This window comes from Bradyrhizobium sp. USDA 4461, from assembly GCF_054055655.1.
This window is the reverse complement of sequence record NZ_JBSRXM010000001.1, coordinates 392374-448562: the sequence shown is the minus strand read 5'-3', so window position 1 is coordinate 448562 and position 56189 is coordinate 392374. Positions and strand designations below refer to the sequence as shown.

The 56189-nt window shown below is 65.4% G+C and carries 52 protein-coding genes and 1 pseudogene (2 of these 53 only partly in view); 26 read left to right on the top strand and 27 right to left on the bottom strand.

All coding sequences use genetic code 11. The annotated features are described in order from the left end of the window. The 6 genes from ACVINW_RS02170 to ACVINW_RS02145 all read right to left on the bottom strand — a co-directional run. Positions 1-2283 carry the 5' portion of a TonB-dependent receptor domain-containing protein gene (locus tag ACVINW_RS02170; RefSeq protein WP_456749781.1) on the bottom strand. 264 nt of this gene lie to the left of the window's left edge, so 2283 of the gene's 2547 nt are visible here — the first part of the coding sequence; it begins with the start codon at positions 2281-2283; the stop codon falls past the left edge of the window. Between the two features lie 262 nt (positions 2284-2545). Beyond that, positions 2546-3220: an RraA family protein gene (locus ACVINW_RS02165; RefSeq protein WP_456749780.1), complete on the bottom strand. Its 675-nt coding sequence runs from the start codon at positions 3218-3220 to the stop codon at positions 2546-2548. A 185-nt stretch (positions 3221-3405) separates the two neighbouring features. After that, positions 3406-4431 (bottom strand): amidohydrolase family protein, encoded by a 1026-nt coding sequence (locus tag ACVINW_RS02160; RefSeq protein ID WP_456749779.1) that lies wholly within the window; start codon positions 4429-4431, stop codon positions 3406-3408. A gap of 10 nt (positions 4432-4441) precedes the next feature. Further along, positions 4442-5782, bottom strand: a complete 1341-nt coding sequence (locus tag ACVINW_RS02155) for an MFS transporter (protein WP_456749778.1) — start codon at positions 5780-5782, stop codon at positions 4442-4444. A 28-nt stretch (positions 5783-5810) separates the two neighbouring features. Beyond that, positions 5811-7142, bottom strand: a complete 1332-nt coding sequence (locus ACVINW_RS02150; RefSeq protein WP_456749777.1) for an MFS transporter — start codon at positions 7140-7142, stop codon at positions 5811-5813. A gap of 55 nt (positions 7143-7197) precedes the next feature. Then, positions 7198-8184: a hydroxyacid dehydrogenase gene (locus ACVINW_RS02145; RefSeq protein WP_456749776.1), complete on the bottom strand. Its 987-nt coding sequence runs from the start codon at positions 8182-8184 to the stop codon at positions 7198-7200. Between the two features lie 196 nt (positions 8185-8380). Here ACVINW_RS02145 and ACVINW_RS02140 point away from each other — a divergent pair, with 196 nt between their 5' ends. After that, positions 8381-9316, top strand: a complete 936-nt coding sequence (locus ACVINW_RS02140; protein WP_456749775.1) for a LysR substrate-binding domain-containing protein — start codon at positions 8381-8383, stop codon at positions 9314-9316. A 190-nt stretch (positions 9317-9506) separates the two neighbouring features. Further along, on the top strand, positions 9507-9857 hold the full coding sequence (locus ACVINW_RS02135; protein WP_456749774.1) for a hypothetical protein: 351 nt from the start codon (positions 9507-9509) through the stop codon (positions 9855-9857). A gap of 14 nt (positions 9858-9871) precedes the next feature. On the opposite strand, the gene ACVINW_RS02130 is transcribed toward ACVINW_RS02135, so the two are convergent. Further along, the gene (locus ACVINW_RS02130; RefSeq protein ID WP_456749773.1) at positions 9872-10768 is read right to left on the bottom strand and encodes a LysR family transcriptional regulator; all 897 of its coding nucleotides are present in this window, start codon (positions 10766-10768) and stop codon (positions 9872-9874) included. A gap of 117 nt (positions 10769-10885) precedes the next feature. On the opposite strand from ACVINW_RS02130, the pseudogene ACVINW_RS02125 reads away from it, so the two are divergent. Beyond that, positions 10886-11765: pseudogene (locus tag ACVINW_RS02125) on the top strand (NmrA family NAD(P)-binding protein). On the opposite strand, the gene ACVINW_RS02120 reads toward ACVINW_RS02125, so the two are convergent. Together ACVINW_RS02120 and ACVINW_RS02115 are read right to left on the bottom strand one after the other, a co-directional pair. Continuing rightward, complete coding sequence (locus ACVINW_RS02120) at positions 11762-12472, bottom strand: type 1 glutamine amidotransferase (protein ID WP_456749772.1); 711 nt, start codon at positions 12470-12472, stop codon at positions 11762-11764. The pseudogene ACVINW_RS02125 and the gene ACVINW_RS02120 sit on opposite strands and share 4 nt — an antisense overlap. 249 nt (positions 12473-12721) lie before the next feature. Further along, entirely contained in the window at positions 12722-13675 is a 954-nt protein-coding gene (locus tag ACVINW_RS02115) for a hypothetical protein (RefSeq protein ID WP_456756275.1), read from the bottom strand. Between the two features lie 446 nt (positions 13676-14121). Here ACVINW_RS02115 and ACVINW_RS02110 point away from each other — a divergent pair, with 446 nt between their 5' ends. Next, positions 14122-14682 (top strand): cytochrome b, encoded by a 561-nt coding sequence (locus ACVINW_RS02110; RefSeq protein ID WP_456749771.1) that lies wholly within the window; start codon positions 14122-14124, stop codon positions 14680-14682. 4 nt (positions 14683-14686) lie between these two features. Here ACVINW_RS02110 and ACVINW_RS02105 read toward each other — a convergent pair whose 3' ends face one another. Continuing rightward, positions 14687-15172, bottom strand: a complete 486-nt coding sequence (locus tag ACVINW_RS02105; protein ID WP_456749770.1) for an Lrp/AsnC family transcriptional regulator — start codon at positions 15170-15172, stop codon at positions 14687-14689. A 143-nt stretch (positions 15173-15315) separates the two neighbouring features. Here ACVINW_RS02105 and ald point away from each other — a divergent pair, with 143 nt between their 5' ends. After that, positions 15316-16431, top strand: coding sequence for an alanine dehydrogenase (gene ald / locus ACVINW_RS02100; protein ID WP_456749769.1), 1116 nt, complete (start codon positions 15316-15318; stop codon positions 16429-16431). A gap of 120 nt (positions 16432-16551) precedes the next feature. On the opposite strand, the gene ACVINW_RS02095 is transcribed toward ald, so the two are convergent. Beyond that, complete coding sequence (locus ACVINW_RS02095; protein WP_456749768.1) at positions 16552-17322, bottom strand: IclR family transcriptional regulator; 771 nt, start codon at positions 17320-17322, stop codon at positions 16552-16554. 143 nt (positions 17323-17465) lie between these two features. Here ACVINW_RS02095 and leuC point away from each other — a divergent pair, with 143 nt between their 5' ends. From leuC to ACVINW_RS02065, 6 genes are read left to right on the top strand one after another with little or no spacing between them, the layout of a single operon-like run. Beyond that, positions 17466-18869, top strand: a complete 1404-nt coding sequence (gene leuC, locus ACVINW_RS02090; RefSeq protein ID WP_456749767.1) for a 3-isopropylmalate dehydratase large subunit — start codon at positions 17466-17468, stop codon at positions 18867-18869. Position 18870: 1 nt separating this feature from the next. After that, the gene (gene leuD / locus ACVINW_RS02085; RefSeq protein WP_456749766.1) at positions 18871-19536 is read left to right on the top strand and encodes a 3-isopropylmalate dehydratase small subunit; all 666 of its coding nucleotides are present in this window, start codon (positions 18871-18873) and stop codon (positions 19534-19536) included. Further along, positions 19533-20666, top strand: a complete 1134-nt coding sequence (gene leuB / locus ACVINW_RS02080) for a 3-isopropylmalate dehydrogenase (RefSeq protein WP_456749765.1) — start codon at positions 19533-19535, stop codon at positions 20664-20666. Before leuD ends, leuB begins: the two co-directional genes overlap by 4 nt. Next, positions 20666-21727: an ABC transporter substrate-binding protein gene (locus ACVINW_RS02075; RefSeq protein ID WP_456749764.1), complete on the top strand. Its 1062-nt coding sequence runs from the start codon at positions 20666-20668 to the stop codon at positions 21725-21727. The genes leuB and ACVINW_RS02075 overlap by 1 nt, the downstream gene beginning before the upstream one ends. Continuing rightward, positions 21724-22557 carry an ABC transporter ATP-binding protein gene (locus ACVINW_RS02070; protein ID WP_456749763.1) on the top strand — a complete coding sequence of 278 codons (834 nt, stop codon included), beginning with the start codon at positions 21724-21726 and terminating at the stop codon, positions 22555-22557. Before ACVINW_RS02075 ends, ACVINW_RS02070 begins: the two co-directional genes overlap by 4 nt. Beyond that, positions 22554-23426 carry an ABC transporter permease gene (locus ACVINW_RS02065; protein ID WP_456749762.1) on the top strand — a complete coding sequence of 291 codons (873 nt, stop codon included), beginning with the start codon at positions 22554-22556 and terminating at the stop codon, positions 23424-23426. Before ACVINW_RS02070 ends, ACVINW_RS02065 begins: the two co-directional genes overlap by 4 nt. 39 nt (positions 23427-23465) lie before the next feature. Here ACVINW_RS02065 and ACVINW_RS02060 read toward each other — a convergent pair whose 3' ends face one another. Then, a complete protein-coding gene (locus ACVINW_RS02060; protein ID WP_456749761.1) occupies positions 23466-23642 on the bottom strand; it encodes a hypothetical protein in 177 nt (58 codons plus the stop codon). 215 nt (positions 23643-23857) lie between these two features. Here ACVINW_RS02060 and ACVINW_RS02055 point away from each other — a divergent pair, with 215 nt between their 5' ends. Then, positions 23858-24115, top strand: a complete 258-nt coding sequence (locus ACVINW_RS02055) for a hypothetical protein (protein ID WP_456749760.1) — start codon at positions 23858-23860, stop codon at positions 24113-24115. A 356-nt stretch (positions 24116-24471) separates the two neighbouring features. Here ACVINW_RS02055 and garD read toward each other — a convergent pair whose 3' ends face one another. From garD to ACVINW_RS02025, 6 genes are all read right to left on the bottom strand, one after another. Beyond that, positions 24472-26013: a galactarate dehydratase gene (garD, locus tag ACVINW_RS02050; RefSeq protein WP_456749759.1), complete on the bottom strand. Its 1542-nt coding sequence runs from the start codon at positions 26011-26013 to the stop codon at positions 24472-24474. Positions 26014-26126: 113 nt separating this feature from the next. Continuing rightward, positions 26127-27575 (bottom strand): aldehyde dehydrogenase family protein, encoded by a 1449-nt coding sequence (locus ACVINW_RS02045; protein ID WP_456749758.1) that lies wholly within the window; start codon positions 27573-27575, stop codon positions 26127-26129. Between the two features lie 20 nt (positions 27576-27595). After that, positions 27596-28951, bottom strand: a complete 1356-nt coding sequence (gene gudD / locus ACVINW_RS02040) for a glucarate dehydratase (RefSeq protein WP_456749757.1) — start codon at positions 28949-28951, stop codon at positions 27596-27598. A 31-nt stretch (positions 28952-28982) separates the two neighbouring features. Further along, positions 28983-29924 carry a 5-dehydro-4-deoxyglucarate dehydratase gene (gene kdgD / locus ACVINW_RS02035; protein WP_456749756.1) on the bottom strand — a complete coding sequence of 314 codons (942 nt, stop codon included), beginning with the start codon at positions 29922-29924 and terminating at the stop codon, positions 28983-28985. Positions 29925-30048: 124 nt separating this feature from the next. Next, entirely contained in the window at positions 30049-30954 is a 906-nt protein-coding gene (locus tag ACVINW_RS02030) for a LysR substrate-binding domain-containing protein (RefSeq protein WP_456749755.1), read from the bottom strand. Positions 30955-31190: 236 nt separating this feature from the next. Continuing rightward, positions 31191-32528 carry an MFS transporter gene (locus ACVINW_RS02025; protein ID WP_456749754.1) on the bottom strand — a complete coding sequence of 446 codons (1338 nt, stop codon included), beginning with the start codon at positions 32526-32528 and terminating at the stop codon, positions 31191-31193. A gap of 307 nt (positions 32529-32835) precedes the next feature. On the opposite strand from ACVINW_RS02025, the gene ACVINW_RS02020 reads away from it, so the two are divergent. Both ACVINW_RS02020 and ACVINW_RS02015 read left to right on the top strand, forming a co-directional pair. Further along, complete coding sequence (locus ACVINW_RS02020) at positions 32836-33867, top strand: alpha/beta fold hydrolase (RefSeq protein WP_456749753.1); 1032 nt, start codon at positions 32836-32838, stop codon at positions 33865-33867. Between the two features lie 14 nt (positions 33868-33881). After that, entirely contained in the window at positions 33882-34826 is a 945-nt protein-coding gene (locus ACVINW_RS02015) for a fatty acid desaturase (protein WP_456749752.1), read from the top strand. Positions 34827-34830: 4 nt separating this feature from the next. Here ACVINW_RS02015 and ACVINW_RS02010 read toward each other — a convergent pair whose 3' ends face one another. Then, a complete protein-coding gene (locus ACVINW_RS02010) occupies positions 34831-35442 on the bottom strand; it encodes a TetR/AcrR family transcriptional regulator (RefSeq protein ID WP_456749751.1) in 612 nt (203 codons plus the stop codon). Between the two features lie 218 nt (positions 35443-35660). Between ACVINW_RS02010 and ACVINW_RS02005 the strand changes: the two genes are divergently transcribed. The 6 genes from ACVINW_RS02005 to ACVINW_RS01980 are packed head-to-tail and all read left to right on the top strand — an operon-like array spanning position 35661 to position 41220. Continuing rightward, complete coding sequence (locus ACVINW_RS02005) at positions 35661-36590, top strand: Gfo/Idh/MocA family protein (RefSeq protein WP_456749750.1); 930 nt, start codon at positions 35661-35663, stop codon at positions 36588-36590. Between the two features lie 2 nt (positions 36591-36592). Then, positions 36593-37663 (top strand): aldose epimerase family protein, encoded by a 1071-nt coding sequence (locus tag ACVINW_RS02000; protein ID WP_456749749.1) that lies wholly within the window; start codon positions 36593-36595, stop codon positions 37661-37663. 35 nt (positions 37664-37698) lie between these two features. Beyond that, a complete protein-coding gene (locus ACVINW_RS01995) occupies positions 37699-38577 on the top strand; it encodes an SMP-30/gluconolactonase/LRE family protein (protein WP_456756274.1) in 879 nt (292 codons plus the stop codon). A gap of 60 nt (positions 38578-38637) precedes the next feature. Further along, the gene (locus ACVINW_RS01990) at positions 38638-39387 is read left to right on the top strand and encodes a TetR/AcrR family transcriptional regulator (protein WP_456749748.1); all 750 of its coding nucleotides are present in this window, start codon (positions 38638-38640) and stop codon (positions 39385-39387) included. 19 nt (positions 39388-39406) lie between these two features. After that, positions 39407-40276, top strand: a complete 870-nt coding sequence (locus tag ACVINW_RS01985) for an ABC transporter substrate-binding protein (RefSeq protein ID WP_456749747.1) — start codon at positions 39407-39409, stop codon at positions 40274-40276. 5 nt (positions 40277-40281) lie between these two features. Further along, positions 40282-41220 (top strand): DUF1932 domain-containing protein, encoded by a 939-nt coding sequence (locus ACVINW_RS01980; RefSeq protein WP_456756273.1) that lies wholly within the window; start codon positions 40282-40284, stop codon positions 41218-41220. Between the two features lie 25 nt (positions 41221-41245). Here ACVINW_RS01980 and ACVINW_RS01975 read toward each other — a convergent pair whose 3' ends face one another. After that, positions 41246-42709 carry an MmgE/PrpD family protein gene (locus ACVINW_RS01975; protein ID WP_456749746.1) on the bottom strand — a complete coding sequence of 488 codons (1464 nt, stop codon included), beginning with the start codon at positions 42707-42709 and terminating at the stop codon, positions 41246-41248. A 344-nt stretch (positions 42710-43053) separates the two neighbouring features. Here ACVINW_RS01975 and ACVINW_RS01970 point away from each other — a divergent pair, with 344 nt between their 5' ends. Continuing rightward, on the top strand, positions 43054-43836 hold the full coding sequence (locus ACVINW_RS01970; RefSeq protein ID WP_456749745.1) for an SDR family NAD(P)-dependent oxidoreductase: 783 nt from the start codon (positions 43054-43056) through the stop codon (positions 43834-43836). Between the two features lie 212 nt (positions 43837-44048). Here ACVINW_RS01970 and ACVINW_RS01965 read toward each other — a convergent pair whose 3' ends face one another. Next, positions 44049-44861 carry an enoyl-CoA hydratase gene (locus ACVINW_RS01965; protein ID WP_456749744.1) on the bottom strand — a complete coding sequence of 271 codons (813 nt, stop codon included), beginning with the start codon at positions 44859-44861 and terminating at the stop codon, positions 44049-44051. 376 nt (positions 44862-45237) lie between these two features. On the opposite strand from ACVINW_RS01965, the gene ACVINW_RS01960 reads away from it, so the two are divergent. Further along, the gene (locus ACVINW_RS01960; protein WP_456749743.1) at positions 45238-45885 is read left to right on the top strand and encodes a PilZ domain-containing protein; all 648 of its coding nucleotides are present in this window, start codon (positions 45238-45240) and stop codon (positions 45883-45885) included. A 194-nt stretch (positions 45886-46079) separates the two neighbouring features. On the opposite strand, the gene ACVINW_RS01955 is transcribed toward ACVINW_RS01960, so the two are convergent. Both ACVINW_RS01955 and ACVINW_RS01950 read right to left on the bottom strand, forming a co-directional pair. Next, positions 46080-47300 (bottom strand): serine hydrolase domain-containing protein, encoded by a 1221-nt coding sequence (locus ACVINW_RS01955; RefSeq protein WP_456749742.1) that lies wholly within the window; start codon positions 47298-47300, stop codon positions 46080-46082. A gap of 270 nt (positions 47301-47570) precedes the next feature. Next, entirely contained in the window at positions 47571-48395 is an 825-nt protein-coding gene (locus tag ACVINW_RS01950; RefSeq protein ID WP_456749741.1) for a hypothetical protein, read from the bottom strand. A 63-nt stretch (positions 48396-48458) separates the two neighbouring features. Here ACVINW_RS01950 and ACVINW_RS01945 point away from each other — a divergent pair, with 63 nt between their 5' ends. The 4 genes from ACVINW_RS01945 to ACVINW_RS01930 all read left to right on the top strand — a co-directional run bounded on the left by ACVINW_RS01945 (position 48459) and on the right by ACVINW_RS01930 (position 53292). After that, positions 48459-49079 carry a class I SAM-dependent methyltransferase gene (locus ACVINW_RS01945; protein WP_456749740.1) on the top strand — a complete coding sequence of 207 codons (621 nt, stop codon included), beginning with the start codon at positions 48459-48461 and terminating at the stop codon, positions 49077-49079. Positions 49080-49102: 23 nt separating this feature from the next. Beyond that, on the top strand, positions 49103-49513 hold the full coding sequence (locus ACVINW_RS01940; protein WP_456749739.1) for a DOPA 4,5-dioxygenase family protein: 411 nt from the start codon (positions 49103-49105) through the stop codon (positions 49511-49513). 147 nt (positions 49514-49660) lie between these two features. Further along, positions 49661-52042: a putative bifunctional diguanylate cyclase/phosphodiesterase gene (locus tag ACVINW_RS01935; protein ID WP_456749738.1), complete on the top strand. Its 2382-nt coding sequence runs from the start codon at positions 49661-49663 to the stop codon at positions 52040-52042. Positions 52043-52302: 260 nt separating this feature from the next. After that, positions 52303-53292 carry a DUF2778 domain-containing protein gene (locus ACVINW_RS01930; RefSeq protein WP_456749737.1) on the top strand — a complete coding sequence of 330 codons (990 nt, stop codon included), beginning with the start codon at positions 52303-52305 and terminating at the stop codon, positions 53290-53292. A 243-nt stretch (positions 53293-53535) separates the two neighbouring features. Here the strand turns inward: ACVINW_RS01930 and ACVINW_RS01925 are convergent, their stop codons facing one another. The 4 genes in view from ACVINW_RS01925 to ACVINW_RS01910 are tightly spaced (at most 33 nt apart) and all read right to left on the bottom strand, a layout consistent with a single transcriptional unit that may run on beyond the window. After that, positions 53536-54579 carry a uroporphyrinogen decarboxylase family protein gene (locus ACVINW_RS01925; protein WP_456749736.1) on the bottom strand — a complete coding sequence of 348 codons (1044 nt, stop codon included), beginning with the start codon at positions 54577-54579 and terminating at the stop codon, positions 53536-53538. Positions 54580-54612: 33 nt separating this feature from the next. Then, entirely contained in the window at positions 54613-55482 is an 870-nt protein-coding gene (locus tag ACVINW_RS01920; protein WP_456749735.1) for a fumarylacetoacetate hydrolase family protein, read from the bottom strand. Further along, complete coding sequence (locus ACVINW_RS01915; protein ID WP_456749734.1) at positions 55479-56144, bottom strand: polysaccharide deacetylase family protein; 666 nt, start codon at positions 56142-56144, stop codon at positions 55479-55481. The genes ACVINW_RS01920 and ACVINW_RS01915 overlap by 4 nt, the downstream gene beginning before the upstream one ends. A 13-nt stretch (positions 56145-56157) precedes the next feature. Then, on the bottom strand, positions 56158-56189 hold the 3' end of the coding sequence (locus ACVINW_RS01910; RefSeq protein WP_456749733.1) for an ABC transporter permease. The gene runs 769 nt beyond the window's last position; 32 of the gene's 801 nt are visible here — the last part of the coding sequence; the start codon falls outside the window, past its right edge; its stop codon occupies positions 56158-56160.

The following is a 56189-nucleotide window of genomic DNA, read 5'->3' as shown; positions in this document are numbered from 1 at the left end:
ATCATGGATGATCCACTGGCTGCCGACGACGTTGACGTCGGCGCCGAGCTTCCATGCATCGGTCACGTTGTAGTCGACGCCGGCCTTGAAGCGGTGTGCTGGAATGCCCGGGATGTGGTCACCCGGATTGACGTTGACAAATTCCGCGCCGGCGTCGTTGGTCAGGGCGTTCGGATTGTTCGGCGAGGACAGCGTGATCGCGCTTCGGTAGGTCGCGTCGACATAGGTGTAGTTGGCGTAGGCGTTCCAGCGATCGATGCGATAGTCGAGCTTGGCCTCGATGCCTCGCCGCAAGGTCTGCCCGGCATTCTGGAAGAAGCCGAAATTGTTGACGCCGAGCGGGCTTGCCACTTCGATGATGTCGTCGTCCGACAGAGTCCGGAAGACACCCAGTCCCCAGCTCAGCATGCCGGTCCTGGCATCGCGGCCCCAGCTGCCGCGCAGGCCGGCCTCGACGGTGTGCGCGACCACCTGCTTGAGCGGCGGGTCGGATACCAGGAAGCTGTCGATCATGCAGGGGTGGTTGGGATCGGAGCAGCCGAGCTCCAGCGGTGTCGGCGCGCGGTTGGCTTCCGAATAGCCGGCATAGGCGGTGAGGTTCGGCGTGATCTTGTAGGTGCCGCCGATCACCGGATTGAATCGCTGAAAGCTGTTGCTGCTGGTGAGCAGCGGATTGGTCCCGGTCTGGTCCTGCAAATCGATCTGAGCAAAGTTGAACCGCCCACCCGCAGTGACCGAGAATTTGTTCGTCACGTCGAAAGTGTCGGTGAGATAGACGCCGGCATAGGTGTTGGTGGCGCGCAGATCGACCGGGCTCAGGCCGGCGTCGGGCTGGTTGATGAAGACGCCGGTGCCGGTCACGAACAGGTTGCTGGGATCGATCGTTGCGAGTTCGCTGGCCGCCGTGAATTTTGTGTTGCCGTGGTCGACGCTAACGCCCATCACGACGTGGTTGTCGTGTCCGAACAGCCTGTCGGAGTTGGTGAGCTGCGCTGTGCCGCCGAAGCTGTTGGTGGCAGCCCGGTTGCGGTCGAGTTCACCGAGGAAAGCGTCGCCCAGCGTGTTCGGAACGGACGGGCCTCCCGCGGAGCCAAAAATCGGAAGGCCGTCGCCGATGCACAGGCTGGCCCCCCCTTCGCACGATTGCACATTGGTGCCGTTGCCGTCGATATGCGACTGCCGGAAGCCGCGGAAATAGGCGTTGCCCTGGAACGACCAGGTGTCCGAGAAATTATGGCTCAGCGTCGCGTTGACGAAGGCGAGCTGCAGCAACGTCGATTGCGGCCAGGTGTAGACGCTCGACCAGCGCTGGTTGAGCATCTGAATCGGCGTTGCCACGACATTGCCGAGCAGGTTGTCGGCGCCGCTGAAGTTGACGTGGAATTCGGTCTGGTCGTTGCGAGCGCCGATGTCGACATACATCCGATTGACGTGCGAGGAGTTGGCATGGTCGCGCCAGCCGCGGTCATAGGCGGATTCGAACGCGGCGTAGGCCGAGACGTTGTCCTTCTGGCCGCCGGCCTGCACGCTACCCTGCACGCGGCCGTAGGAGCCGCCGAACGCCTCGGCTTCTGCACCCTGATAGGTGAAGCCGTTCTTCATCTGGATGCTGAGCGCGCCGCCGATCGCGTTGAGGCCGAACACCGGGTTGTTGGGAAACAATGCGACGCTGTCGATGGCCTTCTCCGGGATGAAGTCCCAGTTGACCACGTCGCCCCAGGATTCGTTGATGCGGACGCCGTTCTGATAGACCGCAATGCCCTGGGGCGTTCCCTGCACCGGCGAGGCGACGAAGCCGCGGTAGTCGAGATTGCGCTGGAACGGATTGCCGGTCTGGTCGGTGAGCGTGACGCCGGGCAGCTTGCGGTTCACCGAATCCAGGAAGTTGGTCGAATAGTTGCGACTGAAGTCCGCCGAGGTCAGCACCTCGGTGTTGGACGGAACCTTGTCGCGATCGATCAGGCTGGAGTCGCGGTCGGAGGGGCCGGGGACCCCGGCCCCGCCTTCCGGTGCGGCTGCGGTTTGAACCGGCGCGGCGCGCGTCCGCGCGGTCCGTGTGGGGCGCGCCGCCGGCCGGGAGGCGGGCTTGATGCTGCGCGTGCCGGACAGGGGCGAGGGGGCAATGACGTTGACCGGCGGCAGCTCGGCAGGGGCGGGGGCCTGGGCATGCGCGATCGTCAGCGGCGCTACGGCCCCGATGGCGGTGAGTATGGCCGCAGCGCCGCGCGCGGCGGCCGACTCGGATAAAAATCGTGTTGCCGTACGCAACACCGTACCAGCCATGACGCCCACCCCATGGTCGCGGTTCGCTTTTATCCCCGACGAACCTTTGCGACCCTTGGCTTTCAGACTGCGGGAGCGCTGTGGCTTTGGCAAACAAGATCAGTCCCGAGCGGGCGGGATTCTTTCCCGGTTCGATCGGGAAAAATTCCCGATGCTCGGCGCCGTGAGGCGTCATGGGCCGCTGATCAGGGGATTCCAGTGACGTTTCGCCGGTTGCTGCCCAAGAGGTAGGCATTCCCACCTCTTGGGCAGCGGTATCATGTCAGTCCTTGAACTCGCAGCCGAGCCGCTGCAGGGCCTCGTCGACCCAGCGGCGGTCGCTGGTGCCTGCGAGAATCTGCTGGATCGCCTTCTCCTCAGTCGCCTTCTTGGCCTCGGTCAGCTTGCAGATCGCCTCGACGTCGTCATAGGGCACGCAGAGCACGCCGTCGTCGTCGGCCACGATCAGGTCGCCGGGCTCGACGATCATGCCGTCGATCGAGATCGCGCAATTGATCTCGCCCGGGCCGTCCTTGTAGGGGCCGCGATGGGCGACGCCGGCGGCGAACACCGGGAACGAGCCGGTACGGATCGCGCCGGCATCGCGGATCGAGCCGTCGATCACGAAACCCGCGACGCCCTTCTTCTCGGCCAGCGTCGACATGATCTCGCCGATGATGGCGTTGACCAGCACGCCGCCGGCATCGACCACGATCACGTCGCCCGGTTGCGCCAGGTCGATCGCCTTGTGCACCATCAGATTGTCGCCGGGCCGGGTCTTCACGGTCAGCGCCGGGCCGCCGAGCCAGCCGCCCTTGTGCATCGGCCGCAGCCGGTTGGTGCCCGCGATCCGCGACATCGAATCGCTGATATTGGCGACCGGAAGCCGGCGGTAGCGCGCGACCAGGTCGGGCGAGACTTTCCGCTTCGCCTTGTGAATTGCAAATCCTATGGCCATCGGTTTTCTCCGGGAGATTGATTGCTTGAAGTCGGTTCTCGGTCTTGCTGCTTGGTTAGACCCTCATGGTGAGGAGCGCGGAACGCGCGTCTCGAACCATGAGGCCCCGTCGGTGGCCTGCATCCTTCGAGACGCCCTGCGGGCTCCTCAGGATGAGGGGTTAGAGGAAAGTGTGCCGCGGCCGTTCAGTGCGCACGGCGGTCGAGATGGGCGTTGAGGCGAGGATAGACGCGGCGGGCGTTGCCTTCAAAGATCTTGGCCTTGTCTGCCGCGCTCAACGGCAATGCATCGATGTAGCGGCGGGTGTCGTCGAAATGATGCCCGGTCTCGGGATCGATGCCGCGCACCGCGCCGACCATTTCCGAGGCAAACAGGATGTTCTCGACCGGGATCACCCGGGTCAACAGTTCGATGCCGGGCAGATGATAGACGCAGGTGTCGAAGAACACGTTCTTCAACAGATGCTCCGACAGCGGCGGCAGCTTCATGTCCTGCGCGAGGCCGCGGTAGCGGCCCCAGTGATAGGGCACCGCGCCGCCGCCATGCGGGATGATGAACCGCAGGGTCGGGAAGCGCTTGAACAGGTCCGAGGTCAGGAACTGCATGAAGGCGGTGGTGTCGCCGTTGAGGTAATGCGCGCCGGTGCCGTGGAAGCAGGGATTGCAGGACGAGGAAACATGGACCATCGCCGGCACGTCGAGCTCGACCATCTTCTCGTACAGTGGATACCACCATTCGTCGGTCAACGGTGGGTCGCACCAATAGCCGCCGGCGGGATCCGGATTGAGGTTGCAGCCGACGAAGCCGAGCTGGGTCACGCAGCGCTCCAGCTCCTCGATGCAGTTCGCAGGCGTGACGCCCGGGCTCTGCGGCAGCTGGCAGACCGGGACGAAGTTCTGCGGAAACAGGGTGCAGACCCGGTGCACGAGGTCGTTGCAGATCGTGGTCCATTCGCGGCTGGTGGCTTCCTTGCCGACATGATGCGCCATGCCGGCGGCGCGCGGCGAGAAGATGGTGACGTCGGTGCCGCGCTCCTTCTGCAAACGGAGCTGTGCGCCCTCGACGCTACTGCGGATCTCGTCGTCGGTGATGCCGAGATTGGTGGTGAGCGGACGGCGCGATTTGTCGGCGAGGCCGGCGAGCTGCTTGTCGCGGAAGATCTGCAGCTTGGCCGGCTCGGTGGTGTAGTGGCCGTGACAGTCGATGATCATGGTTGCTTCCTTACGAGGTGGTCAGTGTGTCAACGGATGACGGGATCGCGTCCGTCAATTCCGTCTCGCGCGGTTTGACGCGCATGGTGGCGGCGATGGCGGAGGCGATGAGCAGGAAGCCGGCGATGCCGACCAGCGCCCAGGAGAAGCTTCCGGTGGAGTCCTTGATCAGGCCGATGCACCACGGTCCGATCAGCCCGCCGAACTGCGCCAGCGTGTTGACCATGGCGATCGCGGCGGCGCCCGCCGCGCCGGTCAACAGCGAGGCATTGATGCTCCAGAACAGCGGATTGCCGGCATTCAGGCTGAAGCCGACGATGCAGAGGAACACGAAGGCCAGCACCGGACTTGCGACATAAGCGCTGCCGAGCATCGCGACCGCGGCGAGCAGATAGACGGCGGCCAGATGAAACTTGCGGTCGCCGGTCTTGTCCGAGCTGCGGCTGACCACGATGGTGCCGACGACGCCGAGCAGCGGCGGGACCGCCGAGAGGAAGCCGACATGGATGTTGCTGAGATCGCCCATGCCCTTGATGATCTGCGGCAGCCACAGCAACAGGCCGTAGATGCCGACCAGCGCGCAGCCGAACAGCGCCGCCAACAGCCAGACCCGGATATCGAGCACGCATTCGATCACCCTGTGCTGCCCCTGTCGTTCGATCTCGGCCCGTTCGGCGGCGAGCTCGCCCTCCAGCCAGGCCGCCTGCTCCTTGCTCAGCCAGCTTGCCTTGGCGGGACGGTCGGTCAGATAATAGAGCGTGAACAGGCCGAGCAGAATGGTCGGCACGCCCTCGGCGATGAACATCCATTGCCAGCCATGCAGGCCGGCCGCGCCGTCGAGGAAGGTCATGATGCTGGTCGAGATCGGCCCGCCCAACACCGCCGAGAACGAGCCGGCGATGATGTAGCCGGCCACCGCGCGGGCGCGATAGCGCGCCGGGAACCAGTAGGTGAGGTACAGCACGACGCCCGGCATGAAGCCGGCTTCGGCGACGCCGAGGCCGAAGCGCATCACGTAGAGGCTGAGCGGATTCCAGACGAAGGCGGTCAGCGTGGCGACGAGCCCCCAGGTGATCAGGATGCGCGCCAGCCAGATTCGCGCCCCGAGCCAGTGCAGCATCAGATTGCTCGGCACCTCGAGCACCATGTAGCCGAGGAAGAAGATGCTGGCCGCGAAGCCGAAGATCGCCGGGCTGAGGCCGAGATCCTTGTTCATGGTCAGCCCGGCATAGCCGAGATTGATGCGATCGAGATAGTTGAAGAACATCATCGCGAACAGGATCGGGATCAGCCGCCAATAGACGCGGCGGATGGTTTGTCGTTCGAGCTCGCTGACGGACGCGCCGTTCATTGCAATCTCCCGTTCATTGTGATGGCGTTCATTGGGTCGCGACGCCATTTCGGATGGTGTTGGGGGGCATGGCCCCGCGCCCGGCAGACGGCCGTTCGGCGCCATCCGGAGCTGCGCCTGCCGCCATCGTTCTGAGGTCGATGCCCTGCTGCTCGGGCAGCAGCAACGCCGCGCAGAAGGCGGCGGCGTAGCCGCAGATCGCGCAGATCGCCATGGCATCGCCGAGATGCATCCGCGCCGAGAGGATGCCGACGGTCGCCGGCACGATCGAGCCGAGGCCGCGTCCGGCGCTGAGCGCAAAGCCGGCGCCATTGGCGCGGATGTTGGTCGGGAACAGCTCGGCAAAGGTCGGCATCAGGCCGGAGGCGAGGCCCGCCTGCAACGCGCCGAGGAAGAAGCCGAGGATGATGGTGATGCCTTGGCCGATCGGCGCCTGGGTGTAGGCGGCGACGTTCAGCGCCTGGCAGACCAGGAACAGCATGAAACCCTTGCGGCGGCCGATCCGGTCGGCAATCAGGCCGAATGCGATCGGTCCGACGAACGATCCGAAGATGTTGACCGCGAGATAGCCGGCGGTGTGCGTGACGGGCAGGTGCAAGCCGGTCTGCAGATAGGTCGGCAGCCAGGTGATCATCACATAGGCCGCGCCGAGCGTGCCTGTGGTGAAGAACGTCGCGACCAGCGTCTTGAACAGATGCTCGCCGGTGAAGATGGTCCAGAAGCCGTGCGACGCCGACGCGGTGCGTTGTGCCTTCTCTTCGGCGAAGATCGCGGATTCCGGCACGAAGCGGCGAACGAAGAACACCAGCAAAGCGGGCAGGATTCCGATCGCGAAGAACACGCGCCAGGCGATGTCTTGCGACAGCCAGCCGAAGATGACCGGAAATGCCGCCACCGACAGCGCGTTGCCGACGGCGTATCCGCTCTGGATCGCAGCCGCAACGCGGCCGCGCATGCCGGCCGAAACCACTTCGGCGACCAGCACCGCGCCGACCGCGGCCTCGCCGCCATAGCCCATGCCCTGGATGGCGCGTGCGACCAGCAGGTACCAGAAGCCGTCGGCGAATGCGGCGGCAAAGGTCGAGACCGCAACCAGCAGGATGGTGAATTGCAGGACGCGGACCCGGCCGAACCGGTCGGCGGCAATGCCGGCGATCCAGCCGCCGATCGCGGTGCCGATCAGCGAGCTCGACGCGAGGATGCCGGCGTCGGGCCGCGACAGGCTCAGGGTTGCGATCAGCGCCGGCGTGACCAGCGCGTAGATCGTGGTGTCCATCGAGTCGAGTGCGAGCCCGCCGAAGGCGGCGAAGAATGTCTTGCGTTCGACGGCGGACAGTTTCGACAGCCACCCCAGATTCATGTTCGTTTCCTCGTGATGATGCCGGCCTCTTGTGTCGGGCCGTTGCTGGAAAGAGCTAAGGCGGGTCCAGCGCCGCCGGGTTCACCACATTGCCGCGATCGATTTCGCCGCCGGTCAGCACGGCTGCGATGTTGCGCGCGGCCTCGACGCCGGTCCGCGTAATCGATGCGCCGGTTTGCGCGGCGATATGCGGCGTCACGATCAGGTTCGGCGCCTGCAGGATCGGCCGGTCCTTGGCCGGCGGCTCTTCCGCCAGCGTGTCGAGGCCGGCGCCGGCGAGATGGCCGCTTGCGAGCGCCGCGCGGAGCGCGTCCTCGTCGACCAGCGCACCGCGCGCCGTGTTGATCAGGATGGCGCCGGGCTTCATGGCCGCGAGCCGCGCCGCATCGATCATGCCGCGCGTCGCATCGGTCAACGGCGCGTGCAGGCTGACGATGTCGGAGACTGCGAGCAGCTCGGCGAGATCGGCGGCCTCGCGCGCCAGCGCCGGATCGACGCGGCCCTTGCTGCGGCCGAGCGCGACGACGCTCATGCCGAGTGCGGCCGCCGCGCGCGCGACATGCCGGGCGATGCGGCCGAAGCCGACCAGGCCAAGCGTGCGGCCGCGGATTTCACGGCCGCGATAGGTGGCGCGGTCCCAGGCGCCGGCATGGGTGCGCGCGTTCAGGCTGACGACGTCGCGCCCGAGCGCGAGGATCAGCGCGATGGTATGCTCGGCAACTGCGGGCGCGTTGGCATCGCCCGCCACCATCACCAGCACGCGCCTCGCCGTTGCCGCATCGATGTCGACGCTGTCGACGCCGGCGCCGTGCTTGGCGATCACGCGCAGATGCGGATTGCCGGCGATGACGGCGGCGGAGAATACCGGGTTGCCGCGCATCAGGATCGCCTGCGTCGGCACCGTCGCCATCTCGTGCGTGAGGCGCTCGGGCGTGACCGCATCGCGCATCAGCACGATCTCCGCGCCGATCTCGGTGAGGATCTTGACGGCGGCGGGGGCGAGGTTGTCGCCGGTGACCAGAACGCGAAACCGAGCGGCCATGGTCTATCGCCCGCCGCGATAATGCATGGCTGACCCGCTGCGAGCGCTGCGCGATATTGCCTGATCCTGACGCATTTCTCGCGCTTCTCCCTTCTTGTCCCTTGGACCGCAGGTGATTTCGCGCGAAGATCGGGAAACGACCCCTTGAGGTCAAATACCGCTTTGCCCCCTCACTTATAGGGAATCGGAATAAGCCATGGATTACAGGCAGCTTCGTTACTTCATCGCGGTGGCCGAAGAGCTCAGCTTCAGCCGCGCCGCCAGACGCCTGCATGTCAGCCAGCCGCCGCTGAGCACGCAGATCAAGGCGATGGAGCAGGAGCTCGGCACCCGCCTGTTGGCGCGGACCCGGCGCGCGGTGGAACTGACCCAGGCGGGGCAGTTGCTGCTGGAACATGCGCGGCGCGCCGTCAGCGAACTCGACCTGGCCTCGGAGACGGTGCGCCGCGCGGCTCGCGGCGAGGCCGGCATGATCCGCGTCGGCTTCACCGGATCAGTGCCGATGCTCGACATGTTCGCCGAGCTGTTCCGCAGCTTCCGTGCCAGCTATCCGCGGGTCAAGATCGAGCTCCGGCACATGTCGACGGCGACGCAGCTGCGCGCGCTCGCCGACGCCGAGCTCGATGTCGCGATCATGCGGCCGCCGCTCGATTTCAGGCCGGCGGCGGATTTGCAGGTCCATGTGGTTTGGCGCGACCGGCTGATGGTGTTTCTGCCGCTCGATCATCCGCTCGCCGGTGCGAAAGGCGCACTCGAGATGGCCGACCTGGCCGAGCATGAATTCGTCGGCATGGCCGAGAGCGGCTGCGGCGTCGGCGACCAGGCCGCGATGCTGTGCCGGCGCGCGGGCTTCGCGCCGCGGGTGGTGCAGGAGGCGCATGAGCTGCGCACCGTGCTCAGTCTCGTTGCAGCAGGGATCGGGCTCTCGATCCTGCCCTCATGCTACCAGCAGGCCGGCGTGATGAACGTGGTGGCGAAGCCGCTGGAGACGCCGGATGCCGAAAGCCGCATGCTGGTGGCGCTGCGCTCGAACGCCTCGCTGCTGCCGCGCCGGTTCGTCGAATGCGCGTTGCAGGCGGCGTCGCGCAGTGCGCCGCCGCTCGTTCCGGAGGTTGCGGCAGTGAGCCGTTGATCGTGCCGCACGCCCTATACTTTCGTCGACTGTAGTCTTCCGGTATCCGGTCTGGCCCTGCTCTTGCATCGTTCGATGGCAGGTGCTGGGGCGCGCCTGCCCGTGTCCCCGTCCGCGGCGATGATGTCGTGGGCGAAGGATGTGTGACGCGCGCCCGCAGCTGGATCAAAATCTGCGGAGACGAGACGACATGCACGTCATCACACGTGCGGCACTGCTGCTTGGAGCGCTATTGCTGACATCGCCGACCCTGGCGCGCGACGACGGCCGCTACGCCAACTCACCATTGAAACCCTGGTTTGAAAGCCTGCACAGCGGCTACGGGCAGTGCTGCTCGGATGCCGACGGATATGTGGTCGCGGATCCCGATTGGGAGTCGGATCACGGTCATTACCGCGTGCTGATCGACAGTGAATGGGTTGTGGTGCCTGACGAGGCCTTGATCACCGAGCCGAACAAGATCGGGCGAACCATGGTGTGGAAGCACTATATCGACGGCCACCCGCGCGTGCGCTGCTTCATGCCGGGCAGCATGACCTGAAACGTATCGTCCGCTCAGGCCGGCGGAACGAAGACGCGGTTCGGGAACGCTTTCTCGACGACGTCGAGAAACGCGCGAACCTTTGCGCCGACCAGCCGTCGCGAGCTCTGCAGCGCCCAGATCTCGACCGGAGGCCTGGCATCCGTTCCCCAATAGGCAAGCCGGCCCGCGGCAATGTCGTCGTCGACCAGCAGCTTGGGCAGCAGCGCCGCGCCGGCGCCTGCCAGCACGGCATCGCGCATCATCAGCATCGATGAGAGACGCAACACCGTCCGCGGCCTGAGCGTGATCTCGTCGCGTTCATTGCGGATGCGCCAGACCGTATCCGCTGGCGTCTGCGACATCAGAACGGCATCGACGGCCATGCCATCTGAATCGCGCGCGGAGGTCGTCGGCCGTGGTCGATCGGGATGCGCCACCACCAGCAGTTCATCGTTGAGGACGCGGCGGCCGACCAGGCGCTCGTCCGGCGACGGGTTGATGCGGATGACCAGGTCATAGCCGTCCTCGACCGGATCGACCAAGCGGTCCTCGGCGACGATCTCGAGCTGGACATCGGGATAGGCGTGCGCAAAGCGCGCAGCGATCCGGCCGAACGCGACATGCGCGAGCAACACCGGCGCGCTGACCCGCAACCGGCCGCGCGGCGTCGATGCGCCGAGCACCACGGCTTCGCCGGCTTCGGCGATGTCGGACAGCGGACCGCTGGTGCGCTCGTGCAGCGCGCGGCCCTCGTCGGTCAATCGGAGACTTTGCGAACCCCGCTCGATCAGGCGGACGCCGAGGGACTGTTCGAGCTCGGCGACGCGGCGGGACAGCGTGGCCTTGGCCCGGCCGGAGATGCGGCTGGCACGGCCGAAGCCGCCATGCGCGGCAACCAGGTTGAAATCGACGAGCGCCTGAAGGTCCATCTTGACCGTTCCATATTTGAGACGACCTGTCCAAATATTGGCATCTTCAAGAGAAAATTGGAACGGCTAGCTTCTTCGCAACGGCAGACGGTCTGCCCGAAAGAAGGAGTATTCGACATGGCTATTCTGGTGACAGGCAGCACAGGCACCATCGGCACCCCGGGTTCTCAACCATCTCGCCGGTCACGGCGTCGAGGTTCGCGCGCTGACGCGCTCGCCCGGCAAGGCGCAGTTCCCGCAGCATGTGACGGCGGTTCGCGGCGATCTGGCTGATGTGGATTCGGTCCGCGCAGCGCTCGACGGCGTCAGCACGCTGTTCCTGCTGGTGCCGAACGTGGCCGACGAACTGACCCAGGCGATGCTGACGCTGACGGCTGCGCGCGAGGCCGGCGTCAAGGGCATCGTCTATCTCTCGGTGTTCAAGGGCGAGACCTATGCCGACGTACCGCATTTCGTCGGCAAGCATACGGTCGAACGGATGATCGAGGCGCTCGATCTTCCCGCGACCATCCTGCGTCCGTCCTATTTCATCCAGAACGATCTCCGGCTGAAGGAGCCGCTGCTCAATTTCGGTGCCTATGGCGTGCCGATCGGCGCGAAGGGCATCTCGATGGTCGACATCCGCGACATCGCCGAGGCCGCCGCGATCGAGCTGGTGCGTCGCGAGCGCGCATCCGCACCGCTTGGCCGCGAGATCTATGACCTGGTCGGCCCCGATGTGATCACCGGCGAGGGCGCGGCTGCGATCTGGCGTGATGAGCTTGGCCGGGCGGTCAATTATGGCGGCGACGATCTTGCGGTCATGGAGCAGCGTCTCAAGGCCGCGATGCCGGCATGGCTCGCGCTCGATTTGCGCCTGATGTTCGGCCGTTACCAGAGCGACGGCGCGGTCGCGACGGCCGATGAGGTGGCGCGTCTGACGCGGCTGCTCGGCCGCGCGCCGCGTGCCTATCGCGATTTCGCCCGCGATGCTGCCGCGCAGTGGCGCAAGGCCTAGCTGCGAGGTTTTGTAAGGAAGCGCGTGACCACGCCGCCGAGCGCGGCGTGGTCGAGCGGGGCGGTGAGCGATGCCTTGGCGGTGTCGACCACGGCATCCGGCGCGAGGCCGCGGCGCAGCTCGCACAGCGCACCGGCGTAATCGGCGGTGAATTCCGGATGCGGCTGCACCGACAGCGTGGTGGCGTTGGCGTAGAGCAGCCCGGCATGCGGCGTGAAGTCCGACGCCATGATGGTGCGCGCGGAGGCGGGCGGGGTGATCACCTGGTCCTGATGCGAGGCGGCCACCGCGAGCATCTCGCCGTCGAGCAGCCCGTTGTCCGGCGCGATCCGATAGACGTGGCGGCCGATGCCCCAGCCCTTCTCCGACTTGCGCACGGTGCCGCCGAGCGCCTGCGCGATCAGCTGATGACCGAAGCAGACGCCGACCATCGGAATGCGCTTGTCGTGAGCTGCGCGTACGAAGGCTTCGAGCGGCGCGATCCAGGCGACGGCGTCATAGACGCCGGCCGCCGATCCCGTGATCAGGATCGCATCCAGATTGGACGGATCCGGCAGCGCCTCGCCCGTGGCGAGGCTCACGACGTCGCAGGTCACAGACGGATCGGCCGATGCCACCATCCGCTGAAACATCTGCGGATAGCTGCCGTGGCGCTCGCGGAATTGCGGGCTGACGAGCCCGGTCTCGATGATGGTGATGCGGGACATGGGATGCGGTGACGGATGCGCGGGGATGATCAAGCCTTTACCCCGAAAGCACTGAGCACCACAAGCCGGATGGCCGACAGCCCCAGGCGCGACGCAAGCGATGTCTGCTGCTCAATCCGTCATTGCGAGCGAAGCGAAGCAATCCATCGCTCCGCAAGCGGCGAAATGGATTGCTTCGTCGCTATCGCTCCTCGCAATGACGATGGTGCAAGATATCGCAGTCTCGCCGGATGAGGGAGGAGCCGTCGATCAATTCTGCGATGGTGCCGCCGCGTCGATCGTTGCGGTGTGCTGTGCTGCCGGCGCCGTGCTGACGGTCGCCGGCGTTGTGCTCACGATCGCGGGCTCGGTGCGGTAGCGCGGCAATTGGTCCTCGAGCGAATAGCCGACGCAGAGCGCGAGGCTCGACCACACCGCCATGCTGAAATACAGCGACATCCAGGCGATCTCCTCGCGCCACTCGGCGATGTCGTGGGTCACGACCCAGCGCCGGCTGACGTCGCGCAGGCCGTCGAGCGGATGCAGCAGCCTGCCGCCGGCGGCGCGGTTGGCGCGCCAGCGGTTCAGGTACATCGGAACGTCGACGGTCATCAGGAAGGCGAGGAAGCCGGCGATGCCGACGATCGCGACGATGAAGGCCCAGCGCACCGGACCCTGAAACTCCGGCAGCAGCCGGCACAGCGCAATCCCGACCAGGAAGAACACCACGGCCCAGATCGAGTTCTCGATCGCGTTGCAGAGATAGTGCGTGGTCAGCACCGCATACCAGGAGAAGCATTCCGCGATCACGATCAGCGGCACGATGATCCAGGCGATGGTCACGGTGGTCTCGGCGCCGGTCATGGTGCCGAGCTGATGCAGGATGATCGCCCATTGCGCGGCGAAGCAGACCTCTGCGACGGTGGCGACGCTGCGGCCGACCATGACGCTCGACAGCCAGTGGTCGAATAGGCAGATGCGCTGCACGTCGGCGCGCGGCAGCACCGAACGGAAGGCGCAGCCGAACACATAGGCCGCGCACAGCAGCATCATCAGGCCGATGCCGGAGGTGTTGCTGAAGCTGCCATTGGCCTGCTCATGGAACTGGCGGTACAGCGCGAACCAGACCGTGATGTTGACGGCGCTGACGAGGCTCAGGAAGCCCCACCACCGGACCACTGGATTTGACCAAGCCAGCGAAACCGGCCGCGCCCGCCACTCCATGCTCATTCACCGCTCCGCGTGTAACCGAATTGATATCGAACTGTAGCAATTCTGTCATAGAAGGCGGCGAATCACGACTAAAAAATGCGTGTGGCGCAGGCTCCGATTGTGACAGTGCGGCGTGGCCCGAAGGCTTTGTGACAGTGCGTGGCTCGGCGTTTGTGACAGTGAGCGCTTGGCGCGCGGCAACCTCTTTCGTCATTCCGGGATGCGCCGAAGGCGCAGGCCCGGAATCCATCGGGCCGCCGTGTTGCGGTTGAATGGATTCCGGGCTCGCGCTTCGCGCGCCCCGGAATGACGAGGGGAGAGAGTCGGGGTCCTCCCGCCTTCGCGATCGTGATCGAATATGACGCCGGCGCCGGTAGGCAGGCTCGCTCCGATCCTCTATTGAACGGCTTCCTTTTTCGGGCCGACCCCCCCGGGCTGGCTTCAAGCGAAGGCGCCTCGTGATCTCGGAAGCCACGGCCAGCTACGATCCGCTGCTGCGGAAAATTCACTGGGTAACCGCAGTGCTGTTCATTGCGGCGATGCTGATCGGGCTCTATTGCGGGCTGCAGCCGGCCGGCACGTCGCCGCGGCGCGAGCTGCTCGATGTGCACAAGTCGCTCGGCGTCACCCTGTTCTTCCTGGCGATCCTGCGGCTGATGGTGCGGGCCGCGACCACGGCGCCGCCGGAGCCGGGCTCGTTCTCACCGCTGGTCAGGCTCGCGGCACGGCTCAATCACTGGGCGCTCTACGCCATCCTGTTCGTGATGCCGGTGACCGGATACATGTTCTCGTCGGCCGGCGGCTATTCGCTGCGCTATTTCTGGACCTTCAGCTGGCCGCGCCTGTTTGCCGACAACAAGGCGGTTGCGGAGGCGGGCGAGCTGGCGCACGGCCTGCTTGCGTGGTTCGTCTATGCCGTGGTCGCGCTGCATATCGCCGCGACGCTCTGGCATGTCCTTGTCAAGAAGGATGAGACGCTGGCGCGGATGTGGCCGCGCGCGAGCCGCGAGCCGTCTTGAGCGCTTAGCGCAGCGCGGTTTCCGGAATGGTCCGGCGAACCACCTCGCGCATCGCGAAGCTGGAATGGATGCGGGCGACACCCGGCATTCGCGACAGATGCTGCTTGTGGATGCGCTCGAAGTCGGCGATGTCGCGGGCGATGACCTGCAGATGATAATCGTCGCTGCCCGACATCAGATGACAGGACACCACATCGGGACAACGCGCGATCGCGGCCTCGAACGCTGCGAGATAATCCTCGCTCTGCTTCTCCAAGGTGATGGTGACGACGACGGTTGTCACGAGGCCGAGCGCTGACGGTTCGAGGTCGACGCGGTAGCCGCGGATCACGCCGATCTCCTCGAGATGGCGGATGCGCCGCGCGCAGGCGGTCGGCGACAGCCCAACCTTCTCGGCGAGCTCGATCTGGCTGGCACGGGCGTCAGTGACCAGCTCGGCGAGGATTCTGAGGTCGATACGATCGAGACCGTCCACGCAGTTTTCCTTCAAGAGCTGACCTGAAAGTGGAGGATATGAGCGTATTTGGCTGTGAGCAAGCCGGAAATCGCTGAGAAACGCCGTGCGCCGGGGCATAGCCTCAAGCCTAACGAAAACCAATCTTTCAAGAAAACCAATCTTTCAAGGAGCGGACCATGCGCGTCGGCGTGCCCAAGGAAATCAAGGTCGAGGAATATCGGGTCGGGCTGACGCCCGCCTCGGTGCGGGAATATGTGGCGCACGGCCACGAGGTCGTGGTGCAGCGTGGTGCCGGCGCCGGCATCGGCGCCGGCGACGACGCCTATACCCAGGCCGGCGCGCGGATTGCCGACACCGCCGAAGAGGTGTTCTCGGTCGCCGAGATGATCGTCAAGGTAAAGGAGCCGCAGCCGTCGGAATGGATCAGGCTACGTGAGGGCCAGATCCTGTTCACCTATCTGCATCTCGCGCCCGACGTGCCGCAGACCGCGGGGCTGATCGCCTCCGGCTGCACCGCGGTCGCCTATGAGACCGTGACCGACGCGCATGGCGGATTGCCGCTGCTCGCGCCGATGAGCGAAGTCGCCGGCCGGCTGGCGATCGAGGCCGCGGGCGCCGCGCTGCGCAAGTCCGCCGACGGCATGGGCAAGCTGCTCGGCGGCGTGCCCGGCGTGCCGCCCGCGCGGGTTGCGATCATCGGCGGCGGCGTGGTCGGCACCCATGCGGCGCGGATGGCCGCAGGCCTCGGCAGCGATGTCACCATCCTCGACCGCTCACTGCCGCGGTTGCGCGCGCTCGATGATCTCTTCATCGGCCGCGTCCGCACCCGCTACGCGACGCTGGAGGCGATCGAGCAGGAGATCGTCGCCGCCGACGTCGTGATCGGCGCGGTGCTGGTGCCCGGCGCCGCCGCGCCGAAACTGGTGTCGCGCGCACAGCTTGCCGGCATGAAGCGCCGGGCGGTGCTGGTCGATGTCGCGATCGACCAGGGCGGCTGCTTCGAGACCTCGAAGGCAACCACGCACCAGGCGCCGACCTATCTGGTCGACGACATCGTGCATTATTGCGTCGCCAACATGCCGGGCGCGGTACCCGTCACCTCGAGCCACGCGCTCAACCACGCCACCCTGCCGTTCGGCCTGGCGCTGGCGTCGAAGGGGCTGCGCGCGCTGGTCGAGGATCCGCATCTACGTGCCGGCCTCAACGTCCATCGCGGCCGCATCACCAACCGCGCCGTCGCCGAGAGCCAGCATCTCGCGGCCGTGATGCCGGAGGAAGCACTGGCGTCGTAGCGTGGGAAGGAGAACTCCAACCCCTTCACAAACTTCGTAGCCCGGATGGAGCGACGCGCAATCCGGGGCCAATCTTTCTGCGGAGGGATTGACCCCGGATTTCGCTTCGCTTCATCCGGGCTACGGAGCTGCGTCTGTCAATTCCTTCAGCCGGCTCTGCATGACTTCGATGATGTGCGCGCGCTTTGCCGCGATCCGTTCGATCGGACCGCCGATGCCGATCGCCAGCGGAGCGCGTCGCTTCGGCAGCGGAACAAGCATGCCGATCGTGCTTGCGCCCGGCGTCGTGCGGCCGCCTGTCTCGGAAAAGCCGCGGCGGCGAATGCGCTCGATCTCTTCGAGAAAGGCCGCTTCGCGAACCCGCGCCGGCTGATTGGGCTCCTCGGCGTTGTTGCGCCGGATGATGCCGCGGATTGTGGTGTTCGGCATTTGGCTCAGCAGCACGTGTCCGAGCGCGGTCCGGACCATCGGTCGTATTTGACCGGCATGTGCCGTGTACTGAAGCTGGGAGCCGCCGGGGACAACGTGGAGATATTGCATCCCCGCGGCGCCGGCCTGTTGCCCGAGCATGACGGTTTCGCCGCCCGTTGCGGTCCAGAGCTCCTCCATCAGGTCGGTGAGCTTTTTGTCGCGGAACGGAGAACGACGGATCCAGTCGCCCAGCAGATTGACCCGGTAGCTCGGGATGAAGCGACGGGTCTTTCGTTCGTATTCGAGATAGTTCAATTCAACGAGACTGCGGAGCAGCATCGACGTGCTCGATTGCGGCATCTTGAGCGCGGAAGCAATTTCGGTCACGGACGCTGCCCGCTTGGTTTCCCGAAAGAACTCCAGAACTGCAAACACCCGCATGGCCGATTTGACAATCGCCGTCTTATTCGCGTTCGGCATGGCTGTCTCCGCGGCGGGTCATACCGCACCTCCATCACATATGTGATGTTAGGCCGAAACTGCTTCACTTGACGACAACTTTGGCACAGATTGACGCCAACAAGATCAAGACGCATGGAAACGCAGAGAGCAGGGGAAGGCGGATGCCCGGCCGAAGTTTGCTCGAGAAGATCTGGGACCAGCATGTCATTGCTCGTTTGAGCGACGACACGGACCTCCTTCATATCGACCGCCATCTGCTGCACGATCTCGGCGGCTCGCGCGGCCTGCTCGATCTCAAGAGCCGTGGCCTCAAGGTTCACAATCCCGAACTGACATTCGCGACGCCGGATCACGCGCTGTCGACGGCGCCCGGCCGCGCCGGGACCAGCAAGATCGGCATGGAGTTGCTGGCCGCGCTGCGGGTCGAGACCGCGGCGAGCGGGATCAAACTGTTCGATGTCGATCAGCCCGGTCAGGGCATCGTTCACGTCATCGGGCCCGAACTCGGCCTCAGCCTGCCGGGCGCGACGATCGTCTGCGGCGATAGCCACACCTGTACCCATGGCGGCTTGGGCGCGCTTGCCTTCGGCATCGGATCGAGCGAGCTCACGCATGTGCTGGCGACACAGGCGCTGATCCAGAAGCGTCCGAAGACGCTGCGCGCGCGCTTCGAGGGCAAATTGCCGCTCGGTGTCACCGCCAAGGACATGATCCTGGCGCTGATCGGCCAGATTGGCGCTGCCGGCGGCACCGGGTATGCAGTCGAATATGCCGGGAGTGCGATCCGCGCGCTGCCGATCGAGGGAAGGTTGACGATCTGCAACCTCTCGATAGAGCTCGGCGCCAAGATCGGCATGGTTGCGCCGGACGAGACAACGTTCGAATTCCTGCGCGGCCGTCCCTATGCGCCGCAAGGCGAGATGTGGGATCTCGCGGTCAAAGCGTGGCGCGAACTGCCGAGTGATCCCGACGCGGTGTTCGACCGCGAGGTCGTGATCGATGTCGAAAAGATCATCCCGCAGGTGACCTGGGGCATCAGCCCCGAGCACGTCGTCGGCGTCGACGGCATCATTCCCGATCCGAAGGCGGTCGACGATCCCGCACAGCGCGCCGCGATCGAGACCGCGCTCGAGTATATGGGCCTGCAAGGCGGCGCACCGATTGCCGGCACACCGGTCGACTGGGTGTTCATCGGCTCCTGCACCAACAGCCGCTTGAGCGATCTGCGCGCCGCGGCCGAGGTTGCGCGCGGCCGCAAGGTCGCGGCCGGCGTCCGTGCCTGGGTGGTGCCGGGCTCGGAGAACGTCAAGCGCGAGGCGGTCGCCGAAGGGCTCGACAAGATCTTCATCGATGCCGGCTTCGAGTGGCGCGAGCCGGGTTGCTCGATGTGTCTTGCCGCCAACGGCGAGGTGGTGGCGCCCGGGCAGCGCTCGGTCTCGACCTCGAACCGCAATTTCGTCGGCCGGCAGGGGCCGCGGGCACGGACGCATCTGGCAAGCCCCGCGAGTGCGGCGGCATCTGCGATTGCCGGCGCGATCGCCGATGTCAGGATGATGGGGCGCTAAGATGCCAAAGCCGTTCGACAAGCTCACCGCAACGGCTGCGCCGATCATGCGCAGCAATATCGATACCGACGTGATCATCCGCATCGAGCGTTTGGTCGGAAATGGAATCCGCGGCACGCTCGGCAAATGGGCATTCGGCTCGCTGCGCTATCTGCCCGACGGCTCGGAGAATCCGGAGTTCATCCTGAACCGCGAGCCGTACCGGGAGGCGGAGATCCTGGTGACCGGACCGAATTTCGGCTGCGGCTCGTCGCGCGAGGGCGCGGTGTGGTCGCTGCAGGAGCGCGGCATCCGCGCCATCATCGGCTCCGGCTTCGGCGACATCTTCTTCGCCAACTGCTTCCAGAACGGAATTTTGCCTGTTGTCCTCGACAAGGCGGTGGTCGATCAGCTCGCCGCCGATATCGAGGCGACGCAGGGCGCGGGCAAGGTCTCGATCGACCTCGAGGCGCAAACCATCGTCTCGCCCTCGGGTGCGCGGTATTCGTTCGAGATCGACCCGCGGCGGCGCGAGGGACTGTTGAAGGGGCTCGACGAGGTGGCGCTGACATTGCAGCGCGACGACGAGATCCACGCCTTCCAGGCTTCCGACCGCACCGCGCGGCCCTGGATTCATTCGACCAAGACACCTGCGACAAGGACACCTGCTTCGGGGATATCCGCATGAGCACGCAATCCAACATGGTCAAGGTCGCCGTGGTCGGCGGCGAGGGCATCGGCCCCGAGGTCACCGCGCAGTCGCGCCGTGTGCTCGACTGGTTCGCGGCGAAGCGTAACGTGCCGATGACCTTGCGCGAGGCGCAATACGGCCTGATCCCGTATCTGGCGACCGGCAAGGTGCTCCCCGAGGATACGGCAGAAGCGATGGACGAGGCCGACGCCATCCTGTGGGGCGCGACCGGCGGGCCGGAAACGACCGAGGTGCCGGCGGCGGCACGCAAGGCCGGCAGCCTTCTAGGCCTGCGCAGCAAATACGATCTCTACGCTAACTTAAGGCCGATCATGGCGAGCCCGGCGCTGTCGGCATCGGCGCCGCTGAAAGCCGAAGTGCTCGACGGCGTCGACTTCGTCATCATCCGCGAATTGACCAGCGGCATCTATTTCGGCGAGCCGCGCGGCATCGAGACCTTGCCCGACGGCCAGCGCCGCGGCTTCAACACCGAGCAATACACCACCAACCAGGTCCGCCGCGTGGCGCGCTCGGCGTTCGAGCTGGCGCGGACCCGGCGCAACAAGGTCTGCTCGGTCGACAAGGCCAATGTGCTGGAGACCAGCGTGGTGTGGCGCGAAGAGGTGATCAGGCTGCACAAGGAGGAGTTCTCCGACGTCGAGCTCACCCACCTCTATGTCGACAATGCCGCGATGCAGATTGTGCGCGAGCCGCGCCAGTTCGACGTGATGGTGACCGGCAACATCTTCGGTGACATCCTGTCGGATTGCGCGGCGATGGCCTCGGGCTCGCTCGGCATGCTGCCGTCGGCCTCGCTCGGCCCGGTCGATCGCTTCGGCCGGCGCAAGGCACTGTACGAGCCGGTGCATGGCAGCGCGCCCGATATCGCGGGCAAGGGCATCGCCAATCCGCTCGGCTCGATCCTCAGCGTCGCGATGCTGCTGCGGTTGACCTTGAACCGGCCCGAGGATGCCGACCTGCTGGAGCAGGCGGTGCAGACCGCGCTTGCTTCCGGCGCGCGGACCGCCGACATTGCTGAGGCTGGCGCGAAGAAGCTGTCGACCGTCCAGATGGGCGATGCGGTGCTCAGCGCGCTCGACAAGATCTCGGCCAGGGAGCACGCCTGATGGCAGATGTCGCCATGCCCAACATTTCGCGGCGATCGGCCCTGACGGTGATCGCCGCGGGTGGCGCGGCGCTGGCGACGGGGCGGGCATGGGCACAGGCGGCCGCGGGACGGGCGATCTATCCGGTCGCGGTGCCGGTCTATCAGACGCAGTTCGTGGCCGACCGCATCGGCTTCTTCAAGGAGGCCGGGCTCGACTGCAAGCTGGTGCAGGGCGGCAGCGGCGTGAAGACCCGCGAGATCATCGCCTCGTCGCAGGGCGACATCGGCATCGGCGACGTCACCCATCCGATGCAGCTGACCAATCACGGCCGCGCCGCACGCGTGCTGCTGCCGGTCGACACACGGTCGAACTCGGTGATGTTCATCCTGCGCAAGGACCTGAAGGACCAGGGCATCAACACGCTGGAAGCGTTCGCGCAATGGAAGCGGCCCGACGGCCGCAAGCCGATCGTCTCGGTGTCCTCGCTCGGCGGCACCAACCATGTCTGGGCGTCCTACTACATGGAAACCATGGGGCTCGACGACAAGGTGACCTGGATCGGCACCGGCAATGTCGACACCATGCTGGGGTCGCTGAAGTCGAAGCAGGTCGACATCCTGGTCTCTTCGCTGTCGCTGCTGAACGAGGCGCAGCAGCAGGGCTGGGGCGAACTGCTGTTCGACGGCACCGACGAGGCGATCTGGAATAAGCATATCGGCGGCAAGGTGCCGGTGACGGCCCATTTCACCCTGCAGGCCACCATCGACAAGGACCCGGCCAAGATGCAGGCCTATGTCACCGCGCTGTGGCGCGCCTCGCAATGGATCAAGGCGCACAAGCCGGCGGAGGTCTATGAGGCGATCGAGCCCTATGTCGGCAGCACCTCGCGCGACGCCAATCTGCTGGAGATCACGGCGATCCAGAAAGTCGCGGACTATGAGGGCATTGTCGACGCGGCGAGCTTCGCGCGCGGCGAGAAGGTCTGGTTCCGCGAGATGACCGGCATCAAGCCGCTCAAGATCGCCGACGTGGTCAACTCCAACCTGATCGAAGCGGCACGAAAGGCCTATCCGGGTTGAGCGCGCTCGAGACGAGCGCACCCGTGTCGCCGCGCGCCGCGGCCGAGCGCCGCGTCGAGGTCCAGGGGCTGAGCAAGTCGTTCCAGCTTGCCAAGACCACCATCGAGGCGGTGCGCGACGTGACGTTCGGCGTGCGCCGCGGCGAGTTCGTCGCGCTGCTCGGGCCGTCGGGCTCGGGCAAGAGCACCGTGCTCAACATGATCGCCTCGCTGATCCGCCCGAGCGGCGGCGAAATCCTGATCGACGGCAAGCGCGTCGTCCCCGGCAGGGCGACGCCGGATGTCGGCTATGTCTTCCAGCGTGACACGTTGTTTCCGTGGCGGACCGTCGGCGACAATATCGGCTACGGCTTGGAGTTGTCCGGCGTGCCGGCGCACGAACGGAAAGAGCGCATCGCCGAATGCGTCGCGCAGGCCGGCTTGAAGGGATTCGAGAACGCCTATCCGTCGGCGCTGTCGGGCGGCATGCGGCAGCGCGCGGCGCTGATGCGGACCCTGATCGTCGAGCCGCAAATCCTGCTGATGGACGAGCCGTTCGGCGCGCTCGACACCCACACCAAGATCGACATGCACGAGGTGCTGCTGCGGATCTGGGAGCGCGAGCAGCAGACCGTGCTGTTCGTGACCCACGATCTCGGCGAGGCGCTGACCCTGGCCGACCGCATCATCCTGTTCTCGGCGCGGCCGGGTCGCATCAAGGACATGTTCGAGGTCGATTTCCCGCGTCCGCGCGATGCGGTGAAGGTGCGCGAGACACCGCATTATGCCGAGCTGTTCCAGCACATCTGGCACTCGCTCGGCGAGGAATTCGTCAAGGGCCGTAGCGCATGAAACGGTACGGCACGCTCGGCACCATCGGCTGGCAGGTCCTGATCTGCGCCATTGTGCTGTCGGTCTGGCAATGGGGTTACGACCTGCGCGGCAAATTGCCGTGGCTGGTGCCGGATCTGCTCGATCCGTATTTCATCTCGAAGCCGTCGATGATCTACGAGAATTTCCTGATCCAGAGTTGCCTGACCTCGAAGCTCGGCGTCTTCAACGGCTGGTTCAATGGCGATTTCGCAAAATGCCTGGCGCGCAACGAGAACAATCTCTGGGCGGCGACGGCGATCACCCTGAAGAACACCTTCTTCGGCTTCGTCACCGGCGTGGTCTCCGGCTTCGTTGCCGGGCTGATCCTCGGGCGATCCGACCGGCTCAGCGCGATCTTTCAGCCCTTCATCACCGCGGTGAATTCGATCCCGCGGATCGCGCTGGCGCCGATCATCGTGCTGGCGTTCGGGATCGGCGACATGTCGAAGATCGTGACCTCCTGGATCGTCGTCGTGTTCCTGGTGTTCTTCAACACCTTCGAGGGCGCGCGCTCGATCGACGAGGGTTTTACAAATGCCGCGCGGCTGCTCGGCGCCAGCGAGTGGCAAATCACCCGCACCGTGGTGATCCCCTCGACCATGGCCTGGGTGTTCGCCTCGCTGACGCCGGCGATCTCGTTTGCGCTGATCGGCGTGATCGTCGGCGAGTTCATCGGCGCCGAGCGCGGTATCGGCCGGCTGATCATCGAGTCCGAGGCGCGCGGCGAAGCCTCGGGGATGATGGTCGCGGTGGTGGTGCTGATGCTGGTCGGCGTCGTGCTGTCGGCGATGATCTGGCGGCTGCAGGCCTATCTGTTGCGCTGGCAGCGGCAGCGCAGCGCCGAATAGCAGAGGCCCGCGGCGGTGTCTGCCGCCACGGGCCTTCATTCACGCTGCGGTTTCCGACGGCGAGGTCTCGCCGTCGAGCCAATCCTGCTCCTTGGCGAGCGCCCGCCAGGCCGCCTCCATGCGCTTGAAGCGGTTGTAGGTCGGATCGTCGGCGGCGCGCTCGGCAAGCTGCGCGCAGTTCTCCGCATTGTTGAGGAATTGCTGCGATTGCTTCATGGAATGTCCTCCTGTTGATAACGACGTGGGACAGCAAATCCGTCAATTCAACGTGGGGAACTATGAGCATTTCGCCACACAGGTGAACGCCTGTTCAGCAGAGTTCCCTGCGCCAAAATCCGCACCGACGTGAGCATCTGCGGCAGCACCGACGTAGGAACACTATGTCGCACCCGGCGTTCGTCTCTCGTCGCAACTGGAGGAGGAGAGACATCATGAGGAAATATCTGTTCGCCGCGGCCATGGTGACCGCCATCGCATGGCCCGCGCTCGCCGATGAAATCGGTGTTCGTGCAGGTCCCGTCGGCGCCGGCGTGACCGTCGGCCAGGCGCCCGAGTATCGGGACCGCGATCGTGACCGCACCACCGTGATCAAGGAGCGCGAGCCGCGCAGTGACCGCACCACCGTCATCAAGAAGCAGGACGAGTTCGGTAACCGCAGCAAGACCGTCATTCATCACGACGACGACTGACGACGATCGGACCGATTCGGAACGAAGATGAAAATCCGCCGTCGACCTCGTCGCGGCGGATTTTTTCCTGTCCTGGTGAGAGGTCTAGCTCGCGGACAGCACGGTCGTTCGATCCTCCCGGCGTTCGCTGGCGATGCGGCTGCGGCATTCCGCAGCGAATGCGCGCAATCGCTCAACGGTCAGCGGATCCATAGCCGTGCGCGCCAGACGCTCGGCTCGGTCGGCTTCATCCTTGAGATGGTCAATTGTCCGGCTCATGGTTGCCTCCATGCCCAGACAATTTGAATCGAATTGTGGCGTTCCCCGGCCTCTGGAGGCGTGGCTAACGGACGGTTAATTCGCCTTCCGAGCGTGCCTCAGGTCACCGGTGCGGGATTGAACAGCGTCAGATCGTTGTGGATGCCCCACCTGTCCGACCACGGCTTGGTCCGTCCGCTCGCGACGTCGAGGATCAGGCGGAACAGGTCCCAGCCGGTTTCCTCGATGGTCTTCTCGCCGGTCGCGATGCAGCCGGCGTCGAAATCGATCAGGTCCTTCCAGCGCCGCGCCAGCTCGCTGCGGGTCGCGACCTTGATGACTGGGGCGGCGGCGAGGCCATAGGGCGTGCCGCGGCCGGTGGTGAACACCTGCAAGGTCATGCCGGAGGCGAGCTGCAAGGTGCCGCAGATGAAGTCGCTGGCAGGCGTCGCCGCAAACAGCATGCCCTTCTGCCGCGCCTTTTCGCCGGGCGACAGCACGCCCGCGATCGGGCCGGAGCCCGACTTGACGATCGAGCCCAGGGATTTCTCGACGATGTTGGCAAGCCCGCCCTTCTTGTTGCCCGGCGTGGTGTTGGCGCTGCGGTCGGCGCCGCCGCGGGCGAGATAGGCGTCGTACCATGCCATCTCGCGGATCAGCGCGCGGCCGACATCCTCGTTGACGGCGCGGCGCGTCAGCAGCTGGATCGCGTCGCGCACCTCGGTGACTTCCGAGAACATCACGGTCGCGCCGGCGCGCACCAGCAGGTCCGCCGCGAAGCCGACCGCAGGGTTGGCAGTGACGCCGGAGAACGCATCGCTGCCGCCGCATTGCAGGCCGATCACGAGATCGGCGGCCGGGCAGGTCTCGCGGGTGCGGGCGTTGAGCACCTTCAGCCGCGCCTCGGCCTGGGTCATGATCGCCTCGACGATGGCGCCGAAGCCGTCGAAGGCTTCGTCCTGCATCCGCACGATGGCATCGCCGACGCCCTCCGGCACCAGCCGTTCCGGCGCGAGCTTCTCGCAGCCGAGGCCGATGACCAGGATCTCGCCGCCGAAATTCGGATTGAGCGCGAGGTTCTGCAAGGTGCGGATCGGCACCACGGCATCGGGTGCTGTGATCGCGACGCCGCAGCCATAGGCATGGGTCAGCGGCACGACGTCGTCGACATTGGGATATTTCGGCAGCAGCTCGGCGCGGATGCGCTTCACCGCATATTCCATCGTGCCCTTGACGCATTGTACCGAGGAGGAGATGCCGAGGATGTTCTTGGTGCCGACCGAGCCGTCGGGATTGCGAAAGCCCTCGAAGGTAAAGCCTTCGAGCGGCGGCAGCGCCGGCGGCACCGCGGTTGCGATCTCGAGCTGATCGAGCGGCGGCGCGTCCGGCATGCGGATGCGCGCTTCGTCGACCCATTCGCCGGCCAGGATCGGCGAGATCGCATGGCCGATCACCTCGCCGTAGCGGATGATCGGCGCGCCCTCGGCGATGTCTTGCAGCGCGGTCTTGTGGCCCTGCGGCACGAAGGCGCGCAAGGTCAGGCCCGAGGCGAAGCGGGAGCCTGCGGGCAGGCCGAAATCATTCACGACGATCGCGACATTGTCGCGTTCGTTGAGCTTGATGTAGCGGGGCTGCTCCTGCGCGCCGATCGACTGGTCCATGGGGGCTCCCGCTATTTTGTAAACTTTGTACGATGGGTAGAGCGTAGCGAAACCCATCATTGCGCCTTGCAGAAAGTCGATGGGTTTCGCTGCGCTCTACCCATCCTGCGATCTCAACCCGGATAGGTGTAGGCCGTCTTCACCGTGGTGTAGAACTCGCGGGCATAGGAGCCCTGTTCGCGCGCGCCGTAGCTCGAGCCTTTGCGGCCGCCGAACGGCACGTGATAGTCGACGCCGGCGGTCGGCAAATTGACCATCACCATGCCGGCCTCGCTGTTGCGCTTGTAATGCGAGGCGTATTTCAGGTTTGTAGTGCAGATGCCAGACGCAAGGCCGAACTCGGTGTCGTTGGAGATCGCCAGCGCCTCCTCATAATCCTTGGCGCGGATCACGCAGGCGACAGGGCCGAAGATCTCCTCGCGGGCGATCCGCATCTGGTTGGTCGCCCCGGTGAACAATGCGGGTTGCAGATAGAAGCCGGGCGTCTCGCGGTTCAGCAACTCGCCGCCCCAATGCAGGCGGGCGCCTTCGTCCTGGCCGATCTTGATGTAGCGCAGATCCTGATCGAGCTGGCTCTGGTCGACCACCGGGCCGACATGCACGCCGCTCTTCAGCGCGTCATCCACCGAAAGCCCCTTCATGCGCTCGGTCATCGCATCGACGAAGCGGTCATGAATGCCTGCGGTGACGATCAGGCGCGAGGACGCCGTGCAGCGCTGGCCGCTCGAGAAATAGGCGCCGTTGACGGCGACTTCGACCGCGACCTTGACGTCGGCGTCGTCGAGCACGACCAGCGGATTCTTGCCTCCCATCTCGAGCTGGAACTTCTTCATCGGGTTGGAGAGCACGCAGGCCTGCGCGATCTTGCGGCCGGTCTGCACCGAGCCGGTGAAGGAGATCGCGGCGACATCGGGATGGTCCAGCAGGGTCTGGCCGACCACGGAGCCCGAGCCGATCACGAGGTTGAACACGCCGGCGGGAATGCCGGAGCGGGCGATGATCTCGGACAGCGCGTGCGCGGAGCCCGGCACCAGCTCGGCCGGCTTGAACACGACCGTGTTGCCGTAGCACAGCGCCGGCGCGATCTTCCAGGCCGGGATCGCGATCGGAAAATTCCACGGCGTGATCATGCCGACGACGCCGACCGGCTCGCGGGTGATCTCGACATCGAGACCGGGACGCACCGACGCGCCCTTCTCGCCCATCAGCCGGAGCGCCTCGCCGGCGAAGAACGCAAAGATCTGTCCGGCGCGCGCCACCTCGCCGATGCCCTCGGGGAGCGTCTTGCCTTCCTCGCGCGCCAGCAGGCGGCCGAGCTCTTCCTTGCGGGCGAGGATTTCGACCGAGATCCTGGTCAGCGCGTCAAAGCGCTCCTGCGGGGTCGAGCGCGCCCAGGCCGGGAAGGCGGCCTTCGCCGCGGCGATCGCCTTTTCGGTCTGCGCCCTGTCGGCTCTGGCGTATTCGCCGACCACGTCCTTGGTGTTGGAGGGATTGATGTCCCGCGTAATGCTGGTTCCGTCGACCCATTCGCCGGCGATGAAGTTCTTCTGGTGAGCGGTCATGTTTCTCTCCAACTTTCTTGTTAGCGCACGAGGCAGGGACGCTTGTCGTCGAAGGTCCAGCCCGGGATCAGGAACTGCATGGCCAGCGCGTCGTCGCGGGCGCCGAGACCATGCTGCTTGTATAGCGCGTTCGCCGCCTCAATGGCACCGCGATCGAGCTCGATGCCGAGGCCCGGCCGGTCCGGGATCGCGATCTTGCCGCCCTTGATCTCTAGCGGCTCCCGCGTCAACGCCTGGCCGTCCTGCCAGATCCAGTGGGTATCGATCGCGGTCACCTTGCCCGGCGCGGCGGCACCGACATGGGTGAACATCGCCAGCGAAATATCGAAATGATTGTTGGAGTGCGAGCCCCAGGTCAGGCCGTTGTCGCGGCAGGTCTGCGCCACCCGCACCGAGCCCTGCATGGTCCAGAAATGCGGATCGGCGAGCGGAATGTCGACCGCCCCGAGCCGCAGCGCGTGAGAGAGCTGGCGCCAGTCGGTCGCGATCATGTTGGTCGCGGTCGGCAGCCCCGTGGCGCGGCGGAACTCGGCCATGATCTCGCGGCCGGAGAATCCGGCTTCGGCGCCGCAGGGATCCTCGGCATAAGCGAGCACGCCATGCATGTTGCCGCACAGTCGGATCGCCTCGTCGAGCGACCAGGCGCCGTTCGGGTCGAGCGTGACGCGCGCCTTGGGGAAACGCTTGGCAATCGCGGCGACGGCTTCGATCTCGGCTTCGCCCGCGAGTACGCCGCCCTTCAGCTTGAAATCGGCGAAGCCGTAATGCGCCTGCGTGGCTTCGGCGAGGCGCACGATCGCGTCCGGCGTCATCGCCACCTGATGGCGCAGATTGAACCAGTCGGGCTTGCCGGTCTCGCCCTCGACGTAAGGAAGGCTGGTCTTCTTGCGATCGCCGACGAAGAAGAGATAGCCGAGCGTCTCGACTTCATTGCGCTGCTGGCCTTCGCCGAGCAGCGCTGCGACCGGGAGGTTGAGATGCTGGCCGAGCAGATCGAGCAGCGCTGATTCCACCGCGGTGACCGCGTGGATGGTGACGCGCAGGTCGAAGGTCTGCTTGCCGCGGCCGCCGGCGTCGCGATCGGCGAAGGCCCGGCGCATCGAGGCCAGGATGTTGTTGCACGCTCCGATGGTCTGGCCGACCACGAGGTCGCGCGCGTCCTCCAGGGTTTTCTTGATCTTCTCGCCGCCCGGCACCTCGCCGACGCCGGTATGGCCGGAGTTGTCGGTGAGGATGACGAGGTTGCGGGTGAAGAACGGTGCGTGTGCGCCGCTCAGATTGAGGAGCATGCCGTCGCGGCCGGCGACCGGGATCACCTCCATCGCCGTGATCACGGGGGCGCCGGCAAAGCCGGTGCGGATCGCGTCTTGAATCATCTGCTCCTCCCTTCGTGCCTTGCCGTTCGGCTTATTCCGCCGCCTGCCGGGTCGCGGCCTGCGGCAGCTTCGCCACCAGCGCCGCGAGCTCGGCGATCTCCTGCGCGGTGAGATCGGTGAGCGGCGGGCGCACCGGGCCGGAATCGCGGCCGATCACCTTCATGCCGGCCTTGATGATCGACACCGCATAGCCCTTCTTGCGGTTGCGTATCGCGATCAGCGGCAGGATGAAATCCTTCAGTCCTGCATGGACGGTCTGATGATCGCGCCGGCGCACCGCGGCGTAGAACTTGGTGGCGAATTCCGGCACGAAGTTGAACACCGCCGACGAATAGGTGGTCACGCCCATGTCGAGATAGGGCAGCGCGAAGGTTTCCGCGGTCGGCAGGCCGCCGATATAGGTCAGGCGGTCGCCGAGCCTGGTGTAGACCCGGGTCATCAGCTCGATGTCGCCGATGCCGTCCTTGTAGCCGACGAGGTTCGGGCAGCGCTCGCAGAGGCGGGCCAGCGTATCCGGCTGCAGGATCGCATTGTCGCGATTGTAGACGATGACGCCGATCTTGACTGATGAACAGATAGCCTCGACATGCGCGGCGAGGCCGTCCTGCTCGGCATGGGTGAGATAGGGTGGCAGCAGCAAGAGGCCGTCGGCGCCGGCCTGTTCCGCGCCAACAGCGATCTCGCGCGCGATCGCGGTGCCGTAGCCCGTGCCGGCCAGCACGGGAACACGGCCCTTGGTCTCGTCGACGGCGATCTTCACGACCTCTGGCACTTCAGCCGGGGTCAGCGAGAAGAATTCGCCGGTGCCGCCGGCGGCGAACAGGCCGGCGACGTCATAGCCGCACAGCCAATCCATGTTGGCGCGGTAGGTCGCCTCGTCGAACGAAGTGTCAGGCTTGAACGGGGTCACGGGGAAAGACAGGAGGCCGCTGCCGATTCTCGCGGCCATCTCCTGCGGGGTCATCTTGCTCATGGCGCCACTCCTTGAATGATGTTGGGAAGGATGCGCGAGCAGCGCGCGTCCATGGCCGGGTTTCTAGGGAATGGTTCGATGCGCGTCCAAGCCAAACGCGGTATCGAGCGATGCCAACTCTGCATCAATCTCCGCGCAGCTGCGGCGCTGCGATTTCGGTTGCGATCTCGATCAGGGACGGCAGCAGCTGGTTCTCGTGATCGCGCCGCCACACCATGAACAACTCGACCGGGACCGGCGTGCGCAGCTTCAGCGGCTTCAATCGAACATCAGATATCTTTAGGCTGGCGGCGGCCTCCGGCACGATCGCGATGCCGAGCCCGGCGCGCACCATGGCGAGGATCGAGTGGATCTGGCTGAGATGCTGCACATAGCGCGGCAGCACGTCGGCGCGCGTGAACATCGACACCAGGAGATCGTGGAAGTAGCGCGCCTCGTAGGGCGAATACATCACGAAGGGCTGGTCGTCGAAATCCTTGATGCTGACGGCCTCGGCTGCGGCCAGCGGATGCTTCTTCGGGATCGCGGCGAGCAGCGGCTCGGCCACGACGCGGCGGCTGGCGAATTCCGGCCGTGCGATCGGCGGACGCAGCAGGCCGACATCGATCTGGCCTGTCGTGAGCGCCTCGAACTGTTCGCCGGAGACCATCTCCTTCAGCGAGAAATCCACCTCGGGCAGGCGGGAGCGGGCGGCTGCGATCAAATCGGGCAGGAAGCCGTAGGCGGCCGCCGCCGTGAAGCCGATCTTGAGCGAGCCGGTCTTGCCGAGCGCGATGCGGCGGGCGACCTGCGAGGCCGACTCGGCGAGCTTGAGGATCCGCCGCGCCTCCGGCAGGAAGCTGCGGCCTGCCGGCGTCAGCCGCACCGAGCGGCTGGTGCGCTCCAGGAGCGGCGCGTCGATGATGTGTTCCAGCACCTGGATCTGCCGGCTCAGCGGCGGCTGCGTCATGTTGAGCCGCGTGGCGGCGCGGCCGAAGTGCAACTCCTCGGCCACCGTGACGAAACAGCGGAGCTGGTTCAGGTCGAACATCGATGCTAGCCTGGAATGGATCGCCTTAGGATTTGTCCGTTCTAGCATCGATGCCTCCCACTGGCCAAGAAGACAAAGACGGCGGCCGAAGCCGCCGTTTTGGGTTTGTGCCGAACTCCATCCCCGTCATTGTGAGCGAAGCGAAGCAATCCATCGCGCGGCATATGCCGAAGCATGGATTGCTTCGTCGCTGTCGCTCCTCGCAATGACGGGGCGATAGACATGGGCGGCCTTGCTCAGGCCGCCTTCAGCTGCACCCGCTTGATCTCGCCGACGATGAACAGGTAGGCGATCGCCGCGACCAGCGCGTTGGCGCCGACGAACACCAGCGCGCCGTTGAACGAGCCGGTGGCGGCGAGGATGTAGCCGATGATGATCGGCGTGGTGATCGAGGACAGATTGCCGAAGGTGTTGAACAAGCCGCCGGAGACGCCGCCGGCTTCCTTCGGCGAGGTGTCGGAGACCACGGCCCAGCCGAGCGCGCCGATGCCCTTGCCGAAGAAGGCGAGCGCCATGAAGCCGACCACCAGCGCCTGGCTGTCGACGTAGTTGCAGGCGATGATCGCCATCGACAGCAACATGCCGCCGACGATCGGGATCTTGCGCGCCATGGTCAGCGAGCCGGTGCGGCGCAGCAGGCAGTCCGAGATCACGCCGCCGAGCACGCCGCCGACGAAGCCGCACAGCGCCGGCAATGTCGCGACGAAACCGGCCTGCAGGATCGAGAGCCCGCGCTCCTTCACCAGATAGACCGGGAACCAGGTCAGGAAGAAGTAGGTCAGGGTGTTGATGCAGTACTGGCCGATATAGACGCCGAGCATCATGCGGTTGGCGAGCAGTTGGCGGATGTGGTCCCAGCTCGGGCCGGAGTCCTGCGTCTTGCCGGCCTTCGCCGCATCCATGTCGACCAGCGCGCCACCCGCTTTGATGTAGTCGAATTCGGCCTCGTTGATCCCGGGATGGTCCTTCGGCTCGTAGATCGTCTTGATCCAGACGATTCCCATGACGATGCCGAGCCCACCCATCACGTAGAAGACGTGGCTCCAGCCATATGTGTGCGCGATCCAGCCCATCAGCGGCGCGAAGATCACGGTGGCGAAATACTGCCCGGAATTGAAGAAGGCCGATGCGGTGCCGCGCTCATTGCCGGGGAACCAGGAGGCGACGATGCGGGCATTGGCCGGAAACGACGGCGCCTCGGCGATGCCGACCAGGAAGCGCAGACCGAACAGCAGCACCACGGCCGCGCCGGCGGAGAGGAACCCGACCAGGCCCTGCATCGCGGTGAAGATCGACCAGACGATGATGCCGATGGCATAGACCCATTTGGAGCCGAAGCGGTCGAGCAGCCAGCCGCACGGCACCTGGGCGATCACATAGGACCAGCCGAACGCCGAGAACACGTAGCCCATCGCGACGGGATCGAGATGCAGTTCCTTGGAGAGGGCGGGGCCGGCGATCGAGAGCGTGGCGCGGTCGGCATAGTTCACGGTGGTGACGAGAAACAGCATCGTCACGATCAACAACCGGACGCGGGATCGCCGCACGTCGGTGGCGGACACAATTGCGCTCATTCGCGCCTCCTTGGAAATTTCCTCGGGGTCTGTCCTAGAGAGGTGACGACAATGGGTCCAAGCCGAAACGGGTATTGATCCATACCGATTTTGAATGGATCGGCCCGGTGTCATTCCACCTTTGCCGCATTTGGATGCGCGCCATAGGCGTTCGCGGCCCATCCTTCGAGGCTTCGCTATGCGAAGCGGTCGGATCGCATAGCTCGCACCTCAGGATGACGCCTTGCCAGCGGCAGTCAATTAATGTACTTGTAGTACAGTTATTGAGGGCGCAGCGTCGCGCCGAGCTGACCGAGGTCGAATCTGCATGACCACGCCACGCGACTATGAGGTGTTCGAGGCAGGTTCAGTGACCTTGCAGGGCGGCGGCGTGTTTCCGCAACTTGCGCTCGCCTACAAGACCTATGGGACGCTGAACGCGGCCAAAGACAACGTCATCCTGTATCCGACATCGTTCTCCGCGCAGCATCATGACATCGAATGGCTGGTGCAGCCGGGTGGGGCGCTCGATCCCGCGCGCTACTTCATCGTCATCGCGAACCTGTTCGGCAACGGCCTGTCATCCTCGCCCTCGAATTCGGCCGAAGTGCTCGGCGGCGCGCCGTTTCCGGCTTTCACCTATCACGATGCCATTGCGATCCAGCGGCGGCTGCTGATCGAGCGATTTGGCGTGAGCAAGCTCGCGCTGGTCTACGGCTGGTCGATGGGCGGCATGCAGGCCTATCACTGGGCCGCGCGCTATCCCGACATGGTGGAACGTGCAGCCGTGGTCTGCGGCAGCGCAAGGTGCTCGCCGTACAACTATGTGTTCCTCGAAGCCGTGAAGGCCGCTTTGACCGCCGATCCCGCCTACCGGGACGGCCGCTTCGTCGGCAAGCCGACCGCGGGCCTTCGCGCGATGGGACGCGTCTATGCGGGGTGGGCGATGTCGCATGAATTCTATCGCGAGGAACTCTGGCGTGCGGCCGGCTTCAACTCATTGGAAGACTACCTCGCAGGATCATGGGATGGCGCGTTCGCGCGGCGCGATGCCAATGATCTGCTGGCGCAGGTCGCGATCTGGCAGGCCGGCGACATCAGCCGCTGCGATGAATTCGGCGGCGACTTCGACCGCGCGCTCGCCGCGATCAAGGCGCATGTGCTGCTGATGCCGGGGCGGACTGACCGCTATTTCGACCCGCGCGACAACGAGGCTGAGCTCGGCCGACTGGTCAATGCGCGCTCCGCGGCGCTGCACGCGATCCCCTCGATCCACGGCCACCGCGCCGGCAATCCGATCAACAACGCCGAAGACCGCGCCTTCATCAACGCCGAGATCTCGGCGCTGCTGCAACGCTGAGATGTGAGATCACCATGAGCACCGCAGAGACCAGTGATGCCGGACCCCGCCTGAAGCCGCTCAGCCCGCTGACGTTGCGCGACCTGTCGACCAAGTCGAACCTGGCCGGCGCGGTGCGCGCAGCAAGCCATTACGGGATGATCCTGAGCGTCGGCACGCTGATCTGGCTGGTCGCATCGCGCTATGGACTCGGATGGGCGCTGCCGCTGATTGCCATCCAGGGTTACTTCGTCGCGTTCCTGTTCATGGTGGTGCATGAGACCGCGCACAAGACCGCGTTCCGCAGTCCGGCGCTCAACCTTGTCGTCGGCAATCTTTCGGCCTTCATGATCGGATTGCCCTACCAGTATTACTGCCTGTTCCACTGGGACCATCACCGCTACACCCAGGATCCGGAGAAGGACCCGGAGCTGATCGTCGGTCCGAAGCCTGCGTCCGACACCCAGCTCGCGATCGCCTATTCGGGACTGCTGCAGGTGCTGGTCCGCATCCGCCTGATGTTTCGGCACGCGCTCACCGGAGAGGTGATCGTACCGTGGATTCCGCAGCACAAGCGCGCCGCGATCGTGAGGGAAGCAAGACTCTATCTCGCCGGCTATCTGCTGCTGCTCGCGGCATCGCTCGCGCTGCACAGCGCGATCCTGCTTTGGGTGTGGCTCGTGCCGCTGCTGGCCGGGCAGCTCATCCTGCGCCCCTATCTCTATGCCGAGCATACCGGCTGCGAGCGGACGCGCAGCGCGTTCGAGAACACGCGCACCACGATGACCGGCCGGATCATGAAATGGTTCGCCTGGAACATGCCGTACCATGTCGAGCATCACGCCTATCCGACGGTGCCGTTTCATGCGCTGCCAAAGCTGAATGCCATCGTCGATGGCCACATCGTCCATCGCGGGAGAAATTACCGCGCCGTGACGCGCGAGACCTGGGCCTGGTTCCGTCGTCAGCGCTCCGCCTGAGTGTTCAAGCGTCCGTGCGCGGACGCAGCACCAGGTTGACGAGGTTGCGGGCATAAGCCGACGAGAGCGGCTTGATGCCGAAGACATAGCGATAGAAGAGGCTGCCATAGATCGCGTCAAAGATGTCGCCGGGCACGCCAGGTGCGCCGATGCTGCCGTCGTTCTGGCCGGCGCTAATGATCTCGAGCATCTTGCTGCGGCGCAGGGCGAGATAGCGCCCGTAAAACAATTCTGCGGTGCCGGTCTTGGAAATGCATTCCGAGATCACCGCAAGCTGCACCCGTCCGAACTCGCCCTGCAATGCCTCGACATAGCTTGCGACATGGCGGCGGATCCGGGCCACCGGGTTACCCGTTGCAGGCAGCGGCACGGCGCGCGAGGCCTGGTCGAGGAAGGCATCGATCAGCAAGGCTTCGCGCGACGGCCACCATTTGTAGATCGTCATCTTCGAGACGTTGGAGTGTTTGGCGATCGCGTCGATGGTAGTGGCGGCAAGGCCGGTGGTCGCCATCAGCGTATAGGCGCTTTGCAGGATCGCGGCCGTGGTGGCGGCGGAGCGCGGCCGGCCGCGCCGCCCGGTTGCCGTGTCCTCCGTCTCTGCCTTGCCGCTCGCCATGGCCGGGATTTGCGTCCTGCGTCTTTGAATCAAAGTTTGGTGTGTCGAGCATAGCACGACATCGCAGCCGGTTTGAGAGCATTGCCGGTGCTTGAGCGAAGCGCCGGGCTTGCGCGCTTGCAACCAAAGTCAGATCATGCAGTTGATATTCGGCGCTGGCTTGTGATTCTTGCCTGGCAGTGTCGGCCGAACAGGTGGGCAGCAATGCGAGGACGGCCATGAGTGACCTGCTTCGCATTGCCATCGTGGGTTTCGGCGAGATCGCCGGCCGTCAGCACCTGCCTGCGATCGCGAAGACATCAGGTGCCGCATTGGTCGCGGTGGTCGATCCGGTCAAGACCCCGCCGGGCCTGCCGCATTTCCGCGATCTGCAGGAGTTGTTGCGCGACGGGCCCGAGATCGATGCGGTCGCGCTGTGCACGCCGCCACAGGTGCGTCATGCGCAGGCCACTACCGCGCTTGCCGCGGGCAAGCATGTGCTGCTGGAGAAGCCGCCGGGCGCGACGGTCGGCGAACTCGCGCCATTGATCGCGGCTGCGCATGAAGCGAACAGGACGTTGTTTGCGACATGGCATTCGCGCTACGCGCCCGCGGTCGGGCCGGCGCGGCAATTGCTCGCCGGCCGCGCGATCAGCAAGGTGAGCGTGGTCTGGAAGGAAGATGTCCGCGTCTGGCACCCCGGCCAGGCCTGGATCTTCGAAGCGGGCGGCTTCGGCGTGTTCGATCCCGGCATCAACGCGCTGTCGATCCTGACCGAGATCGTGCCGCATCAGGTCTTTGTCAGGAGCGCGGTGCTGGATTTTCCCGCCAATCGGGAGGCGCCGATTGCAGCGGAACTTGAACTCTCCGATCAGAACGGTTTGCCGATCCACGCCCAGTTCGATTTCCGCCAGACCGGCGTGCCGAGCTGGGATATCGTGTGCGAGACCGAGGCCGGGCCGGTGACGTTGTCGAAAGGCGGACGGCAGCTGCGCGACGGCGACCGGCTGGTGGTCGATGCCACGGGTGAGGAATATCCCGCGCTGTACCGCCGTTTCGTCGCGCTGACGTCGGACGGAAAATCCGACGTCGATCTCGCGCCCTTGCAGCTGGTCGCCGATAGCTTCATGCTGGGGCGACGGCGCTTCGTCGAGGCGTTCGAGGACTGAACATGACATCAGCCAACATTGCGCGCGCGCCCTTCGGCAAACTGCACGACGGCACGTTGGTCGAGCGCGTGACGCTGCGCGGCGAACACGGCTTCGAGGCCGCCATCCTCACCTTCGGCGCCACGCTGCAAGCGCTGCTTATGCCCGATCGCGACGGGCGTTGCGACGACATCGTGCTCGGCCACGACGAATTCGACGGCTATCTCGCGCAGCGCAAATTCTTCGGCGCGACCATCGGGCGCTATGCCAACCGGATCGCCGGCGGCCGCTTCGTGCTCGATGGGGAGGCGGTGAACCTCGAGGCCAACAACGGCCCCAACGCGCTGCATGGCGGGGCGCAGGGCTTTGATCGCAAGCTCTGGCGGATCGTCGAGCTCTCCGATGAACCGGGCCCGACATTGGTGCTGGAGCGCGAGAGCCCGGATGGCGAGGAGGGCTATCCGGGCAACCTGTCGACGCGGGTGACCTATCGCGTGCGCGCTCCGATGGAGCTTTCGGTCACCTACGAGGCGACGACCGACCGGCCGACTTGCGTCAACCTCACCAATCACAGCTTCTTCAATCTCGAGGGCGCGCGCTCGGGCGCGCAGATCCTCGATCATCGGCTGACCATCCCCTCAGACCATTTCCTCGCGGTCGATGCCACCGCGATCCCGCTACCGGAGCCGCCGCGCTCGGTCGACGGCACGCCGTTCGATTTCCGTAAGGCCACGGCAATCGGCGCCCGGATCAGGATGAATGACGAGCAGCTGCGGCTCGGGCGCGGCTATGACCACAATTTCTGCCTGGCGTCAGGCACCGGCCTGCGGCTGGCCGCGCGCCTCGAGGCGCCGCGCAGCGGCCGTGTGATGGAGCTGTTCACCGATCAGCCGGGATTGCAGTTCTATTCCGGCAACTTCCTCGACGGCTCGACCGCCGGCAAGGGTGACCGGCTGTACCGGCAATCCGATGCGCTGTGTCTCGAACCGCATGCCTGGCCGGACACGCCGAACCGGCCCGACTTTCCGTCGGCGCGGCTCGATTCCGGGCAAATCTATCGGCGCAGCATCGTCTATCGCTTTGCAACCGTGTGAGTGACGCCATGACCGATCGTGCCGCCGAACCGTTGATCGAAGACGTGCCTACATCCGTGCTGTCGGCCGAGCGCTGTCATCTCGGTGAAGGCCCGACCTATGATGCGTCAACCGACACGGCGTGGTGGTTTGACATCCGCGAGCGGCGCCTGTTCGAGCATCGTTTTGCCGACGGCGTCACCGTCATTCACGCGCTGCCGAACATGGCGAGCGCATTGGCGCGGATCGACGGCGAACGACAGCTGATGCTGACCGAAGATGGGCTTTATGTCCGGCAGGTCGCCGATGGCCGCCTCGAACTGTTCGCCGCGCTGGAGGCCGACAATCCGCTGACGCGCTCCAACGATGCCCGCGTGCATCCGTCCGGCACGTTCTGGCTCGGCACCATGGGGCGTCAGGCCGAGCCGGGTGCCGGCGCGATCTACGCGCTGCATCGCGGCCGCATCACGCGGCTTTATCCCGGGATCACGATCCCGAATGCGATCTGCTTCTCGCCCGCGGGCGATATCGGCTATTTCGCCGACACCGCGACCAACGTGCTGCACCGCGTGCCGCTCGATCCGTCAACCGGGCTGCCGACGGGCGAGCCAACCGAATTGATCAGGCATCGCGGTGTCGGCGGGCTCGACGGCGCGGTCGTCGATGCCGACGGGCTGATCTGGAACGCACGCTGGGGCGGCGGCTGCGTCGATATCTACGATCCGAGCGGCCGCCATTTGCGTTCGCTGAAAGTGCCGGCGAAGCAGTCGAGCTGCCCTTGCTTTGTCGGCCGCGATTTTTCACGCCTGCTGGTGACCTCGGCCTGGCAGGATATGGACGAGGCGCAGCGCGCGTCCGATCCGGGACACGGCCAAACCTTCTTGCTCGAGGCCGCGGCGCGCGGGCGTGCCGAGCCTGACGTCAAACTGTCCTGACGGAAGCGGGTGCGGGCCACCTTGTTGACGTGACCTGATGATTTGGACGATAGTACAAATATGGTCCGCAAGCCTGCCAAACCCGATAAGAAGGCCGACGTGAAGGCCGCCGCCAGCACCCGCAAGCCGAACATGCGCGAGGCGATCCTCGCCGCGGCGGAGGAGCTGTTCTCGACCTACGGCTTCAACGCCGTCTCGGTGCGCGACATCGCGCAGGCGGCCGGCGCCAATCCCGGCAGCGTCACCTATCACTTCAAGACCAAGGACGGCCTGCTGCTGGAAATCTATCGGCGGCATTGCGGCCCGATGAACCGGCGGCGCTCCGAGCTGCTGGCGGCGGCGCGGCGGGTGCGCGATGTGCAGGACCGGCTCGAGGCGATCGTACGCGCCTATGTGCTGCCGGCCTTCACCTCGGGCAGCGATCTCGCCGGCGGCGGCACGCGGTTCACGCGGCTGCGCGCCATCATGTCGGCCGAAGGCAACGAGGTGGTGCGCAAGATCATCGCGCAGACCTTCGACGACACCAGCCATGAATTCATCGACGCGATCCATGACAGTCTGCCGCATATTCCGCGCACCGACCTGGTCTGGCGTGGCCACTTCCTGCTCGGCGCGCTCTATTACACGCTGGTGACGCCGGAGCGCGTCTCGCGGCTGTCGCGCGGCAGCGCCGACGGCACCGATGCCGGCCATGCCATCGAGCAGCTGGTGCGCGCCACCGTCGCCGCACTGCAGGCCGCGCCGCTCGATCAAGCCGCGCCCGCGCCGCGCAAGGCCGCCAGCGCGAATCCAGGACGAGCGCTGACCTGACCCTGCGGAGTTCGTCTTCATGGAGAAACTTCGGCTGCGTACCGTGCTCGGCAATCACCCGCACATCCAGGCGGTGAAGAATGGTGAGCTGCGCTCGGAGCTGTTCGACCTCGATTTCATCGAGTTCACGCCGACCAATGCCGCATTCAAGCCGATGGTGCGCGAGCAGGCGTTCGACGTCTGCGAGATGGCGATCGTGACCTATCTGATGGCGCGCGCCCACGGCAAGCCGCTGGTGCTGCTGCCGGCGGCGATGGTCGGCCGCTTCCAGCACGGCCATGCACTTTGCCGCGCCGACCGCGGCGCGCTCACGCCTGCCGATCTCGAAGGCAAGCGGGTCGGCATCCGCTCGTTCACGACCACGACCGGCGCATGGATGCGCGGCATCCTCGCCAACGACCATGGCGTCAATCTCGACCGCATCAACTGGGTCACGTTCGAGGACCCGCACGTCGCCGAATATGTCGACAGCACCGAACGCGCGCCGCAGGGCAAAGCCATCCTCCAGATGTTGAAGGACGGCGAACTCGACGCCGTGCTGGGCGAGACCTCGAGCGACCCGGCGCTCAAGCCATTGTTCGCCGATCCGGCCGCAGCGGCGGCGCGGTGGTATGCACGGCATGGCGTCGTGCCGGTCAATCATCTGGTCGTGGTGACCGGGCGGCTTGCGACCTCGCGGCCCGATGTGGTGCGCAGCCTCTACGATCTCTTCAAGCGCGCCAAGGCCGAGGCCGGTCTGCCCGGTGCCCCGGACATGGTGCCGTTCGGCGTCGAGGCGAACCGCAAGCCGCTCGCATTGATGATCGACTATTGCGCCCAGCAGGCACTGATCCCCCGGCGCGTCGCGGTCGACGAGCTGTTCGACGACACAACACGGGACTTGAACTGATGACAATCTCCGGCGATCCGAGGCAATGGCAGATCGGCATGCTCGGCTATGGCGAGGTCGGCCGCATCCTGGCCGAAGACCTGCGCCGGCAAGGCGTCAAGGTCTCTGCCTACGACATCAAGCTCGACCGCGGGCAAGGCGCGCCGCTGCGCGCTGATGCGGCGGAGATCGGCGTCGCGCTTGCGCAATCCCATGCCGATCTCGCGGCGCGGGCCGATTTCATCATCTCGGCGGTGACGGCGAGCCAGGCGGTGCCGGTGGCGGAGGCCTGCGCGCCGGCGATTCGGAAGGGCGCCTGGTTTGTCGATTTCAACTCGGCCTCGCCCGGTGCCAAGCAGCGCGCGGCGGCCCAGATCGATGGCGCCGGTGGCCGCTATGTCGAGGGCGCGGTGATGACCTCGCTGCCGCCGTACCGGATCAAGGTGCCGCTGCTGCTCGGCGGCCAGGGTGCGCGGGAGCTCGCGCCGCTGCTGATCGCGCTCGGCTTCGCGGCGAAGGTCGCCAGTGACGAGCTCGGCGTGTCCTCGGCCGTGAAGATGTGTCGCAGCATCATGATCAAGGGGCTGGAGGCGATGGTGATCGAGTGCTTCACCACCGCGCGTGCCTATGGCGTCGAGGATGCGGTGCTCGCCTCGCTCAAGGAGACCTTTCCGGGCATCGACTGGGAGAAGCAGGGCGCCTATTTCTTCCAGCGGGTGATCGAGCACGGCCGCCGCCGCGCCGAGGAGGTCCGCGAGGTGGCGGAGACCGTGCGCGAGGCCCAACTCACGCCGTGGTCGGCATCTGGCACCGCCGAGCGGCAAGCCTGGGTCGCCGACCTCGCCGACGACGGCGTGTTCGGCATCAAGGGAACGCCGGACTTCGCCCGCAGTGCCGACTGGCGCACCGAAGCTGACCGGATTCTCTCGCGCGTCAATCCGGGATCACGCAAGGCAACGGCGTGATCGCCGGACGGCATTGCGCGGGACTTCAGGTCGAGACCGACAGCCTGGCGATCTCGGCCGCGTCGGGCAGGTTCTCGACATTCCAGCACGCGTCCATGACGCGTCGGGCCGCTGCCGCCGGAATGATGCCATCGGCGAGGTCGGCGAATTTGGTCTCGAGCTGCTTGTCGGTCATCGGAACCTCGACGCTGCCGATGGCATGTTCGATATAGCGGTGCAGCGTGCGCCCGTCCTTGAGCACGATGGTCATGTCGACCTGCGCCGGATCGATGCCCGGCGTGATCACCGGCATCACCTTCGACCGCAGCGCGACGACGGTCGGATCGGTCACCGCGCGGTCGCTGAACTGCTTCTCGCCGCCGGCGCCCTCGACCAGCGCGACGGCAACCGCGTGATAGATGCTGAACTTGCCTTCGAGACCTTCGCGCGGCGTCTTCTTGCCGGTCAATTCGAGCACCAGCGGATGTACCTTGAGATCGATGCGCTCGATCTGGTCGGCCGTCAGTTTGCTCTCGTTGCGCAGCTGGATCGCGGCGTCGATCGCCGGATGCATCACGATGCCGCAAGCAAACGGCTTGTAGGTGTTGAGCGCGGCTTCATAGCGCTTGCCGAGATCGCCGAGGATCTCGTTGTAGTCCTGCTTGGTGCTGATGGTGTTGGCCCAGCCGCGCTTGGCTTCGATCATGCTGTCTGAGGAGGTGAAATTCTTCTCGGCCAGCATCGCGGCGAAGATGCCGTTCGATGCGGCGCGGCCCGGATTGAAGCTCTTGTTCATCGAGCCGAAGGATTCGCGCAGGCCCACCGGCTGCGACGCGGCAAGGCCGAGCGCCCACACCATCTGCTGCTCGTTGAGGTTCAGCAGCTTGCCGACCGCAGCCGCCGAGCCGAACACGCCCGCGGTGCCGGTGATGTGCCAGCCGACGTCGTAATGGTTGGGATAGACGGCGTTGCCAATCCGGCATTCGGTCTCGACCCCCAGCACCAGCGCGTTGAGGAAGTCCTTGCCCGACACATGCTGCATCTCCGACAGCGCGAGGATGGCCGACGCCACCGGCCCGGCCGGATGGATGATGGTCTTCAAATGAGTGTCGTCGTAGTCGAAGATGTGGCTCGACACGCCGTTGAGAAAGGCGGCGTTCATGATGTCGAAACGCTCGCGCCGCCCGAACAGCGAGGCCTGCGCCGGGCCCGAGAACGGCGCCAGTGCGGAGACCGCGATGTCGACGGTCTGATGATGCGAGCCGCCGATCGCGACGCCGACCCAGTTCAGCAGCGTGCGGACGCCTTCCTTGCGGACATTGGCCGGCAAGTCGTCGTACTTTGCCGCGACGAGATAATGCGCGAGCTTGCGCGTCACGTCCTGCGCGGGCTTGGGCTCGGACTTGGTCGGCGCGGCCGGCGTCTGCGCGACTGCCGCGGTTGCCGCCGATGCGACGAAGGGGATGGTGGCCGCAGCCTGCAGCAACGATCGGCGGTCGGTGATCGACATGGTGGTCTCCCGGAGTAAGATGGGTATCGAAGCGGCTGTTTGAGCCGATCCTGGACCGACCGTAGCAGGCGATGTCGGTCGGGAGCAGGCGTGCAAGACGGCTGCCTGTTTCGCTCGTGCAGCCGCTTGACGAAGACGGCGGAGTCGTTTTTGACACCCGGTTTGGCGTGGCGCAAGCAGGCAATTGTTGCCGAATGCAATCGTGATATGACGGCCCTGGTCGCCGCTTGTCACGGTGAATCCGTCGCGTTCCCTGACGCTGCGGAATAGGCTATTGCTCGGACCGCATCTCGCGTCGCGCGGCTCTGACCGAACGCGCAAACCGAAATCCTGGAGACACGCCCATGAAAAATTCCGGCAAGGTCGTCGCCATCACCGGTGCATCGCGCGGCATCGGCAAGGCCTGCGCGGCGCGTTTCCTGTCCGATGGTGCCAGGGTCGTCATCTCCGATGTCGATGCTGCCGGGCTGGTCCACGCCGCCCAGGAACTCGGACATGAGGACCGGCTGCGGGCCGTCGAGGCCGATGTCAGCAAGCGCGCCGATGTCGATCGCATCGTCGCCCACGCGGTGAAGGAGTTCGGCCGGCTCGACGTCATGGTCAACAATGCCGGCGTCGCGCGCAACCGCGACTTCCTCGACATCAGCGAGGCCGAGTTCGACGATGTGATGGGGATCAACCTCAAGGGCGCGTTCTTCGGCGTCCAGGCCGCGGCGCGCCAGATGATCGCGCAGGGCGGTGGCGGCGTCGTGGTCAACATGTCCTCGGTCAACGCGCTGCTCGCGATCCCCTCGCTCGCGACCTATGCGATGTCCAAGGGCGCGATGAAGCAGCTCACGTCGGTCGCCGCGGTGGCGCTGGCGCCGCACGGCATCCGCGTCGTGGCGGTCGGGCCCGGCACGATCCTGACCGAGATGGTGGCAACGGCGATCTTCTCGTCGGAGGACGCGCGGCGCAGCGTGCTGTCGCGGACGCCTGCCGGCCGCTGCGGCGAGCCGAGCGAGGTCGCCTCCGTCGTGGCCTTCCTCGCCAGCGATGATGCCTCGTACATCACGGGACAAACCATCTATCCGGACGGCGGCCGGTTGATCCTCAACTACACGGTGCCGGTCACCGACAAGAAGTAGGGCGCTGCCAAAATATCGAGGAACAACCCCATGCAAAGGAGCCGCCGGTAGCCGGTTGCCGGCGTTCGATCAGGTTGAGCATCGTCTCCCTTCGTCATTCCGGGGCGTGCGAAGCACGAGCCCGAAATCCATCGCGCTGCATCAATTGTGGTGGAATGGATTCCGGGCTCTCGCTTCGCGAGCCCCGGAAGGACGAGCGGAAGAGGGCACCGTTACCGGCCCTCGAACTTCGGCTTGCGCTTTTCCATGAAGGCGTTGCGGCCTTCGCGGAAGTCGGCACTGTCCATGCAGTCGATGCCGATCTGCCTGATCGCGGCCATGTCGCGGTCGGCGGGATCCTTCAGCACCTGCGCGATGGTGATCTTGGCGGCCTTGATCGCCAGCGGGGCGTTGCCGGAAATGGTCCGCGCGATCTCCATGGTCGCATCCCACAGCTCGGCATCAGGCAGCACGCGGTCGACGAGGCCGATCCGCAGCGCTTCCGCGGAGTCGATCCGCATGCCGGTATACATGATCAGCCGCGCCCAGGACGGCCCGACCAGCGACACCAGATGGCGCAGCCCGTCATAGCCGTAGGCGATGCCGAGCTTGGCGGCGGGAATGCCGAACTGGCCGCTTGAGCCGGAGATGCGGATATCGGTCAGCATCGCGACCTGCATGCCGCCGCCGAGGCAGAAGCCGCGGATGCAGGCGATCGTCGGCTTCGGATAGTCGGCGAGCAAGGCGCGCTGGGCGGCGCTGCGCCGTGAATAGTCCTCGGAAGCCGCGGCATTGTGCCTGGTCTTCTCGAACTGACTGATATCGGCGCCCGATACGAACGCCTTGTCGCCGGCGCCGACCAGGATCACGACGCGGACGGCCGGATCATCGCGCAAGGCGATCAGCGCCTCGCCGAGCCCCTCCCACATCTCCAGCGACATCGCATTGCGCTTGTCCGGATTGTTGAAGGTGATGACGCCGACGCCGTCGACCACGCTTTGCAGGATCTTGCCGTCGGCAAGCGATCGATCTGAGGTGTTTGGCATGGAGGATCCGGTCCGATTTCAGTCAAGGCTAGCACCCGGTCCCGCGCCGGAGCAGGCGGTTTAGGGCACGGCGCGATTGCACCGGCGTGCGGCAATTCTTCCGGTAGTTGTACGGTTCGCAAAATAAACTGTCGAGAAAGGGTTGCGCCATAGAGTGCGCCACCCGCGTTGCGTGCCGGCTTAACGTTTTCCTAGCTTTTCGACGGTACGAATATACGCACCTGCGCGCAGGGATCACCCCGCGGCGCGCGGGGGCGCGTGCCACAGCCTTCCCGCTGCCATCGCGTCGGTAGCGGATGTCCCACCTCCGGACCGGCAGGGACGCCGGTCAACCCCGACCTCCGTGCACTCAGATCGCCTCGGGCGAGGTCCAGTCGTGTCCGTCGAAAAGTTTCTCAAGCAACGCGGTGTTCGAATCACGGTCAACGGCAGCTATACGCTGCCGAACTGGTACGATGCGCAGGGCAAATTGCGCACCTTCGCCTGCCGCACCACGCGCGTCTCGCCGTTCCGCATGATCGTGGACGTGCCCGTGGTCGGCAAGATCGGCGACCGGCTGACCTCTTACTTCGAGGAGTTCGGCAAGTTCGAGGGCTGCATCACCGACACGATGAGCGGCAGCTTCCTGCTCGAGCTCGAGATGACGCATGCGATGCGGGAGAAGTTCGCCGACAAGCTGACCTGGATCGAGAAGAAGCAGAAGGATCCGAGCGTCCGCGAGGCGCGCAACAATCCGCGTTTCGTTCCGGCCGCCCCGCACGCCATGCTGACCTTGGCGGATGGCACCATGCAGAGCTGCTTCATCATCGACATGTCGCTGTCGGGCGCGGCGGTATCCTCCGAGGTACAGCCGCCGGTCGGCATGCCGCTTGCGATCGGCGCCTGCGTCGGACGCGTGGTCCGGCATCTGCCGAACGGCTTCGCCATCAAGTTCGTCGAGACCTACAAGCAGAACGAACTGGCGCGCCTGATCGCGCGCAAGTCCAAGGAGCTGCTGGTGTCCGACGCGGACTCCGTTGCCTAGGGCGAGTGCTCACAAATCTCGTGCGCGCGTGCGGGAATAGCGATGTCCGAGTTTTCCTCCAAAGCAGACGTCACCGACGCCTGGGTGAATGTCCGCAAAGGGCCACAACCGGACATCAACGAGACAATGGCAGAGTCATGGGCGCTTGTTAGCCCGCAGCCTGCCGGCCACATCGCACGCCGCCGAACTGCAAGTCACCCGAACTGCGCGACCACGGCAGACCACAGACGCCAGATTTCGGGGGACTTTTCATCGACGGCGGTCTGCACCATGACCAGCTTGGAGGGCGGATCAACGAGGATGCGCTGCCCGAGGTGCCCCAGGAGCGCGAATTGTCGTCTGCTGCCGGGGAACAGGTAGACCTGATAGCCGTACCCGAACCCTCCTTCGGCCTTTGCCAGATACGGCTCGGAGGCGCGCACCGTGGTCGCATCAATCATCCACTGTGTAGGTATGATCTGTTTGCTCTCCCACGCTCCGTCGTGGGCCAGCAGACGGGCGAGCCGCGCGTAGTCGCGCAATACCGCGTTGAAGAACCCGTGCGCTACCTCATAGCCTTCCGCATCAATCAGCCATTTGGCGTCAGCTTCAGTGCCAATCGGCTGCCAGACTTTTTCCTGGAGATAGCCGCACATTGATTGACCGGTTGCGTAACGCAGCACGAGACCAAGCACATCCGTCTCGATGCTGGAGTAATGGAATCGCGTCCCCGGCGGCGCGATCCGTTGATTGAATTGTGCAATGCTGGCAACGGTGCCTTTTTGGGTCCAGTGCTTGCGCACCATGTCGTCCCACAGGCGATCGAGGTCGTCTCCGCTGCCTTTCGCTTCGTCGTTCTCTTCACCGAACTTCACGCCGGACGACATGTGCAGCAGCGCGCGGATCGGCGTTGCACCGTATTCCGTGCCTTTCAAGCCGGGAACATAGGTCTCGGCAGCATCGTCGATCGACTTGATCGCGCCTTCCGCGGTCGCGATCCCTATCAGCATGCCGGTGATGGATTTTGCCATCGACTGCGATATCAGGCGGTCTCGATCGGTGCGGCCGTACTGATAGTGCTCGACCAGAATCCGATCGTCTTTGGCGATCAACAGGCCCGTCACCGGATTGCGCGCCAGATAATCCACAAGCGAAGTGCGATTCCCCTTGTACTGGTAGCTGACATCCGCAGGCGTTCGCTTGAAGGGCCAGGCCGTGGCCGCGCGATCGACTTGACGCGTCGGGAATATCTCGTCGTAATGACTGAATGCGCCGACGCGATATTTTGGCGCCGGATTGCCGGGCTGGTAGATCCGCCACCGGTCCTTGACCGGGTAGTTCTCGGTCGCCCCGTAAAGTTCGGCGTCCGGGCCATCAGCGGAAAAGGACGGATCACCACCGATTTCGGCAGCCCAACTCCAATTCGCCGATGCCACAACGCAAGTTGCCGCCAGTCCAGTCAGGACTGGGCGTCGTGAGAGTGCTTTCCCGGCGCCGGTATCGGACTTTGAAGGACTTATCATGGCTCCCCCCCTTCCTGCCGCCGAACGTACGCGGTTTCGTGCCGAACGACCATGCATCGATGTCTGCTTAGGGAAGGCGACATTCCTATGGTCGGACCGCGAGTCCGCTTTTTTAAGTCTCGAACGCGGACAGGATTTAGGAGCGCTCACCTTAGCCTGCGGCCAGCGCGTCCGTTCCGCGCGCTACGTCAGCTCTTCCGGATCGTCGGCCGCGCGCATCCGCGCGATGCTGTCTTCCGTTGCTGCGCTACCTGCCGCCGCGATCGCGATCTCGCGGGCAAGATTGGTGCATTCGGCCCACAGCAGGAAGAACACCAGCGGCGGCCGCTCAGGCGCCTCCAGCATCTGCCGGCAACGTTCCGCCGCGCCGTCGAGCGCCCACCACTGCCGGGCAACGACCATGACCTTGCGGAAGCTGCGCAGCGTGCCGGAAAATTTTTGCGGATCGGCCCCCACGATGGTGCCGCAATGGTTCAGCCAGTTCAGTGCCGCGTAGATCGCAATCCCGTAGTCCTCGATCGTGGTGCCGGTGAAATCGACGACGGTCTTGTCGTGCGCGCGCTGGCGCAGGAACGCGTCGATCATCTCGGGTTGACGGGCCGGATCGATCAGTAGCGAGTTGTCCTGCCGCGGCACCATCGGTACGTAACGCATCGCTTCGAGCCGGGTGTGCTCCCAGATCGCCCTGCTGTCGCCGAGCAGGTCGCCGGGCTTGCGCTTGCAGGCCGGATAGACCAGCACGCCGTTGTCGGAAAGATCGAGATAGCGCGGCACCACCTTGTCGAGCGCGGCGAGAAACGCCGATGGATCGGTCAGGCCGCGCAGGTCGCTGGCGGCATCCTCCGCTTGTACAGGCTTGTTGACGCGTGTCCAGCCGAAATTGGCCATCCCGGGCGCCCCGATCTCAACCTTGTCCGTCAGGTTAGATGGAAAATGCGACGAAGCAAATGCGGCATTTGCGGTGACGGGACCGCGCCCGCGCTGCCGGTTGACGTGGGAAACCGCCATGCCTAGCTCATGGTTAATCGTGTGCAATGCAGGTTTTGTCACCGCCTTCGGGACCGATCGCCAATGACTGCTTCTGACCGCCAATCGCATTGGCAGACCGTCTACCTGACCAAGGGTGAGCAGCAGGTGAGCTGGTCGCAGGCCGATCCGCAGCCATCGCTGCGCCTGATCGAATCGGTCGCGCCCCGCCGCGACGGGTCGATCATCGATGTCGGAGGCGGGGCCTCGCGCCTCGTCGATGCGCTGCTTGTGCGCGGCTTCCACGATCTGACGGTGCTCGATCTCTCGGAAGCGGCGCTGGCGAGCGCCCGGGAACGGATCGGCGCGGCAGGCGACGCGGTGCGCTGGATCGCCGGCGATGCGACGGTCTGGCAACCGCCGCAGGCGTTCGACATCTGGCACGATCGTGCGGCGTTTCATTTTCTGGTCGAGGAAACGGAGCGCGCGGCCTATCTGGAGAGACTGCATCGTGGCGTCACGGCCGGCGGCCACGCCGTGATCGGCACCTTTGCGCTGGACGGTCCGGAAAAATGCAGCGGCCTGCCGGTGCAGCGCTATGATCCGACAGCGCTCGGCCGCACCGTCGGTCCGGGGTTCGAACTGGTCGCGCATGAGGCGCACCGACACGTCACGCCGTGGGGCGCGACGCAGTCGTTCCAATTCAGTGTGCTGCGGCGGACGTGACCGGCAGCCGAAGGAGAGATGAGATGACGGACGCGCCACGCACGATCGGTGAGATCGCGAGCTACCACGCCCATGTCTATTACGATCCGGCCACCAGCCGCGGCGAAGCGGAACGGCTGCGTAACTGGCTGGGCGAGCGCTTCCTGGTCACGCTCGGGCGCTGGCATGACGTCAAGGTCGGCCCGCACGACCAGGCGATGTACCAGGTGGCGTTCGCGGCCGAGCTGTTTCCGACCCTGGTGCCGTGGCTGATGCTCAACCATGGCAGCCTGAGCATCCTGGTCCACCCCAACACCACCAATCCGCGCCGCGATCATCGCCACGATCCGCTCTGGATCGGCAAGCCGCTGGCGGTCCATGCCGACAAGCTGCCCGAAGAGGCCGAGATGGAGCAGGCGCCGGCGCCGAACACACAGCCGACATTGCGTCCCTGAGAATCATCGACCGGATCGCCGGATTGCGTAAAGTTTGAAGCGATTGTGTTACAACCAAGTCGGTTCAAACTCATCGCGTTTTGCAACGTGAGGTTAAGTCACGATTCCTAGGCTGACCCGGCAATTTCAGAGTCGGGCGCATTGGGCATGTTCTTTTCGTTTCGAAGCTGGTCACTGTGGCGGGTGGTGGGGCCGCTGCTGGCGATCGTGCTGCTGCTGGCCGGCCTGTCGGCCGGGAGCCTGCAGGTGATGTCCGCGGTGCGGGCCTATGTGGCGGGCGAAAGCCTGTGGTCGAAGGGGCAGAAGGACGCCATTCGCGATCTTCAGATCTATGTCTCGACCGGCGCACCGCTCTATCTGCGGAAGTTCGATGCCGCGATCGCGGTACCGCTGGCCGATCGCACGGCGCGGCGCGCGCTGGAATCGCCGGGCAACAATGACGCCGTGGCCCGCGCCGGCTTCGCCGCGGCGGGCAATCATGATGACGACATTGGCGGCCTGATCTGGCTGTTCAAATATTTCCGCACGATGCATCACGTCGCCGGCGCGGTCACGGCCTGGCGCAATTCCGATGCGTTGCTCGATCAGCTGATCGACATCAGGAACGAGGCCGCGAACGATGTCGCGCTGCATGATCCGTCGGCCGCGACCATCAGGCACTGGGTCGAGCGGATCGGTGTGGTCGATGCGGCGCTGAGCACGCTGGCGGTCGATTTCTCCGATCATCTGGGCAAGGCGTCGCGCCAGGTCTCCGCGCTGCTGCTGCTGGTCAATCTCGTGATCGCGGCCTGCCTGGCCGGCATCGTGCTGTTCCACACCAGGCGGATGCTGTGGCGGCGCTGGCTTGCCGAGACCGCGCTTGCCGTCGAGAAGGAGCGCGCCCAGCTCACGCTGGCCTCGATCGGCGATGCGGTCATCGTCACCACGCAGGACGATCGCGTCGGCTACATGAACGCCGCCGCGCAGCGGCTGGTCGCGTTGGAGCGGGACGTCACCGGCTGGCAGCTGTCATCGCTGTTCAACATCGCCGAGCAGCCGGTGCGGGGATCGTTCCAGAGCGGCGAGGCCGACGGCGAGAGCCGGCCGCAGCAGCGGCTCCTGGTGCGGCCGGATCATTCCAGCGTGCCGGTATCGGTGGTCGAGACCCCGATCGTGCATGCCGGCGAACCGGCCGGCCGTGTCATGATCATTCACGACATGACCGCCGAGCGGCGGCTGGTCGAGGAATTGGCCTGGGCCGCCTCGCATGACGCGCTGACCGGGCTTGCGAACCGGCGCCAGTTCGAGTTCGAGCTGCACAAGGCGATGTCGGGTGCGCCGTCTGATGGCGCCGACCTGATGCTGATCGATCTCGATCAGTTCAAGATCGTCAACGACACCTGCGGCCACATGGCGGGCGACCGCCTGTTGAAGCAGGTGGCGCGGCTGCTGACTGCGGAGGTTGGCGACAGCGGGCTGGTGGCGCGGCTTGGCGGCGACGAATTCGGCATCCTGCTGCGCGACGACGGCTCGGCCACGCATGACGTCGCGGCCGACGTCGCGGAGCGGATCAGGGCCGTGGTCGAGCAGTCGAACTTCGTCCATGAGGGCTCGAGCTTCCGGATCAGCGCCAGCATCGGCCTGGTCGGGCTTGCCGACAGCGCCGGAGTGCAGGATGCGCTGCGGCTCGCCGACGTCGCCTGCTTCCTCGCCAAGGACAAGGGCCGCAATCGCGTCCAGGAGCACCGTCCGTCCGATACCGGCATGGCGGTGCGGGTCGCCGAGATGAGCTGGGTCAATCGCATCCGCAAGGGATTGGACGAGGGGCGCTTCTGCCTCTACGAGCAGGAGATCCGCCCGGTGAACGGCACGCTGAAGGGCAACGACCGGCGCGAGCTGTTGCTGCGGCTGCGCGACGAGAGCGGCGCCCTGGTGCCGCCCGGCAGCTTCCTGCCGGCGGCCGAACGCTATGGCCTGATGCCGCTGATCGATCGCTGGGTGGTTCGCCGCGCCTTCGAGATCATCGCCGAGCGCAAGCGCGACCCGCGCAAGATCGCGAGCTATGCGATCAATCTGTCCGGCGCCACCATCGGCGACAGCGACTTCGTCGATTTCGTCGCCGCCCTGTTTGCCGAGCTTGATGTCTCGCCGGCGGTGGTGTGTTTCGAGATCACCGAGACCAGCGCGATCTCCAATCTCGACGAGGCCCAGACCTTCATCGCGCGGCTGCGCGAGATCGGTTGCAGCTTCTCGCTCGACGATTTCGGCACCGGCATGTCCTCGATCGCCTATCTCAAGCATCTGCCGGTCGACGTCATCAAGATCGACGGCTCGTTCGTGAAGGAGATCCTGAACAGCAAGGTCGATCGCGCGATGGTCGAGATGATCACGAAGACCGCCAAGATCATGCAGAAGCAGGTGGTCGCGGAGTTCGTCGAGAGCCTCGCCATCCTGGACGAGCTGCGCCAGATCGGCGTCGACTACGTCCAGGGTTACGCCATCGGGAAGCCGGTGCCGGTGCTCACGCTACGCGAGGAAAAGATCGCCTGAGTCGCCGAAATTGTCCCGAATCGGGACATTTTCGGCTGCTTTGGCCTGGCGAAGGCTGATTCCCGGCACTTTCCATCCGAAAAACGTTTAAAAATCCTGTCGTTGCCGGCTTCGTCTCGATTATGCCTTACTCTAATTCCCTGATATGATGAGTGATCGGTGAATCCCATGTGGGCCGGGTAACAGGCTCCAGAGCACCGTACTTGGGGATGATGGGTCAACGTACGACGAAAGCTGCCGCGCGTCAGTCGAGCCGCGGCATGTCTCTGGTGGGCAGCACGGCGTTCGCCGTGACGGCGCTCGTCCTGTCGTCTGGCCTTGCCGCCTGGGTGGTCGGCATCGACCCGACCGCATGGCTGCACGGACCCGCGTTCGCCAACACCGCCGCATCGCTGAACTTCGACGATCGCTTCGGCTCGCGCTCCACGATCAACACGGCTTCGCTGTATTACCCCCTCCGCCGCGGATTCCGTTCGAGCCGCGGCGATTTCAATTCCGAGTTCGGTCAGATCGAGGACGCGCTGGCCGGCCAGCTGCGCGACACCCAGACCGAGCTGCCGGTCAGCCAGCCGGCGACAGCGTCGGTTGCGGCCACAACGACGACCCCATCCACCTCTGCGGTGCCGATGCCGCGCTCGCGGCCGGCCGAAGCCAATCTGCTGGCGCGGAACGATCAGCCGCCGCCACCTCCGCAGGCGCCGCAGGGCGACAACCGGACCTTCCTGCAGAAGATCGCCGACATGATGCCGGGCAAGATCCAGCTTGCCTCGATCGATCCGAACGACGGCCTGCTGTCCGGACCGAGCCCCGACCTCGGCGCGCTCGGCTATGACAGCACCACGGCGGTGTACGACATCACCGGCCGCATCGTGTACATGCCTGACGGCACCAAATTCGAGGCGCATTCGGGCCTCGGCAACCTGCTCGACGATCCCGCGCATGTGAATGCCCGCAACGCCGGTGCGACGCCGCCCGGCATCTACGAGATGAAGCCGCGCGAAAAGCTGTTCCACGGCGTGCCGGCGCTGCGCATGACTCCGGTCGACGGCAGCGACACGTTCGGTCGTGTCGGCCTGCTGGTCCACAGCTACATGCTTGGACCGAACGGCGACTCCAATGGCTGCATCTCGGTCAAGCACTACGACCGCTTCCTGCAGGCCTACCGCAACGGCACGATCAAGCGCATCGCCGTCGTGATCAGCATTAAGGACGTCAAGTCGGCCTCGACGCGCTCTGCGTCGAACTCATAAGCCGCGAGTAGCGTCGCCGTTGCCACACGCTCGATTGTCATCACCCGCGAAAGCGGGTGATCCAGTACGCCGCGGCCTCTCGATTCAAGCGCTGGCGCCTCTGGAATACTGGATCGCCCGGTCCCGTCTCCGCCAAGGCTTCGACGAGGCTCTCGCTTTCAGGCGCGCCGAAGCTCAAGCGGAGGCGGCGAGCCGGGCGATGACAGCGCGTTGATGCTGCCCCGCATTTTTCCGGCTCATGCTTTAGCCGATCTCTTTCCTGACAATCCTAGCGGCGTCACACATCGCCTTGAGTTTTCCGAACGCGACCTGCCGCGGCATGTACTTCATGCCGCAGTCCGGCGCGACCACCAGCCGCTTGGCCGGCACATGCTTCAGGCCGTTGCGAATCCGGTCGGCGACCACCGTCGCGGGTTCGATCTCGGGATTGCCGAGGTCGAGTACGCCGAGCATGATCGTCTTCGATGATAGATCCCTGAGCACGCCGAGATCGAGTTTCGGCTGTGCCGCCTCGATCGAGATCTGGTCGGCGATGGTGTCGTCGAGCTCCGCGAGGAAGGAATAGCCGGCCGGCTTGGTCGAGCCCGGTACCACGGCGGCATAGCCGAAGCAGAGATGCACCACGGTCGGGATGGTGATGCCCTCCAGTGCGCGGTTGATCGCCTTCACCGCATAGCGCTTCGCGAGTTCCGGATTGTTGCGCACCCAGGGTTCGTCGAGCTGGATGACGTCGGCACCGGCCTTCTCGAGGTCGCGCGCCTCGGCATTGACGGCCTCGGCGAAGGCCATCGCGAGCTCCTCGTCGTCCTTGTAGAACTCGTTCTTGGCCTGCTGGCTCATCGTGAACGGGCCGGGCAGGGTGATCTTCGCGGCACGGTCGGTGTTCCTGCGCAGGAACTGCATGTCGTGCAGCTCCACCGGTCCCCTGCGCTTCACCGGGCCGACCACGCGCGGCACCGGCGTCTGCGTGTTGCCGGTGCGTGCGGTGATGACAGCGGGATTGTCGGCATCGACACCCTCGAGCGCCGTGGAGAACCGGTTGGAGTAGCTCTCGCGGCGGATCTCGCCGTCGGTGACGATATCGATGCCGGCGCGCTCCATGTCGCGGATCGCGACGATGGTCGCGTCGTCCTGGGCTTCCTCGAGATGCTCGGCCGGCAGCCGCCACATCGCGTGCATGCGGGTGCGCGGCACCGATTTCGACAGCATGGCGCGATCGACCAGCCATTCCGGCTGCGGGTAGCTGCCGACGACGGTGGTCGGCAGCAGATGCGTGGGCAGGTTCATGATGTCCTCCTTCTTGTCGTTGCCGCGGCCCGATCAGGCCGCGCGCGTCGCGCTTGCCGCGGTTTCGTCCTTCACCGGATTGCGCAGCACGCCGATGCCGGAAATCTCGACCTCGACGACGTCGCCGTCCTTCATCCACAGCGGCGGCGTGCGATAGGCGCCGACGCCGCCGGTGGTGCCGGTGACGATGACGTCGCCCGGCACGAGCTCAGTGAAGGTCGAGCAATAGGCGATCAGGGTGGCGACATCGAACACCAGGTCCGAGATCGGCGCGGCCTGCACCTCGACGCCGTTGAGGCGGGTCGCGATGTGCTGCTGGCCGATGTCGGTCAGCTCGTCCGATGTCACCATCCACGGTCCGAAACCGCCGGTGCCGACGAAGTTCTTGCCCGGCGCGAATTGCGAGGTGTGGCGCTGCCAGTCGCGGATGCTGCCGTCATTGTAGCAGGCATAGCCGGCGACATGAGCGAGCGCCGCCTCGCGCGGGATGCGGCGGCCGGCCTTGCCGATGATCACGGCCATTTCGCCCTCATAGTCGAAGCGCTCCGATTCCAGCGGCCGGATCATCGGCTGGCCGGCGCCGACCTGGCTGTTGGCGAAGCGGGTGAAGATCATCGGATGCGGCGGCGTCGGATGACCGCTCTCGGCGAGATGCGTCGCATAGTTGACGCCGATGCAGAAGATCTTGTCCGGATCAGGCACGGTCGGCAGCAGCTCGACGTCTGTGAGCGCGTGATCGGCGCGCTCGCCCCGCAATGTCTTCAGCTCATCCAGCGACCCCGTCGTCAGCAGCGCCTTCAGCGTCGGATACGGCTTCAGCCGCCTGCCGGCGTCGATCACCCCCGCATCGGTCACGATGCCGTAGCTTGCGGCACCGGCCGCCTTGAAACTTGCGATCTTCATGGTCTCTCACTCTGTTCGATGGAGGAAACATAGGCTTCGATGGGCAGCGCGATCTCGCCGTTGCGGATCGGGACGCATTGCGGCGGAAAATCCTGGCGGAAGCGGGCGCCGTTCGCCGCGGCGCGGTCGAGGAATCCTTCGAGACGCGTCATCGCGCCGGTCGGCAAATCGTGCAGCACCAGCAGCGTCCATGGCTGCGTCCGGCATTGCGCGAGCGCGCGCTCGGTCCAGCCGTCGGGATCGTCCCAGTCGCTCGGGATCGCGTTCCAGAGCACGCAGCTGTGCTTGTGGTGCGCGAGATAGTCGACCACGGAGGGTTTCAGCAGCCGCTCGTCGAGATTGCCGCCGCCGCCGAACGGCCGGAACCAGCGGTTGGGATGCGTGAGGTCGCCGATCGCGGCTTGGGTCCGGCCGATCTCGCGCTGCGCCGTGTCCGCGCCGGCTTGCAGGCCGAGCGGCGTGCTGTGCGTAAAGGTGTGATTGCCGATCCAGTGGCCGTCGTCGCGTGCGCGGGCGGCGAGGCGGCGGCGCGCGGGATCGCCGAGCTTCTCGCCGATCACGAAGAATGTCGCCTTGATGCCGCGCTCGGCCAGGATATCGAGCACGCGCGGCGTCACGTCGGGCTCGGGGCCATTGTCGAATGTCAGCGTGAGGTCGAACATTTCAGCGATCCCCTCACGTCGCCGGCTGCATCGCGCCGGAGCCGA

Bases quoted from the DNA above. Each gene is read 5' to 3' on its own strand.
- ACVINW_RS02060 (WP_456749761.1), bottom strand. From the start codon at position 23,642: ATGAAGCAATCGCAGCAATTCCTCAACAATGCGGAGAACTGCGCGCAG.
- ACVINW_RS02005 (WP_456749750.1), top strand. From the start codon at position 35,661: ATGAGTGACCTGCTTCGCATTGCCATCGTGGGTTTCGGCGAGATCGCC.
- ACVINW_RS01965 (WP_456749744.1), bottom strand. From the start codon at position 44,861: ATGCCAAACACCTCAGATCGATCGCTTGCCGACGGCAAGATCCTGCAA.
- ACVINW_RS02015 (WP_456749752.1), top strand. From the start codon at position 33,882: ATGAGCACCGCAGAGACCAGTGATGCCGGACCCCGCCTGAAGCCGCTC.
- gudD (WP_456749757.1), bottom strand. From the start codon at position 28,951: ATGATTCAAGACGCGATCCGCACCGGCTTTGCCGGCGCCCCCGTGATC.
- ACVINW_RS01925 (WP_456749736.1), bottom strand. From the start codon at position 54,579: ATGAACCTGCCCACGCATCTGCTGCCGACCACCGTCGTCGGCAGCTAC.
- ACVINW_RS01970 (WP_456749745.1), top strand. From the start codon at position 43,054: ATGAAAAATTCCGGCAAGGTCGTCGCCATCACCGGTGCATCGCGCGGC.
- ACVINW_RS02065 (WP_456749762.1), top strand. From the start codon at position 22,554: ATGAAACGGTACGGCACGCTCGGCACCATCGGCTGGCAGGTCCTGATC.
- ACVINW_RS02115 (WP_456756275.1), bottom strand. From the start codon at position 13,675: ATGGAGTGGCGGGCGCGGCCGGTTTCGCTGGCTTGGTCAAATCCAGTG.
- ACVINW_RS02000 (WP_456749749.1), top strand. From the start codon at position 36,593: ATGACATCAGCCAACATTGCGCGCGCGCCCTTCGGCAAACTGCACGAC.
- ACVINW_RS01990 (WP_456749748.1), top strand. From the start codon at position 38,638: ATGGTCCGCAAGCCTGCCAAACCCGATAAGAAGGCCGACGTGAAGGCC.
- ACVINW_RS01945 (WP_456749740.1), top strand. From the start codon at position 48,459: ATGACTGCTTCTGACCGCCAATCGCATTGGCAGACCGTCTACCTGACC.
- ACVINW_RS02075 (WP_456749764.1), top strand. From the start codon at position 20,666: ATGGCAGATGTCGCCATGCCCAACATTTCGCGGCGATCGGCCCTGACG.
- ACVINW_RS02150 (WP_456749777.1), bottom strand. From the start codon at position 7,142: ATGAATCTGGGGTGGCTGTCGAAACTGTCCGCCGTCGAACGCAAGACA.
- ACVINW_RS01930 (WP_456749737.1), top strand. From the start codon at position 52,303: ATGTCTCTGGTGGGCAGCACGGCGTTCGCCGTGACGGCGCTCGTCCTG.
- ACVINW_RS02135 (WP_456749774.1), top strand. From the start codon at position 9,507: ATGCACGTCATCACACGTGCGGCACTGCTGCTTGGAGCGCTATTGCTG.
- ACVINW_RS01915 (WP_456749734.1), bottom strand. From the start codon at position 56,144: ATGTTCGACCTCACGCTGACATTCGACAATGGCCCCGAGCCCGACGTG.
- ACVINW_RS02130 (WP_456749773.1), bottom strand. From the start codon at position 10,768: ATGGACCTTCAGGCGCTCGTCGATTTCAACCTGGTTGCCGCGCATGGC.
- ACVINW_RS01950 (WP_456749741.1), bottom strand. From the start codon at position 48,395: ATGGCGGTTTCCCACGTCAACCGGCAGCGCGGGCGCGGTCCCGTCACC.
- ACVINW_RS02160 (WP_456749779.1), bottom strand. From the start codon at position 4,431: ATGATCATCGACTGTCACGGCCACTACACCACCGAGCCGGCCAAGCTG.
- ACVINW_RS02030 (WP_456749755.1), bottom strand. From the start codon at position 30,954: ATGTTCGACCTGAACCAGCTCCGCTGTTTCGTCACGGTGGCCGAGGAG.
- ACVINW_RS02165 (WP_456749780.1), bottom strand. From the start codon at position 3,220: ATGGCCATAGGATTTGCAATTCACAAGGCGAAGCGGAAAGTCTCGCCC.
- ACVINW_RS01985 (WP_456749747.1), top strand. From the start codon at position 39,407: ATGGAGAAACTTCGGCTGCGTACCGTGCTCGGCAATCACCCGCACATC.
- garD (WP_456749759.1), bottom strand. From the start codon at position 26,013: ATGGACCAGTCGATCGGCGCGCAGGAGCAGCCCCGCTACATCAAGCTC.
- ald (WP_456749769.1), top strand. From the start codon at position 15,316: ATGCGCGTCGGCGTGCCCAAGGAAATCAAGGTCGAGGAATATCGGGTC.
- ACVINW_RS02120 (WP_456749772.1), bottom strand. From the start codon at position 12,472: ATGTCCCGCATCACCATCATCGAGACCGGGCTCGTCAGCCCGCAATTC.
- ACVINW_RS01975 (WP_456749746.1), bottom strand. From the start codon at position 42,709: ATGTCGATCACCGACCGCCGATCGTTGCTGCAGGCTGCGGCCACCATC.
- leuC (WP_456749767.1), top strand. From the start codon at position 17,466: ATGCCCGGCCGAAGTTTGCTCGAGAAGATCTGGGACCAGCATGTCATT.
- ACVINW_RS01935 (WP_456749738.1), top strand. From the start codon at position 49,661: ATGTTCTTTTCGTTTCGAAGCTGGTCACTGTGGCGGGTGGTGGGGCCG.
- ACVINW_RS02145 (WP_456749776.1), bottom strand. From the start codon at position 8,184: ATGGCCGCTCGGTTTCGCGTTCTGGTCACCGGCGACAACCTCGCCCCC.
- ACVINW_RS01920 (WP_456749735.1), bottom strand. From the start codon at position 55,482: ATGAAGATCGCAAGTTTCAAGGCGGCCGGTGCCGCAAGCTACGGCATC.
- kdgD (WP_456749756.1), bottom strand. From the start codon at position 29,924: ATGAGCAAGATGACCCCGCAGGAGATGGCCGCGAGAATCGGCAGCGGC.
- ACVINW_RS02010 (WP_456749751.1), bottom strand. From the start codon at position 35,442: ATGGCGAGCGGCAAGGCAGAGACGGAGGACACGGCAACCGGGCGGCGC.
- ACVINW_RS02155 (WP_456749778.1), bottom strand. From the start codon at position 5,782: ATGAACGGCGCGTCCGTCAGCGAGCTCGAACGACAAACCATCCGCCGC.
- ACVINW_RS02055 (WP_456749760.1), top strand. From the start codon at position 23,858: ATGAGGAAATATCTGTTCGCCGCGGCCATGGTGACCGCCATCGCATGG.
- ACVINW_RS02045 (WP_456749758.1), bottom strand. From the start codon at position 27,575: ATGACCGCTCACCAGAAGAACTTCATCGCCGGCGAATGGGTCGACGGA.
- ACVINW_RS02095 (WP_456749768.1), bottom strand. From the start codon at position 17,322: ATGCCGAACGCGAATAAGACGGCGATTGTCAAATCGGCCATGCGGGTG.
- ACVINW_RS01940 (WP_456749739.1), top strand. From the start codon at position 49,103: ATGACGGACGCGCCACGCACGATCGGTGAGATCGCGAGCTACCACGCC.
- ACVINW_RS02140 (WP_456749775.1), top strand. From the start codon at position 8,381: ATGGATTACAGGCAGCTTCGTTACTTCATCGCGGTGGCCGAAGAGCTC.
- ACVINW_RS02025 (WP_456749754.1), bottom strand. From the start codon at position 32,528: ATGAGCGCAATTGTGTCCGCCACCGACGTGCGGCGATCCCGCGTCCGG.
- ACVINW_RS02020 (WP_456749753.1), top strand. From the start codon at position 32,836: ATGACCACGCCACGCGACTATGAGGTGTTCGAGGCAGGTTCAGTGACC.
- leuB (WP_456749765.1), top strand. From the start codon at position 19,533: ATGAGCACGCAATCCAACATGGTCAAGGTCGCCGTGGTCGGCGGCGAG.
- leuD (WP_456749766.1), top strand. From the start codon at position 18,871: ATGCCAAAGCCGTTCGACAAGCTCACCGCAACGGCTGCGCCGATCATG.